This window comes from Brevibacillus ruminantium (assembly GCF_023746555.1).
GTDB lineage: Bacteria > Bacillota > Bacilli > Brevibacillales > Brevibacillaceae > Brevibacillus > Brevibacillus ruminantium.
This window is the reverse complement of sequence record NZ_CP098755.1, coordinates 3,591,601-3,649,138: the sequence shown is the minus strand read 5'-3', so window position 1 is coordinate 3,649,138 and position 57,538 is coordinate 3,591,601. Positions and strand designations below refer to the sequence as shown.

Genomic DNA, 57,538 nt, shown 5'->3' with positions numbered 1-57,538 from the left:
GTCTAGTAACTGGCAGGCGTATGCTGGCGTTAACAGCGAATAAGTGGGATTCTTCCTTGCGAGGGAGATCCAATCAGGGTGGCACCACGGGAGCAAAACCAATCTCTCGTCCCTGACATGTTGCAATCAACTACATGTCAGGAGGCGAGAGATTTTTTGTTTTGAAAAGAGGATTTGACAGGATACGAAGATGGAGGGGTAAGTCAGATGGCAAAGATTCAGATTCCTCGCGGTACGCAGGATATCATGCCGGGCACAGTCGAGCTGTGGCACTATATCGAGGCCAAAGCTCGCGACCTGTGTCGCAGGTTCAATTACCAGGAGATCCGCACGCCGCTTTTTGAGAACACAGAGCTGTTCCAGCGCGGAGTGGGAGAGACGACGGATATCGTCGAAAAGGAAATGTACAGCGTGTCCAATCCTCGCAGCGATGATACGCTGACCCTGCGGCCGGAAGGAACGGCGGGCGTTGTGCGGTCCTACGTGGAGAACAAGCTGTACGGCTCTCCCAACCAGCCGGTCAAGATGTATTACCTGGGTCCCATGTTCCGGCATGAGCGTCCGCAGGCTGGCCGGTATCGCCAATTTGTGCAATTTGGCGCGGAAGCAATCGGCTCCAGTGATCCGGCGATCGATGCAGAAGTGATCTCACTGGCCATGCGCTTGTACGAGGAGCTGGGATTGAGCGGTCTCAGCGTAGAGCTTAACAGCGTCGGGACGATTGAAGACCGGGCCAATCACCGCCACCACCTGCTGGCTCATTTAAACGGGGTGCGTGACCAGCTCTGTCCGGATTGTCAGTCCCGGATTGACCGCAACCCGCTTCGGGTGCTGGATTGCAAAAACGAGACCTGCCAGTCTTTGACCAAAGACGCTCCTTCGATCTTGGAGTACTTGAGCGAAGAGTCGGCGGCCCATTTTGAAGCAGTCAAAGCGTATCTGACAGCACTGGGTATCCGCTACACTGTAAATCCGCGCATGGTACGCGGGCTTGACTACTACACGCAGACTGCCTTTGAAATCAAGATGGCGGAGATCGGCGCTGTGGAAACGCTTTGCGGCGGCGGCCGATACAACGGGCTGGTGGCTGAGCTGGGCGGCGACGACATGCCGGGAATCGGTTTTGCGCTGAGCATTGAACGGCTTTTGCTCGCTTTGGAAAAGCAGGGCATCAACCTGCCGGTAGCGATTGGAGTGGACTGTTTCGTCGCGATCCAGACTCCGGAGGCGAAAACCACCGCGTTTAGACTCGTCGATCGTCTGCGCAGTGCAGGCGTAGCGGCGGAGCTCGATTATCTCGACCGCAAGATGAAGGCTCAACTGAAGCAGGCAGACCGCCTTTCGGCAAGGTTTACGGTGATTATTGGCGAGTCGGAATTGGCGAACGGCAGTGCGGTCCTGAAAGAGATGGCCACTGGTGAGCAGCAGGAATACAAGCTGGAAGAGCTGCCGGGTGAGCTGGTTAAACGTTTGAAATCGTAATCTCCAAATTTACACCTATAAATAGAAAATGAGTGGAGGAAATCACAATGAGTTGGCAATATCGCACTGTACAATGCGGAGAGGTTGGCAAAGAACACGTAGGACAGGAAATCGTGTTAAACGGGTGGGTGCAAAAGCGCCGTGACCTCGGGGGCGTGATCTTCATCGACTTCCGGGACAGAACAGGTATTGTGCAGATTGTTTTCAATCCGGAGCATGACAAGGCCGCTTGGGAAATCGCTGACAAAGTGCGCAGCGAGTACGTTCTCGCAGTCAAAGGTAACGTCGTGGAGCGCTCTCCCGAAGCTGTCAATCCGAAGCTGAAAACTGGCGAAGTAGAGGTGCTGGTCAGCGAAATCCTGATCTTGAACGATGCCAAAACACCGCCGTTCCAGATTGAGGATGAAATCGACGTAGATGAGCAGGTACGCCTGAAGTATCGCTACCTCGACCTGCGCCGTCCCGAGATGCAGCGTTCGCTGATGCTGCGCAGCAAGGCGGCGAAAGCATTCCGTGATTTCCTTGATGAGCGTGCTTTCGTAGAAGTAGAAACGCCGATGCTGACGAAAAGCACGCCGGAGGGTGCGCGTGAATACATGGTTCCTTCCCGTGTGCATCCAGGAGATTTTTACGTGCTCCCGCAGTCCCCTCAGCTCTTCAAACAATTGCTGATGGTCTCTGGCCTGGAGCGCTACTATCAAATCGCTCGCTGCTTCCGTGACGAGGACTTGCGTGCTGACCGTCAACCTGAGTTTACCCAGGTGGACATCGAAACCTCTTTCCTTTCCATGGAGCAATTGCTGCCAATGATGGAAGAGATGATCGCTCATGTGTTTAAAGCCACAATCGGCGTAGATGTGCCAACTCCGTTCCCGCGTCTCACCTATGCAGAAGCGATGAACCGCTATGGCTCTGACAAACCGGATGTTCGCTTTGGCATGGAGCTGACCGATGTGTCGGATCTGGTGGCAAACAGTGATTTTAAAGTATTTGCCAGCGTGGTAGCTGGAGGCGGTCAGGTCAAAGCGATCAACGCCAAAGGCTGCGGCCATTATTCCCGCAAAGAAGCCGATGACCTCGGCAAGTTCGCTTCCCGTTACGGTGCCAAAGGGTTGGCCTGGATCGGCTTTAAAGACGGCGAAGTAAAAGGCCCGATCGCCAAGTTCTTTACGGATGAGGAATTCAGCGCTATCAAGGAGCGTCTCGCTGTCGAAGATGGTGACCTGATCCTGTTCGTTGCTGACAAGCCGAAGGTGGTTGCCGATGCGTTGGGTGCGCTGCGCTCCAAGCTGGGAGCAGAGCTGGGCTTGATCGACCACAGCCAGTTTGCCTTCCTCTGGGTCGTAGACTTCCCGCTGGTAGAGTGGGACGAGGAGACCAAGCGCTATGTGGCGCTGCACCATCCGTTCACCCGTCCAAAAGACGAGGATATGCACCTGTTGGAAACAGACCCGGGACAGGTTCGCGCCCAAGCGTACGACATGGTGTTAAACGGTTACGAGCTTGGCGGAGGTTCCATGCGGATTTACAAACGCGATGTACAGGAAAAAATGTTCCGTACGCTGGGTCTCACGGAAGAAGAAGCAAAGCAAAAATTTGGCTTCCTTTTGGATGCCTTCGACTATGGAACGCCTCCGCACGGCGGCATCGCCCTTGGTCTCGACCGTTTGATCATGCTGCTGGCGGGACGAAACAATCTGCGTGAAGTAATTGCCTTCCCGAAAACGGCAAGCGCAAGCGACCTGATGGTAAATTCACCAGGACCAGTAGATGCGAAACAGCTCGCTGAACTGCATATCACCACGACCGTAAAAGAAGAAGAATAAGGCAGGCTTGCATAGTCGCATTAGCGTCTGTTACATTGGTAATACTGATAAATAGCCCTGCGATGTACGTGACTTCCGATAGTTTTGAGCCACAAAGTCTTTTTAGGGAGTTTTTCGTCCGCAACCGAGAGGACATGCCTCCACAGAGTGGAAGTCTGATACGGTTAGGCAAGACACCCACCTGCGATATGCAGGTTCAAAACTGTAGGAGCAGCACGGCATTTTGGGGCTCCTTTTATGTCTGACATTCCCACTTTTCCGATTGCTTATGAAATGGGAACGTCCTTGTGCAAATACTGACATGCCAGATTAGAAAGGTTGACGATGAATGCTTCACCAATTTTCCAGATGTGAATTGGCCTTCGGTCCCGAAGGTTTGGAAAAAATGAAAAACAGCACTGTCGCTGTGCTTGGCATTGGAGGTGTCGGCTCCTTCACTGTTGAAGCTCTGGCCCGCACCGGAGTAGGCAGGCTGGTGCTGGTCGACAAGGATGTTGTCGATATTACCAATATCAATCGGCAGATTCATGCCACTCTCCATACGGTTGGACAGAAAAAAGCGGATCTGATGAAGGAGAGGATTGCAGCGATCAATCCTGCCTGTGAGGTTGTGACCCTGAATATGTTTTACAACGAGGAAACAGCCGATGAGCTTTTCTCCCATCAATTTGACTATATTGTCGATGCGATGGATACCATGTCCGCCAAGCTACACGTGATCACCGAGGCGAAACGGCGCAATATCCCGATCATCTCCAGCATGGGTGCCGCCAATAAGATGGACCCGACCCGGTTCGAGGTGGCAGATATTTCTCAGACCAGCTATGATCCAATAGCCAAAGTCATCCGGCGTGAATTGCGCAAACGCGGAATCCACAAAGGTGTCAAAGTGGTCTATTCCCGGGAGATTCCCGTTACGATTCGGACAGATGTCCGGGAAAAAATCGTCACCAATCCGGATTCACCGATCAGCAAAGTAAGGCAGCCCCCAGCGAGTAATGCATTTGTGCCCTCGGTGGCCGGTTTAATTTTGGCTAGCGTGGTCGTCCGAGATTTGGTCGACTGGCAGCCAGTCAAAGGATAGAGCGCCATGGATTTATTTTCATTTGCACATGAAAGCCAGGACAAAGGAAAGTCGAAGCCGCTGGCAGCACGAATGCGGCCGCAGACCATACAGGATGTGATCGGCCAGGAGCATATCCTGGGTCCGGGCAAGCTGCTGCGCCGAGCCATTGAGGCTGACCAGGTGTCCTCTTTGATTTTTTACGGACCGCCCGGAACGGGGAAAACAACGCTGGCAAAGGTGATCGCTCGTACCACCCGAACGCATTTTGCCGAACTGAATGCGGTTACAGCAGGTGTGGCGGATATCCGCAGGGTTGTGGATGAATCAAAAGAGCGCTTGGTTATGGGCGGGCAGCGCACCACGCTGTTTGTCGATGAGATCCACCGATTCAACAAGGCACAGCAGGACGCCCTGCTTCCGTATGTAGAAGAAGGCACGATTACACTGATTGGAGCGACGACAGAGAATCCGTTTTTTGAGGTGAATCCGGCGCTGTTGTCTCGTTCCCAAATCTTCTCGCTGCAGCCGCTGTCGCATGAGCATCTGCGCCAAGTGATGCAGCGTGCGCTGACAGATGAGGAAAACGGGCTGGCAGAACTGTACGTCGAGGTGACGCCGGAAGCGAGCGAGCATCTGATCCAGTATGCCGAAGGAGATGCGCGCCGCATGCTCAATGCGTTGGAGCTGGCAGCCACCACCACGCCCCCGGGGATGGATGGTCGGATCGTCATCACGCTGGATGTAGCTGTGGAGTCGATCCAGCGCCGCGCTGTTCGCTATGATAAAAGCGGCGACAATCACTACGACACGATTTCAGCTTTTATCAAATCGATTCGCGGCTCTGACCCGGATGCTGCTCTCTACTGGCTGGCGCGGATGATCGATGCCGGTGAGGACCCCCGGTTTATCGCGCGGAGGCTGATTATCTCCGCTTCGGAAGACATCGGGAATGCCGATCCGCAGGCGATTACCGTAGCCGTCTCCTGTTTTCAGTCCCTGGAGTTGGTGGGAATGCCGGAAGGACGGATACCGCTGGCGCAAGCGACCACCTATCTGGCCACCGCACCGAAAAGCAATGCCGCATACAACGGAATCAACCAGGCATTGGACACCATTCGCTCAGAAGGGCATAAGCCCGTCCCCATTCACCTTCGTGATGCCGCCTACAAAGGGGCCTCGCGTCTCGGACATGGAAAAGGGTATCTGTACCCGCATAACTACCCGGGCGGTTATGTCCCGCAGCAGTATCTGCCGGATGAAGTAAACACGATCTTTTATCAACCCAAACCGATTGGCTACGAGCAGGAGATTACACGCCTGCAGCAGGAAAGAAGAGAGCTGGCCAAAAGGCTGGGGAGCCATAGGTCCGGTGAAAATTGACTCCCCCGATCAGGGGGAGGAAGAATCAAGTCCGTATGTCTCCGCCCGGTTTGTTGGGCAAATCTCCGTTTTCATTCGGCTGTTTGCTTTGTTCAGGCGCACCATACCGCGCTTTGTGGGCAATCGTACCGGCCGGTTGATCATACAGCGTCTCGGATGGATGATTGCGTCCTCTCTCCGAGCGTTTGTTCGTTGCCATCGTGCATTCACCCCCCTGGAAGCTAGTTTGTCCCCGACGAGCAGAGTCATGTACCAGGATGGACGGGGAAATCGATTTTTTGGGGAATACTGCAGTAGAGGAGAGTTGTAACGTGAAAATTTCTACGAAAGGACGATACGGGCTCACGATTATGATGGAGCTGGCGAACCGTTTTGGGGAAGGCCCTGTCTCCTTGAGAAGTATCGCCGAACGCCATGAGCTGTCTGAACACTATCTGGAGCAATTGGTCGCTCCTTTGCGCAATGCCGGACTGGTAAAAAGCATTCGCGGAGCCTACGGCGGCTATGTGCTCGCCAAACAACCGGAAGAAATCTCGGCTGGTGATATCATTCGCGTACTGGAGGGGCCGATCAGCCCTGTGGAATTTGCCGAGGAGGAGGACCCGGCCAAGCGCTATCTCTGGCTGCGCATTCGCGACAGCATTTCCTCTGTACTTGATTCCACGTCTTTGCAGGATTTGATCAGCTTTAAGGATGACGGCCATTCTGACGGCTACATGTTTTATATATAGAAGGTGACATTTGTGCGAGAGAGTATTTATCTGGATCATGCGGCCACGACACCCGTTCACCCGCGTGTAGTCGAAGCGATGTATCCTTACTTAACCCAGGTTTACGGCAATCCTTCCAGTGTGCACAGCTTTGGACGTGAGTCGCGGCAGGCTTTGGAAAAAGCCAGGGATCAAATCGCTGGACTGATCGAGGCTAATCCACAGGAGCTGGTCTTTACCAGCGGGGGGACCGAAGCAGACAATATGGCGATCATTGGCGGGGCACTCGCACAGCGTGAGCGCGGCCGTCATATCATCACCTCCAGCATCGAGCATCATGCCGTACTTCATGCCTGTGAGTATCTGGAGAAGAACGGTTTTGAAGTAACGTACCTGCCTGCTGACAAAACCGGCATGGTCCGTGTGGAAGACTTGAAGCATGCAGTCCGGTCAGATACGATCTTGGTCTCCATCATGTATGGAAACAACGAGGTGGGCACGATCCAGCCGATTGAAGAGATGGGAAGATTCCTGCAGGAGCGCGGGATTGTCTTTCACACGGATGCAGTCCAGACCCTGGGGGTTTTGCCGATCAGCGTCAAAGAGCTTCCGGTTGATATGCTGTCCATCTCTGCCCATAAGATCAATGGGCCAAAAGGAGTAGGAGCCCTTTACCTGGGGAAAAAAGTTCCTTTCACGCCACACCTGCACGGAGGCTCTCAGGAGCGTAAACGCCGGGCAGGAACGGAAAACCTGGCCAGCATCATCGGTTTTGCAGAAGCGGCGTCGATCGCGCAAGAAGAAATGCCAGAACGCATTGCGAAATATCAGCAAATGCGGCAGACCATGCTCTCCTGCTTTGATGAGGCGGGCATTCCCTATCAGGTAAACGGTCATTCCGAGAAGTATTTGCCTCATATTCTCAATGTCAGTTTTCCCGATGTAAAGACGGAAACAATGCTGATGAACCTCGATCTCGAGGGGATAGCAGCGGCCAGTGGTTCCGCGTGTACGTCGGGATCGCTGGAGCTTTCGCATGTACTGAAGGCGATGTGCCTGGACGAACCGGTGGCCCAGTCGGCGATCCGGTTCAGCTTTGGAATCACCAACACCGTTGAGGAAGCGGAGCGGGCTGCCCGGAAGGTGGTCGAGATTGTTCATCGGCTGAAACGATAACCACAAGCCGACGTGTCTCAACCGAAGCCCAGAACAGTACAGAAGACAAAAACCAACGGCGTGTGCCCGTTGGTTTTTTGCTTGATCGGTTTTCTTATCGTACAGAACAAAGAACAACCAGACCGATGCCGGCGGTGTACATCAGCGCTTCCCGTATCTTCCCTCGCTGCCTGTGCAGGACAAAAAGCAGCGCGGTTTCTCCAAGCAGAGTCAGAAGCCATCCCAGAAGATAGACGAGGAGAGTAGAGATGCTACTGACCATGACGGAAAACAGTCCAAGTGCAATCAGCCAGTAGGTCTTGCCAAGTTTGCCAAGCAAATACTTGATGAGCGCCCCGACGGAGCAGCCTCGACGCAGCATCCGCCAAGAAACGGGGAGGGCGAGCAAGACGACAAAGTACAGCAATCCCTCACCGAACACATGAAACAGTGACGCGCCAAACAATTTTGTAAAGCTGATACCGCTCCATTCCGTTGGCTCCCATTCCTCAAAAGCTTGCTCAATCGCTTGCCGCCCCGCCTCCGATAAGTCCGGAACTGAGAGAATCTCCTCCTTATTCCGGAAAAATCCGACACTGTCCCTCTGACGGATGATGCTTTCGGCTTCGCTGCTAGAGAGCCCGGGAATCATCATCAGGTCGTAAACATCCGCTGCGTTGATCGAAAACGAATAGGCGGGAAAAGTGTTCCCCTTAAATTGATCGAAGGCGAAAAAAGGATAATCGACGTCGCGGGCCGTCAGCCAGATTTCCGGACCGATTCGGCTGGCGATGTCGGGACCTGTCACGTCTCCTGTCGCTTCCCGGAACAACTCGGTAATCCGCTGCTTTTCACCGGGGAACTCCTTTCCATACCCTTCCAGAAAATCGAGCATTTGTCCTTTTTCGCTTTTGCTTGGGTTCACGTGCTTGTGCAGGACGGCGAATATTTTCAAGTACTGATTTTGCAGAGGCGAAAACATATCTTCGGGAGGAGCTGGCAGCGGCTGTTTTTCCCGGAGAAAGTCGCGGTAAAATTCGGCCGATAGATACTCTTCCTTCAATTCACTGTCCAACAGCCGGGTAAAAAAGCCTGAAATGACACCCTCTGTTGAAATCATCCTGGCGGGGGAGCGAAGTGCCGTTTTGTCAAAATGGATGCCCGTATTCCGATATAACAGGGAATCTGCCGGGGACATTCCGGGGCGGACGACAGGGGGATGGAGAAGCTCTCCGGTGTCTACTCCGTGATGCCTTCGCGTGTTTTCCAGCTGCTGATACCAAAAGGGCAAAGAGGCACGGTAAAAATCCAGCCGAAAAAGCCAGTCGTAATCCCGGTCGTAGCCGGCGATTTTTTTTCGGGTCATGTCGAGCATCCGCTGTTCGCTTTCGTCCATCAGACGTCTGCGTCCTTCGTCCGGATCATAGCGTCTGGCGATCTTCTCAAAGTGCTCGGCAAATCCTTCATTAAAAGCGGTAGCATAGTCGGTCACGGTACCTGAGTAATGCATGGTGACTGACTTCGAACGTGGCTCCGCCTGGGATAGCATGTGGTAAATCAGATGCCCCATTTCGTGGGGATAAATTTGTGTCGTCGCTCCGAGCTGCTCTTCCGCCCCCGGCGATTTTTTCATGAGATCGATGTAGGGCACGTCCGTTTTGTCGATCAAACTGCCGTTTTCCCGTAGGTAAAATCCCTTCCTGGCGAATCCGCCAATACGATCAGACAGAAGCAAATACGCCGGCTCGAATTGGTGCGAACTCTTTTGGTTTTTCAGATAGTTTTGCGCGAGATGGTAGAGCTTTACGGATTCCCGCATGAACGAACCTCGATACAACGCCTCTGTCTCCGCTTTGTCAGTGGCATCGTCCGGAAAAGCTTCGGCGACCGGGTATCTATCTACATACTCCCCGGATACGGATTGCAAAATGAGTTGACTGTCGCTCTCCGCTGGCATCACGTATCGCTCAAACAGGTCTCCATTCGGCGCAGCCCGGGCAGGCTTTACCAGGGAGCAGGCCATCAGCAGTACCAGGGGCAACATCAAAAAAGAACGCAGGCCTTTCATCTGTCCCCCTCCCTTTTGCTGCCGGCAGATAGCAACCGTCTCGAGCCTGTTCCCTGAGGCCAGCCTCGTTCAATAGCCAGTGCGCTCAGCAAACCTAGTACGCCAGCACATAGAAAGAAAACCATCACCGACAAGCCAGCGTGCCTTTCAACCAAGCCGGACAACTCCAAAGCGGCATGGATCGGCGAGAAAACAGCCATTCCTGTCGAAAACACCGGGGAATACGGTTCTGTCATTTTGGACAAGATGCTCGGCAGCAGCAGGAGAAGAAAGGCTGTTTCATAGGCACCAAGCCGCCTATGGCTGATCGAGCCTGCCAAGAAACCGATCGAAAACACTAGCTGTAGAAGGCCGCCAGCCAAAAGAAACCAGCAGACAGCACCCGTCAACGAATAATAAGCAGGCAAGAAGAGCGGCATCACCGTAAAAAACAGGATATGGACAAACGCAATTCCTTGAATGACGGCGGTGCCGGCAAGGTATTTCGCCAGTGCAATCTCGCTTTTGCTGACTGGAAGCGAGGCGAGAAAAAGATTTGATTGATCGGCGCGATCATTGGCGAATACCCGGACTCCGAGAATCAGCGCGAGTACGATCCCCAGATAGACAAATGTCGAGCCTTCTCCACGGGTAAAAATGTTCTCCGCGTGCAGTGACCAATCTCCCCATGGCCGGCTCCTGTTCGGCCTGTCGAGCCAGTACAGAAGCGAGCCAAAGAGCGGAGTCAGGCCCATCAGGCAAAACGATAGGACAGCCATCCAACGCAATTGTACACATTCTTTTTCAAATAGCGCTTTCACTGCATGCAGCCGTATCAAACGAGTATCCCTCCTTGGATGCGGTGTAAATAAACAATTCCTCCAGACTGGCGGGCAGAATATCCAGATGGGAGGGAGCAAGCAGGCGGATCCGCTCCGTCGTTTCGTCAACATGGTCCCTTATGAATAGGGAATACATGCTGCCCTGCTGTTTGACATGCAAGACGCCCGGAAGCTCCCTAATTTCTTTGGGAAGTCCGTCCGGAAGCACGGCCTGAATGCAGCGGGAAGTTCGCTTCAGCTCATCGACGGAAGCGTGAAACAGAAGCCGTCCCTCCAGAAGCATTCCGACGTTGTCTGCCATCCGTTCGGCTTCCTCGGGGTGATGCGTCGTGAATAGAACAGTAGTCTCGCGTTCCGCAACCACATCCATAATCAACCGGAAAAAAGACTGTCGATGGACAGGGTCAAGCCCGCTTGTGGGTTCATCGAGAAGAAGCACTCTAGGCCTGGCGGAGAGCGCAATCACGAGAGAAAGCTGGACCTTCATCCCTTTGGATAGCTGGCGGATTGGCAACTCGGAGGCAAGGCCAAAAAGTTCCTGCAAGTGCCGGCACAAACGCTCGTCCCAGAGCGGGTAGAGGGCAGCGCACAAACGCAGCAGCTCTTTGACGCGCAGATTCGGAAAGGCCGGCGCTGTCATGAAGCCGACCTCGCTACGCACCAAGCCGGACTTTTCGTCCGCGTTCTTTTCGAAAATAAGGCTTTTTCCCGCGGTCGGTTTGGCTAACCCGAGCAGCGTGTGGATGAGTGTGGTCTTGCCGGCGCCATTTGGCCCGATCAAGGCGCACACGGTACCGGGGGGGACAGAGAAGGTCACGTTACACAAAACGGGCCGGTTTCCGATCTGCTTGGTGAGTCCGATCACTTCGATTGCGTTCACGGTGATTCTCCTTTCTTTTCGTACCATTCCCGGGCCATGGAGTGAAGCATGGCGAGCAGCTCTTCTTCTCCGAGCTGCAAATAGTGCGCCTCCACGAGAATTTTTTCCATTAGCCCTTCAATAGAGCGCTGCTTCATTTCGTCTCCGACACCGGAGGAGAGAGCGGCAGCAAAGGTTCCGCGCCCTCTTATCGTTTCGATAATGCCCTCTCGTTCCAGTTCTTGATAGGCCTTTGCGATCGTATTCGGGTTGATGGCAATTCTTCCGGCCAGTTCCCTGACCGACGGCAGCTTCTCCCCCGGTGCGATCAGTCCTTTGGCGACCGCCTCTTTGATCTGCTGAATGATTTGCTGATAGATCGGTAAATCTGAGCGAGGATCAATCCGAGGCCACAAGGTATTCACCTCCGTACAGGATGGTGTACTATGTGTACTAGTTTATGTAGTACACTATGAGCATAACAATTTTTGCCAGGTTGTCAATACCCGGAAAATGGTCTCATAGATTTTCTTTTTCACTAAATTGTGGATAGATTGGGAACGAATAAACATGTAGAATAGGGCAATAGAACTACTTTTTGTAAGTGGTTTTTATCAGATGATGACGTAGGCAGTGTTTGAACCCAAGGACAAAGGAGATCAGTCATGAACACCAAATCTATCTCGATTCGCTACAAGCTGGTAATTACCATGCTGGCGATCACGGTAATTCCGTTGATGATAGCAGGTTATATGCAATTCCAGCAGGCCTCGGATGCCGTCTATCGATTAACGGTTTCCGACTTGCAATACATTACGAAAATAAAGGCGGAGGAATTGTCCCCCTATACGAAGAGCTTGTCTCCTGGTCTAGACGAACGTCAGAAAATTGACGCGATAATAAAAGATGTCGCCGAGAGCTATTACAAGCCAAATGGAATGATTGGGTATGCTTATATTATGGACCATAACGGAACGGCGCTGTTTCATCCCGACCCTGAAGTGAACGAGACTTCTCTCGCCCAGTACGACTTTGCCCAGATCATGCTCAGGGAAAAAAACGGCTGGCTGGAGTACGAGTTTCAGGGAAAGGACAAGCTGACTGCTTACGAGGAGCTTCCCAACGGTTGGCTGCTTGCCATCGGAAGCTATCGGGATGATCTGCTGCAGCCGATCGAAGCGAGCCGGCTGATGATGTTTACCATCAGTCTCGTCAGCGCAGCTTGCGCACTCGCGATAGGCATTTTCATCGTAACCAAGCTGCTCCGGCCGCTTGGGGAGCTGGTCGAAGCGATGAGACTGGCCGAGACAGGCAACCTGACCCCGCGAGTACGCGTCCGCTCCAAAGATGAGATCGGCGAGCTGTCGCGCATTTACAACGAGATGATGGATGTGTTTTCCCGCATGCTCAAAGAAGTGCAGCTGGTGTCCGGGCAGGTCGCCTCGTCATCGGAAGAGTTGACGGCCAGTACGGCGGAGAGTGCCCGTGCTTCCGAACAAATCGCAGCAGCTTCTTCGGAAATTGCGGCTTCGTCCGACCAGCAAAAGGCTGAGGTAGTCGAGACGACACGTTCCTTGCACCAGATCGGCCAGGATGTAAACCGCATTGCAGAGGCGACCAGGCATGTCAGTGACGACGCGGATAAGGCTCATCTGCTCGCAACGGACGGAGAAGCGAAGATGAACGAGCTGGATCTTGAAATGGAACAAATTGCTGCAAATGTCTTCCAGACGGAGGAAGTCGTCCGCTCCCTCGGCGTCCAGTCGGAGCAGATCATGGGCATTATTACGGCGATAAAGGACATTTCAGAGCAGACCAATCTGCTTGCGCTCAACGCCGCGATCGAAGCGGCACGGGCCGGAGAGCAGGGGCGCGGCTTTGCGGTCGTCGCCGATGAAGTTCGAAAGCTTGCGGAACAATCAAGCCAGTCCACAGAGAAAATCGCTGATCTCATCCACCGTGTCCGCGGGGACATCCAGGCGTCCGTCAGTGCAATGGGCGCGACCACGGTGTCCGTTACGGCGGGCCGGAACGGTGTGTCCCAGGCGGGCGAAGCCTTCGGACAGATCGTCTTGGCTGTTCGCGATGTCAGCAGCCAGGTGCGCAAAATGAACGAGTCCGCGCAGACGATGAATCAAGATACCGGGCTGCTGGTGGCCCGGGCTGACGAAATCGCCCGACTCGCCCATCGAGCGGCACTTGACACCCAGGAGGTCGCTGCCGCCTCGGAGCAGCAGACTGCCACGACGGAAGAAATGACAGCAGCAGCGGAGACGTTGGCTCAAATGGCGGAGCGGTTGTCAGAACAAGTAAATCGTTTTACAATCTAAACAGAGTTAATCGGCAGACCGCTTTGTCGAAGCGTCGATGAACGGAAGCTGAATGCGAAGACCCCGCCCGAGATTTTCACACTCCCGGGTGGGTTTCTTGCTGTATTAGCAGGTAAAAATCAGTATGTCTTTCGAGGGGGCGCTAAGATGTCGCAGCAAACACTCCCTTTGTTTGCCGAACCGTTTGTTCGTGGATCGATCGTTCAAGAAATTTTTTACAATGAAGAAACGTGGTACGGAGTTATTCGTCTTAAAGTAGAGGAGACTTCGGAAGCGATCAAAGAATCTGAGGTGGTCGTAGTCGGAAATTTTCCAAGGCCGCATCCTGAAGAACTTTACACATTCTACGGAGAATGGAAAACACACCCCCGTTTTGGGCAGCAATTTGTCGCTTCCCGCTATGAGCGCGAAACGCCGAAAACGGTGGCTGGCGTCGAAAAATACCTGGCCAGTGGCCTCTTCCAGGGAATCGGAAAAAAGATGGCGAAACGGATCGTGGAGCATCTCGGTGTCGAAGCGCTATCCATCATCGCAGACCGTCCCGAAGCATTGGTTGAGATACCCGGGATTACGGAAAACCGTGCCAAGCAAATTTATGAATCGGTGATGGAACATCGTTCCTTGGAACAGGCCATGGTGTTTTTGTATGAGTTCGGAATCGGGGTTCAACTGGCATTGCGCATCTACCAGACCTACAAGCTGGAAACGATGAAGGTGCTCACAGAGGAACCTTACCGCCTGATTGAGGATGTGCAGGGGATAGGCTTCAAGCGGGCGGATGAGATCGCTCGTTCGACCGGGATTGCCGCCTCTTCGGAAGAACGCGTCCAGGCAGCCGCGATTTTTACGCTTCAAGAAGCCTCTTATGCCGAAGGACACGTTTTTCTCCCCATTGCAGAGCTTTGTGAAAAAACACTGCGTTTGCTGCATGAATGCGGCGGCCACCGCTTTTCGCCAGAGGAGATGGAGCTTGCGATAGAGGGCTTGTTCGTGGTATCCAAAGTGATGTGGGACGAGGAGCGGGTATACCTCCCCAGCCTCTTTTTTGCTGAAGTAGGACTGGCCAAACGACTTCGTTTTTTCGCCGATCGTGACGAATTTGGTTCGTTTCCTGTCTCGGAGCTGTACCATGCGCTCGGCGCAGTCGAAGAAGAATTGGCCATCACCTATGCCCAAACACAACGCGACGCGATTGAGCAAGCGATCAAATCTGGGCTGATGCTGCTGACGGGAGGACCGGGGACTGGGAAAACAACGGTCATTCGCGGGATTTGCCGAGTGTTTGCCCATCTGCATGGTATTTCCTTTGACCTGAGAAAATACGACGAAACCAATCCTTTCCCCATCGTACTGGCTGCACCAACAGGCCGTGCTGCCAAGCGAATGACAGAGACAACCGGATTGCCGGCCATGACAATTCACCGTTTGCTCGGCTGGAAGGGCGAGAGCTTCGAACATGACGGAGAACACCCGATCCGCGGAAAACTCCTGATTGTTGACGAGATGTCGATGGTCGATATTTGGCTGGCCAACCAGTTGTTCAGAGCGTTGCCAAATGACATTCAGGTGATTCTCGTCGGGGACCCGGACCAGTTGCCCTCTGTCGGCCCGGGCAACGTGCTGCAGGATATGATCCGCTCGGGACTATTGCCGCGGGTTCAGCTTACGGAAATCTACCGGCAAGCCCAGGAATCTTCAATCATTCGTCTCGCCCATGATGTGCGAAAAGGGATCGTTCCGTCCGATCTGTTGAAATCCTCACCGGATCGAAGATTTTTCACAAGTTCGCCACATGAAGTAAATGAAGCAGTGAAACAAATTTGTCTCGGGGCCGTAAAAAAAGGATATACAGCAAAAGATGTACAAGTTCTTGCCCCCATGTACAAAGGTAATGCAGGAGTCAACCGGCTGAATGAGGAGCTTCAGGAGCTGTTTAACCCCAAAGTGGGACAGAAGCGTGAAGTGACTTTTGGTGAAACCGCATTTCGCACAGGGGATAAGGTGCTTCAGCTGGTAAACAACGCCGAGGAGCAAGTGTTCAACGGCGATATGGGTGAAATCGTTGCGATTTTTTACCCAAATGAAAACGCAGAGAACGAAGAGATGATCGTGGTTTCTTTTGATGGTCGAGAAGTGACGTACAAGCGATCTGCCTACCATCAGCTAACACTTGCCTATTGCTGCTCTGTCCACAAGTCACAAGGCAGTGAGTTTCCGATCGTTGTGATGCCTTTTGTGAAAAACTACCATCGCATGCTTCGACGCAAGCTGGTGTATACGGGAATCACTCGCAGCAAATCATTTCTGATCATGTGTGGAGAACCGGAAGCTTTTCGCATCGCCGTCCAAAGTAATGAGGAGGGTGTGCGTTACAGCTACCTGGAGGAACGTCTGAAACAAGGCTGATGCTGGAACATGTTTTGTTGCATGGAACGAATGAGTCCGCCGGATACTAAAAAGGCGGAAGGGGGAAAACCCACATGCGCAAGGCATTGGATGTAATCGGCATGCCGGTTGTCTCCCTGGAGACCGGGGAAGAGATCGGCATAATCCGTGACATTCTAGTGGACTCCGGAAAATGGCAAGTGCTGGGAGTCTTGCTGAGCGAACAGGGCTGGTTCCAATCTGGCACCTACATTCCCTTTGACCGTATCCATGCGGTAGGAGAATCCTGCCTCACCGTATCGGGCATAGACGCTGTTACCTCCTTGAATCATCTGGCCGCTTCTGATCCTGCCGGCATCCTGACGGGAAAGTTGAAATTGAAGGGGAAAGCTGTCATTTCTGCTTCCGGGGACCAGCTTGGGCGATTGGAAGATGTTTACTTCTCTGCGGATTGGGAGAAAATTGTAGGGTATGAATTATCGAACGGTTGGCTGGCGGACGTCACTGAAGGACGTAAACGCCTGTCCGTTCCTCCATCCGTCATTATTGGGGAAGAAAACCTGATCGTGCCGGACTAGGGTTCGCAGCCAGGCGTCAAAGGGAGGAAATAGATAGATGCGTGTTATATGCCCGAACTGTGGTTCCAAAGATATTGGAAAGATTGGGACCAATCAGTATTACTGTTGGAACTGCTTTATTGAGATGAGCGTGGCTGGTGAACAGATTGCCTCTGTGTACCAAGTCGAGGAGGATGGTTCCCTCCATTCGCTCAACGATCTGTTTATCGATGAACAGAGCGTCCCCACCGAACTTAGCATGTAGATACTCAGACAGGAGGTGTGTCACGAATGATCGTTCGAAGCTTGATTCGCGTCATCGCTGCGAGTGGCCTCGTGGCGGCTGTCGGCTTTCTCATGGCACCGCGCAGGCGCAGAGGATTTTCCTTTAACATCAATCGTTGGCCCTTCTCCATGCGGGATGTACAAAAGCTGATGAAGGTAAGCAGGAAATTTATGCGAGCTGTCGCTCGTTAACAATGAAAAGCCCGAACGTCTAGGGGACAGATCCCTGTATAGATGTTCGGGCACTTTTTCATTTGACAACGAAAAAGTGCGGAATAAGAAACTGAAAATTTACAATTTTCTTATTGAAAAAACAAATACAGCCCCTTATAATGGCAGAAACGAAAGTTTACACTTCAGAATTTCTCTAATTGTAAAGTTCATACTTCATGTCACTTCACACCACTTCAAGCCCAAAAAGAGGAGGGAAATGTTGTGAGAATTGCAATTGGCGGTGTGGCTCATGAGACCAATACCTTTTCAAACGTTCCGACGACAAAGGAACTGTTTGAACTCTGGGAGTGGTCTGTTGGCGAAGACATACTTCTCCATCATCGCGGCGTGAGGGACTTTATCGGGGGGATGATTGATCGAGCAGAAGAATACGGCTTCGAAGTCATTCCCACATTCCTGGCAGCTGCCTATCCGGCAGGCACAATCACGGAAGAAACTTATCAAGAATTAAAAAGCAACCTGATCGAAGGCATTCGGCGGGCTGGAGAGGTAGATGCGATCCTCCTTAGTCTGCACGGTGCCGGAGTGGCAGAAGGAGTTGACGATGTAGAGGGCGATCTTTTGCAGTCGCTGCGAACCGAATTTGGAGAGCTGGTTCCCATCGTAGCCACACTCGATTTGCACGGCAATTTGACCGAGAAAATGGTTGCTCATGCAAGCGCGTTGCTCGGCGTCCACTTATACCCCCATACGGATTGCTACGAGCGCGGTTTGGAAGCAGTGGAAATCGCCCGCAGGATCGTCCGAGACAATTTGAAACCAACCATGCACCTCACCCGATTACCTCTTATGATTCCGACCTCTACTACGAATATCTCCCCTGCAAAAGATGTAAATGAACGATGCTGGAACTGGGAAAAAGAAGATGGCGTTATCGATTGCGCATTTTTCCACGGCTTTCCTTATACCGATATCCCCGACGTCTGTGTATCCGTCCTGTCCATCACTGAAGACAATCCCCAGCTTGCACGCCGTGTTTCCGAAGATGTAGCCCAATATATCTGGTCAAAAAAAGAAGAATTTGCCCCGGATGTGCTCTCGTGCGCCGAAGGAATCGAAGCGGCACTCAAACTGGAGGGGCAGCCAATCGTAATCAACGAGACCTCCGACAATCCCGGTGGCGGCACCCCTGGTGACGGTACTCATCTGTTGCGTGCCATGCTGGAAGCGGACCTTATGAATAGCTGCTTTGGCTTTATTTACGATCCAGAGGTAGCGAGAATCGCTCATCAGGCAGGCGCAGGAGCCACGATTGAAGTGGAGCTGGGCGGAAAAACAGATCATCTGCACGGCGAGCCGCTTCGCGTAAAGGCATATGTGAAAACGCTTTCGGACGGTACCTTCATAGCTAGTACACCGATGGGCGCGGGCGGCCAGGTTCATCTGGGCAAATCGGCCCGCCTGCAAATTGGCAGTATTGATGTCCTGGTTTGCTCCATTAAATCACAAGTTCTGGATGAGCAAATTTTCCTGCTTCACGGGATCGATGTGAGAAAGTACAAGATCGTCGCATTAAAGTCAAGCCAGCATTTCAGAGCGGCCTTCGAGCCGATCAGCCAGCATATTGTTACCGTGGATTCACCAGGACTGACCACACTTCTCTTCACCTCGTTTGACTACAAACGAATAAACCGGCCGATGTATCCGATCGATGAGGATACGACGTTCGTGCTCACACCAGAAAACGAAGAAAAACCATACCAGAATATGTAAAAAAGGAGCTAAAGATGGAGAACGTGAACGAACACATCCGCAAACACTACCACAAATTGACCAATCAGCAGAAGCTGGTTGCCAAACTGATCCTGGACGAACCCAAGCAAATCGCTCTCCATCCCGCCAAAGTAATCGGCACTCTGACAGGGACGAGTGAGACAACCGTGATCCGGATGTGCTACGCCTTAGGCTACTCCGGATACAGTGCACTGCAAAACGAAATCCGCGAGTCCCTGTTGCTCCCCCATAAAAAAGATAAGCTGCTGGAAAATTATTCTAAGGACCAGATGGATGAGTCAGATGTGATCACCTGCAACATGGAGCAAGACCTTGCGTACATTCAGAAAATGCTGAATGAGATCAAGCCTGAGCAAATTCAGAGAGCCGTAGAGAGTATCGTGAAGGCGAAAAAAGTAATCGTCGTCGGCTTCCGCAGCTCCCACGGCCCAGCTACCTGGCTCACCTCCACCTTAAATGTGGTAAAAGGAAACGCCCACCTGTACCGAGGGCAGACCGATGATGCCAACTACCTGATTACAGAAGTGAACGCCAAGTGTGTGGTCATCGCTTTTTCCTTCCCACGCTACACCAAAGAGACCATCGTCTTTTCCCAGGCGGCCAAAGAAAAGGGAGCCAGGATCATCGCCATTACCGATGATGAACTTTCACCGATTGGCCCGATCGCGGATACCTTGATCAAGATCGCCACCCCTGCTCCTACCGCGCTGAAGGGCATGGCCACCATCTTTTCCCTGTTGAATGTACTGGTCAGCGGGATTGTTCAGGCAGACCGGCGCAACGTACAAGCGAGGATCAAGCAATACGATGAAAGCGGTCAATTGTTCTACCCGTTTTTTGAAGCGACATAAAAAGGGGGCATTTCAGATGTTCCGTGGTCTTCAGACCTGGCGCCATCTCTTCGTTTCAATTCTCGTTTTCGTGCTGCTTGTCGGCTGTACGGCATCACCGCAGCAGACCACAAGCGAGCCACAAGCAAACCCTGGCTCGTCAGCAGCGGGGAAGGGGACTTTGGTTATCTCCGCATTGATCGAGCCGTCCACGATTGACGTACAACAAGCAACGTGGATCGACAGTGCCAACACCCAGATCTACGATCCGCTGCTCAACTATGACTTGAATGGAAAATTGTCGCCTGGTCTGGCAGAGAGGTACGAGGTTTCTGAGGATGGAAAGGTATGGACCTTTTTCCTTCGCAAAGACGTCCTGTTTCATTCCGGAGAGCCTTTAACAGCAGAAGCCATCAAAAAGACGATAGAGCGTTTTATTCAAATCTCTCCCGTCAAAGAGTTGGCTGGTCCGGTTGAGAAAGTGGAGGCTGTTGACGAGCATACAGTAAAACTCTACTTTTCTGAAGCGTTTGCGCCATTTTCATCAGTAGCTGCAGCCCCCTTTTTTGGTGCCCTTGATCCCAAGCGGCTGGCGGAGATGGGCGATAAGTTCGGAGACAACCCATCCGGGACTGGTCCGTATCTGTTTGAAAAGCATGATCGGGGTTCATCGATTACCTATAAAAGGAATCCGGTATACAACTGGGGAACGGAGTCGGCGAAAAATCGGGCCGCCCCCTATGTCGATCAAGTGGTCTTCCGATTTGTCAAAGACGATGACACGCGAATTCTCGAATTTAAAAAAGGAACGATTCACATCCTGCAAAATGTTCCCACGAACTATGTACAGGAATTGCAAAACACACCGGGCGTAGAGATTTTGAAGGTACCGGAAACGGGAATCAAGTACCTCGGATTTAACAACAAAAAGCCGATCTTTCAAGATACGCGGGTGAAGCAAGCGATCTCGATGGCCATCGATCGCGATCCGATCATCCAGGTGGCTTTGGGAGGATTTGCTCAGCCCGTATTTGGACCGCTTCCCCCGACGATCCCGTTTCACAGTGAACGGATCGAGAGCATGGCCAGACAAGAATATGCCTACAACGTGGAGAAAGCGAAAGCGCTCCTGGCTGAAGCAGGTTGGACGGACAGCAACGGGGATGGGATCGTGGAAAAGGACGGAAAACCGTTTAGCGTTGAACTGTTGCTTCCCAATGAGCCTGCCTTCCAGCGCGTTGCCCAGATTGTCCAAAATCAGTTGAAAGCGATTGGCATTGACCTGAAGCTGGCTGTCACAGAAACCGCAACGGTCAGGGACCGGACGAGCAAAGCCTCGCATGATATGGCCCTTCTGTACTACGGCTATTCGGACCCCGATGTCCTGTATCTCATGTTCCATTCGAAAATGAGCATCCGCACGCATTTCTCTACACCCGAATTGGATCTCCTGCTGGAAAAAGGGCGGCGGACAACGAATGAAAAAGAGCGAATGAATGTCTACGAGGAAATTCAGGAACTGCTGATCAAAGAGGCGCCATGGGTTCCGTTGTACGCGGAGGAAAATATTTTTGCCACCCGCGGAATTGAAGGCTTCAAGCTGCATCCTTTCCAGGAGTTCTTCATCCTTCAAGACGTAAAATTGACGAAATAAGACAAGGGGTGTTTTTCCATGCATCGATACCTCTTGAAAAGACTGCTCTCCTTGCTGGGAACGTTGCTGGGGATCTCCATCCTTGTCTTCCTCATGGTGCATCTGATCCCCGGCGACCCGGTTCAATTTATCCTCGGAGAGTTTCCGACTCAGGAAGCAACCCAAGCGCTAACGAAGCAGCTCGGGCTTGATCAGCCGCTCCTCACACAGTACGCCCAATTCCTGAACAGATTGCTTCACGGCGACCTGGGCACCTCCTTCATCACGGGACAGACCGTCTGGTCAGAAATTGCCATCCGATTCCCAATCACTATCCAGTTGGCGCTCTACAGTATTCTCATTGCATCTCTTGTGGGCATCCTGCTGGGAGTCATTGCTGCAGTCAAGCAAAATACACTGGTAGACCGCATTGTGGTTTTTTTCTCGCTGCTGGGCATCTCTGCTCCTGGCTTTTGGGTCGCGCTGTTTTTGATCTGGATTTTTTCCTACAAGCTGGGGATTTTCCCGATATCCGGCTACGATGGCCTCCAGTCGCTGATTCTCCCTTCGATCACCCTTGCTTTGACGGAGGTAGGGGCGGTGGCGAGAATGACCCGATCCAGCATGCTTGATGTGATCAAACAGGACTATATGCGCACAGCAGAGGCCAAAGGCGCAGCCTTTTACGCACTGGTGGTTCGTCACGGGCTGAAAAACGCCATCATTCCAGTCGTCACCATGATCGGTTTGCAATTTGGATCGCTACTGGCAGGTGCCGTGGTGATCGAGACCGTATTTGCGCTGAAAGGACTGGGAAGCATGGCGATTGAGGCGATCGGCATGCGGGATATTCCCCGGATTCAGGGAATGGTCTTTTTCGTAGCACTGTTGTTTGCTCTCACAAATCTGCTGGTCGATCTGTTATACAGCTGGCTTGATCCGCGGATTAAATACGAATAGGGAGGGGGAAGCCAGTGGACGGAAAGCTCACAGACATACAGCTTAACCAAAATTCAGACGGTACCGGCACCCTTTCCCTGCCAAACGAGGTGTCTGTTCAGAAACCCTCCGCGTCATACTGGTCCATTGTCTGGAGGCGTTTGAAAAAGAATAAAATGGCGATGGCTGGACTTTTACTGCTACTGACCGTTACCTTCGCCGTGATCATGGCACCCGTGCTTGCTCCCTTTCCAGTAGAAGAGATGAATTTTGCGGAGCGATTGCTGCCGCCTGATGGCAAACATCTGCTGGGCACAGATGATTTTGGACGGGACATTTTCTCGCGATTGCTGTTCGGCGGCAGAGTTTCCCTTTTGATGGGATTGATCTGTGTCGCTACTGCCTCCGTGATCGGCGTAACGATAGGGGTGATCACGGGGTATTACCGAAAGCTGGACATCTTCATCATGCAGGTGATCGATATCATGCTGGCGCTGCCATCCCTGTTGCTGGCCATCTCTATTATTGCTGTACTGGGGCCGGGATTGACCAACGCGATGATCGCGATTGTGATTGCCGTGATTCCGATCTATGTCCGTATTGTCCGCTCTTCGGTGCTCTCCGTCCGCGAAAAGGAATACGTGGAGGCCGTACGGGCACTGGGAATCCGCGATCACATCATCTTGTTCAAGCACATCTTGCCCAATATTCTCTCCCCGATCATTGTCCTGTCCACGATTCAGTTCGGGACGGTCATTTTGGCAGCGGCGGCGCTTAGTTTTCTCGGACTGGGGGCGCAGCCGCCGACGCCAGAGTGGGGAGCCATGGTGTATGTAGGCAAAGGCTTTCTGGGGCAGGCCTGGTGGATGTCGCTTTTTCCCGGACTTGCGATCATGCTCGTGGTGCTGGGTTTCAATCTGCTTGGTGACGGGCTGCGAGACGCGCTTGATCCAAAGCTGAAATAATCAATCTAGCATGAGGGAGAGGAGGAAACGAAATGACTCTGCAAGGAAAGCTGGACGCTATCGTAGCGAAGCAAAAAGGAAGCTTTGGCGTTGCCGTCAAGCATTTGCAGACGGGTGAATCCGCAGGCATGAACGAAAGCAAGCCATTTCAATTGGCGAGCGTGTTTAAGGTGCCGATCCTGGCTGCTCTGTTTCGCGATGTCGAGGAAGGCAGACTGCAGTTGGATGCGCGGATTCGCCTGAAATTTGAAGAGCGAGTGCCTGGCTCCGGAGTTCTTCAGGAGCTTGATCCGGGAGCGGAGGTCTCGATAAAAGACCTGGCGATGCTGATGATCATCGTCAGCGACAATTTTGCTACAGACCAGGTGCTGGAATTGGTGGGGATCGAGCGGGTTGAGCAGTATATGAAGCAGCTTGGCCTGGAAGGTACGTCGATCAAGCACAGCTGCTGGAGACTGCTGAGCCAGTGCGTCGGAATCGATGAACCCAAGCCTCGCGCGGAGACTTACAAGCTGTTTCACGAAAGGGTAGAGGCCGGCCAGTTTGACAAGCAAGCCAGCCTTTTTGAAGCAAGCTCCGAAAATAATGTGTCAACGCCGCAGGAGATCAACCGGCTGCTGGAGTGGATCGCAGCCGGGAAATTGGTCTCGCCTGAGGCAAGCAACGGCATGCTGGATATCATGCTAAGGCAGCAGCTTCGCAACCGGATTCCCTACCTATTGCCGGAGCGGGTCAAGACCGCGACCAAATCAGGTACAGTGGGTACCGTTGTCAACGACGTAGGGATTGTATTTCTGCCCGAGGATAAAGGCTCCTTTGCCATATCGGTGCTTTCCCATGGCAATCCGACCATAAACGAGGGTCAACTGGCCATCGCCGAGATCACACGCGCGGTCTATGCCCATTTTACGGAAGGGTAAACAGGGAAGTTGCAGATGAACCCAAGAGAGGAGGCGTGCTATGGACAAGACGCTGCTGGAGGTTGACCGGCTCCAGATGAAATTTTTCACGGAGACCGGTACCGTAACAGCGATTCGCGATGTATCGTTCAAGATTCAGCCAAAAGAGACGGTAGCGCTCGTAGGCGAATCAGGCTGCGGCAAGAGCATCACCTCCCTGGCCATCATGGGACTGATCAAAAAGAATGTAGGTCAGGTGGAGGGAGAAATCCGATGGAACGATACCGTGATCAGCAGTTTGTCGGAGAAAGAGATGAGATCCATTCGCGGGCGGGAAATCTCGATGATTTTCCAGGAGCCAATGACGTCTCTCAATCCGGTTCATACCATCGGCCAGCAGATTGGGGAGGTATTCAGCATTCATACCACGCTGTCCAAAAAGGAGCGGCGAGAAAAGACGATTGAGATGCTGCAAAAGGTAGGGATACCCCGTGCGGAAAAAATCGTGGATGAATACCCGCACCAATTATCCGGGGGGATGAAGCAGCGTGTCATGATCGCCATGGCAATGGCCTGCAATCCCACCTTGTTGATCGCAGACGAGCCGACAACCGCCCTGGATGTGACGATTCAGGCGCAAATCCTGGAGCTGATGAACGAGCTGAAGAAGACGTATCATACTTCTATTTTGCTGATTACGCATGACCTGGGAGTCGTAGCGGAGATGGCTGACCGCGTGCTGGTGATGTATTACGGGGAGATCGTAGAGGAGGCGGACGCTGCGACCCTTTTTACCCAGCCCAAGCACCCGTACACGATCGGACTTTTGCAATCCGTCCCGCGCCTGGAGGATGATCGAAAGCGGCTGGAGCCGATAGAAGGAAATGTCCCGCTTCTGGGCGAGCTGACGAGAGGCTGTCCCTTTTTCTCGCGCTGCAAAGAGGCGCGGGAATACTGTGCCCATCAGAAGCCCCCGCTTACCCAAACGGGCATGCAAGCGGTTCGCTGCTGGCTGTATGCCAAGAAGGAGCTGGCGATATGAGTGAGTGGCTGCTTACCGTAGATCAGCTGCAAACCTATTTTCCGCTCCGTAACAGCTGGTTTGGTCGAAGCAACGGGTATGTGAAGGCAGTGGATGGTGTATCGTTTCGCCTGAGAAAGGGGGAGACGCTTGGACTGGTTGGTGAAAGCGGCTGTGGTAAGTCAACCACAGGGCGAAGCATTCTGAGCCTGATCAAACCGACAAGCGGTTCCGTCGTCTTCGATGGGAACGAAATGACAACCATGCGGTCATCGGAGCTGAGGAAGCTGCGACAGCGCATGCAAATTGTCTTCCAGGACCCGTATGCGTCTTTGAATCCAAAATTGACGATCTATTCTGCTCTGGAGGAGGCTATTTCCGTCCGGGCTGATGCGCGGACCAAAGAGGAGCGCCGGGAGCAGGTCATGGAGCTGTTAAAGCTTGTAGGCCTAAACCCATCCCAGGCGGATCGGTACCCGCATGAGTTTAGCGGGGGACAGCGGCAGCGAATCGGGATTGCCCGCGCGTTGGCCGTCAGTCCGGAACTGATCGTGGCAGACGAGCCGGTTTCCGCACTCGATGTCTCGATCCAGGCCCAGATTGTCAACCTGTTGCAGGATTTACAGGAGAGCCTGGGCTTGACCTATCTGTTTATTTCGCATGACCTGGGCGTGGTCAAACATATCAGCAACCGGATCGCTGTGATGTACCTGGGCAGAATTGTGGAAATTGGTGAAAAGGCGCAGCTCTTTTCCAATCCGCTGCACCCCTATACGCAGGCGCTCATGTCGGCTGTTCCAAGCACCAGTCCGCTGTTCAAAAAAGAGCGAATCATGCTGAAAGGAGATGTTCCCAGTCCTGCTAACCCACCGTCAGGCTGTGCTTTTCACACCCGCTGCGGCAAGCGCATGGAGATTTGCCAGAGTGTCCGACCTGTGGAACGAGAGGTACATCCGGGACATTATGTCTCTTGTCATTTATATACGACGTAGTTGTGGAGAGAGAGGGGAGGAAACAACGGTTGAACATCGAGCGCATTGAGCTTCAACATTTGCAGATGCCGTATCTGACGCCATTTGAGGCCAGCTTCGGCCGTATGGATGGAAGGCGTTTTGTCCTGGTCAGTGTGTATGGAGAGGGGGCGGTTGGTCACGCCGAGAGCGTCGCGATGGAGGGCCCTTACTATATAGAAGAAACGAATGAAACGGTCTCGTACATGCTGCGAGCTTATCTGATCCCGCTGCTGCTTCGCAGTCAGGTGAACAGGCCGGAGGACGTCTCCGCGCTGTTCGAACCGATTCGCCGCCACAATATGGCGAAGGCCGCTTTGGAGGGGGCAGTATGGGATTTGTACGCCAAGCAGAAGGGAGTCTCGCTGGCGGCGGCTTTGGGTGGACGAAAAGAAGAGATTGAGGTAGGCGTCAGTATTGGCATCGAACCGACTGTAGATGAAGTCCTGGAAAAAGTAGAGCGTTTTTTGGAAGAAGGATATAAAAAGATCAAAGTCAAAATCAAGCCTGGCTTTGACCTGCAGCCGATTGAGGCAATCCGCAAGCGTTTCGGGGATGAAGTCCCTTTGATGGCTGACGCCAATTCCGCGTACCGCATGGATCAGATGGATCGGCTGAAGGAGCTGGATCATTTCCAGTTGATGATGATTGAACAGCCTTTGGCTCATGACGATATCGTGGACCATGCCCAGCTCCAAAAGCAGCTGCGGACGCCGATTTGTCTTGATGAAAGCATTCATTCTGCGGAAGATGCCCGCAAGGCGATTGAACTGGGGAGCTGCCGAATCATCAATATCAAGATCGGTCGAGTCGGGGGACTTACGGAATCGAGAAAGATTCACGACCTTTGCGAGGAGCGGCAGATACCGGTCTGGTGTGGCGGGATGTTTGAGTCGGGCGTCGGACGCGCCCATAATATCGCCGTCACGTCCCTGCCCAATTTCACGCTGCCGGGGGATACGTCAGCTTCCAACAGGTATTGGCAAGAGGATATTGTAAGCCCGGAGGTAAAGCTCGCAAGACCCGGCATTCTCCAGGTGCCTGCCGGACCGGGCATCGGCTATGAGCTGGATCAGAGACGCGTTGACAAGTTCCTGATCAAAAAGGAGATTTTCCGTCCCAACGAGATGTAAGAAGTAGACAGGAAGCAGGAGTGGTAGAGTATGCAACCCGACAAAAGATACCGGGTGATTTCGGAGATCGAAGAGATTCGCGAGGTGGTCAGCCTGCAGAGAGCCATCTGGGGGGAGGACAGCGTGACCCCGCTGGCTCAGCTCCTGGCAGTGAAGAACAATGGCGGTGTGTTGATCGGGGCATATGATGGGGAACGTTTGGTCGGCTTTTGCTACGGATTCGCCGGTTTTCAACAGGGGGAGGCATATCTTTGTTCACATATGCTGGGAATTTTGCCTGAATATCGGGATGACGGGATTGGCCAAAGGCTGAAGCTGGAACAACGCATCTGGGCACTGCAGCACGGCTATCAGAAAATGATTTGGACATTTGACCCGCTGGAAGCGCGAAATGCCAATCTGAATCTGGGCAAACTGGGCGGATACATCCGAACTTATTTGCCCGCCTATTACGGAGAGATGAATGACAAGATTAACAACGGCTTGCCGTCAGACCGGTTCGTCCTGGAGTGGATGCTGGATTCGCCGCGTGTGAAAGAAGCGATCTTGGGTCATGCAACAGCGGCTGCGCCGTGGAGTGATTACCCGATATGGGTTGGATGGAATCAAGGGGGAGAGCAGCTCTCTCCACAGGTAAGTATGATGCCTGACATGGATCAGGAGGGATACCGGGTCGCTGTCCCTCGCGCCATTCATGAGTTGAAAAAAATGCATCTAGATCTGGCTCTGGCATGGCGGTACGCACTACGTCATGCACTGACACAAGCGTTTTCCAGCGGATACGCCATCACGGGCTTCATTCGCGGAGATGGCCCCGTTCACTATTACGTTCTGGAAAAGGCAGAAAACCTGCGCTTCTAAATGAAAAGGAGGGTTTGGACGTGAAGACAACCAGCCTGGAGTGGACAAAAGCATTTGAGGAGTATGCGGCAAAGCTGAAAGAGGACACCCAAGCACCCGGCATTGCGGTGGGAATTTGCAGGGAGGGAGAGCTGATCTATCACAAGGGATTGGGCTTTCGGGACAGAGAGGAGCAGCTGGAAATCACGCTTGACACTGTGTTTGGCATCGGGTCGGTCACGAAATCCTTTACGTGTGTCGCCATCATGAAGCTGCAAGAAGCGGGAAAACTGCGTGTTCATGATCCCGTTATCCAGTATCTGCCCGAGTTTCGCATGCCTTTGAACCAGTATACTGACCAGGTGACCATCCACCATCTGATGACACATACAACCGGATTGCCGCCGCTCCCTACCTTGTATAGCGCAGGCAAGCGGAGCATGGAGCAGGACCCCGAACTCAAAGGCACGGAGCATGAGAAGAGACTGGCGGAGCTTCCCTATATCGACACGCATGATGAACTCATTGAATTTATTGCCGCACAAGAAGTGACAGTGCTGGGACCGCCGGGAACACAATTCAGCTACTCCAATGACAGCTATGCCTTGTTGGGTGTCATTATCGAGCGGTTGAGCGGCATCAGCTACGAGCAATATGTCACAGAAACCATTCTTCAGCCTGCTGGAATGAGCCGAACGGTTTTTACAGCCGAGGAACTGGAGCAGTTTGACGATGTCGCAAAATTGTACACCAGAAATCCCGGAAACATAAATGAAGTGTATGCTTCTCCTAGCTGGTGGGCATCGCCTTCCATGACGGCTGCAGGCTTCTTAAAATCGACAATTCGGGATTTGCTTCGCTATACGGAAATTTTCCGAACAGGCGGTTTGGTAGAGGATGTGCGAATTCTCTCTGAGGAAAGCGTACAGCAGATGACCACTCCCCACTTTCCCATTCAGGGGCAGAGTTATTACGGATACGGGCTGATGATTACCCCCGGTTGCTTTGGAGGGACATTGGTAGAGCACGGCGGTTCGATCAAAGGGGTGAGCGCACAAATCTTTACTGTGCCCGAGACAGGCATAAGCGGTGCCGTGCTTAGCAATGCGGACGGTGTGTCTGCACAGGAACTCATGACAGGGTCTTTAAACGTGATGCGCTCACGACCTGCCGATGAACTTCCCTTTTCATACCCGGAAGTGGAGGTATCGGCGGAGTCATTGGCCGACTATCTCGGTGTCTATCAGTCGGGTGAGGGGGCGCATGCAGCAGTTGGTGTAGTCGATGGTCAACTTTCGGTTACCTTTCAAGGAAGCACATTTCCATTTCGTTGCGTAGACCGGGATCGTTTCGTCTTTAAAAAGAGAGATACCCAGTATCACACCACTTTCATCCGTGATGAAGAAGGGCGCGTGATTCGGATGAGTCTTGGCTTCCGCCAGTTGCAGAGGGCTGAACAGAAGGAGCACTCTGCTTAAATTCACCGCCTGGCCTGATCAAAGGCTTTGTTCAAAACAGCAGAAAAGGCTTTGCACGGAGTGAGGCAAAGCCTTTTTTCTGTGAAAAACCTCCCCTTTCTTCGGGGATTGAAACGTCTTGGCTGTTTTGTGTCGATCAGGACTGCTCCGCTACTCTTTTTTGGGCCTGGTTTTTCACGCGTCCAATCAGCAGGATGCCGACGATCACACCGGCGATCAATGCCCATTTCAGTACAGGGTGCTCGATGAAGAAACCTTTTACGAACGGTTCACTGGTAATCATGCTTCCAGCGGTGTAAGCCAGCACTGCTGAACCGATGTACATCACTGCCGGGAAGCGGTCCATGACCTTAAGGACGAGTGTGCTGCCCCAGACCATTACCGGAACGCTAATGATCAGACCGAGAACCACTAAAAGGAAACTGCCATGAGCGGCACCGGCGACTGCGATGACATTGTCCAAGCCCATGACGGCATCGGCAACCACAATCGTCCAGATGGCCGAACCCAGGCTGGAGCCAGCTTTGACTGATTCATGACCTTCTTCCTGTACGAGCAGCTTCAACGCGATCCAGACCAGCATCAGACCGCCGACGAGCAAAAGGCCGGGGATCTTCAAAAGCCACACGACAGCCATCGTTGCTGCTGCACGGATGACGACTGCACCGACTGTTCCCCAGATAATCGCCTTTCTCTGCTGATGGGCAGGCAGATTGCGGGCAGCCATGCCGATCACGATGGCGTTATCTCCCGCGAGAACCAGATCGATGACAATAATGGCGACAAGAGTAGACCAAAAAGCGGGTGTAAACAACATCTCCAAGTTTCTCCAACCTCCTTTTTTGTGGATGTCTCTAAAGGCCGCTGCTCCCATATTCGAACGACACCTAATTATGTAGGTTGTGTCACGATGAGGAAAACAAAACGACCTTTACCCCGATAGGTAAAGGTCGAAGAAAACAGAAAAGACCCTTACCCATTCAGGCAAAGGTCTTGCTTACAACGAACGTGACGTTGCCAACAAAGCCGGGGATGTGATCCCGTAATGACGACTTTGTCGCGAAAAAGCTACTCCCCTTTGGAGAATATCCAATTGTGTTTATATCGTAACACCTCTATCAAAAAGGTGTCAATACATAATTTTGAAAGGGTGCATGTATTTCTTTGAGACTTACATGATTTTCTTCCAATCCGCACAGGCTAATTTGTACGTAAACCAGAGAGAGGAGGACGCCGCATGGATAGACTTCGCAACAGCCGTTTATTTGCTGTGGCCATCTGGCTGGTCGTGCTGTTGATCATCGGAAATCTGCTATGGCTGCTGCGTCCTGTGGTGACCGTTTGGTTTCGATTGCTTGGGGAAATCTTGTTGCCGTTTATCGTCGGTCTTCTGATCGCATATATTTTGCACCCAATCGTCGAATTGCTGGAAAAGCGGAGGGTGCCCCGGATGATTGCCGTCTTGTTGATCTACGCTTGTTTCGTACTGCTGATCACTATTGCCGTGGTCAACGCCATCCCGATATTCACCAAACAGCTGATCGAGCTTTCCGATGACCTGCCCAGGCTGACAGAATGGTATCACAAATGGATGAGCGAATGGGAGGCACACAAGTACTTTCTGCCAGACAGCATTTCGCACGGGGTGGATCGAGTCATCGTCCAGTCGCATGAAAAAATGTCTCACTCTATTACGCAGTTTGTCCACAATGCCCGCAATACAATAGGAAAGCTGCTAGGATTTGCGGTTGTTCCGTTTGTTGCCTTTTATCTTCTGAAGGATATGAAGGACCTTCACCGAACAGGGATGTCCATCATACCTGCCCGTTATCGCAAGCAGGTGTTGGCCGTCCTTCGCGATGTCAATGAATCACTTGGCAATTACATCCACGGTCAGATGCTCGTGGCGCTGATCGTGGGCGTCTGTGCTTACATCGGGTACTGGCTGATCGGGATGCCGTACCCCTTTGTCCTGGCGTCGATGGTCTGCCTGACCAACGTGATTCCCTACATTGGCCCCATTATCGGGGCTGCACCTGCGATCGTGGTATCCCTTACGATTTCCGTGAAAATGGCGCTGCTTGTGCTTGCGGTTAACGGGATCATTCAAATATTGGAGGGGAATATCCTCTCCCCCAACGTCGTAGGGCGTTCCCTGCAACTTCATCCGCTGCTCATCATCATGGCCCTTTTGACAGGGGAGGCGCTTGGAGGAATCGTCGGATTGATCGTCGCCGTACCGATTTTGGCCGTCTGCAAGGTTGTCATCAGCAGAATCGCCTTGTTTATTCATGAAAGTTGACAGCCGTCTGTAAAAAAAATTATAATACGGACAACGAAATGTATCGGGGAAAACCCGTAGATCGATGAAGGAACGAGTACGTTGCAGCCCTTCTACAGAGAGGTCGCTCCGCAGGTTGAGAGAGTGACCAGAAGAAGTGCAGCGGAAGGCTACTCCCAAGACCGGGAAAAAACCGGCGGTTAGGCACCGTTACCGTCTGGATCGAGCGACAGGCATGCGCATTTGCAGGTGCCTGTAAGCAGGGTGGTACCGCGAGATACGTAAGTTCTCGTCCCTGAGGGGATGGGAGCTTTTTTATTTTCCAAATCTACAGGAGGGAAGTTTTTCATGAAAAAACTGACTGGCAATCAAATCCGCAGGATGTTTTTGGACTTTTTTGTGCAAAAGGGGCATCGCATTGAACCAAGTGCATCCCTCGTCCCGGTGGACGACCCATCCCTGTTGTGGATCAACAGCGGCGTGGCCACACTGAAAAAGTACTTTGACGGACGCATTATCCCGGACAATCCGCGCATTACCAACTCGCAGAAATCAATCCGCACCAACGACATCGAAAACGTCGGACGGACAGCGCGCCATCATACTTTTTTTGAGATGCTGGGCAATTTCTCTATCGGTGATTATTTTAAAGAAGAAGCGATTCACTGGGCGTGGGAGTTTTTGACCAGCAAGGAATGGATCGGCTTTGATGCAGAAAAGCTCTCTGTGACGATCCACCCGGAAGACGAGGAAGCCTTTGAAATCTGGCATAAACAGATTGGAGTGCCAGAGGAGCGGATCATCCGACTGGAAGGCAACTTCTGGGATATCGGGGAAGGCCCAAGCGGTCCCAACACGGAGATTTTCTACGACCGCGGTGAACAATTCGGCAATGATCCCAATGATCCCGAGCTGTACCCAGGCGGTGAGAACGAACGCTATCTCGAAGTGTGGAATCTCGTATTCTCTCAATTCAATCACAACCCGGACGGCACCTATACGCCACTGCCGAAGAAAAACATCGATACCGGCATGGGCCTGGAGCGGATGGCATCCATCATCCAGGATGTGGACAACAACTTTGAGACTGACCTGCTGTTCCCGCTGATTGAGCAGACCAGTGCCATCTCGGGAGTCGCTTACAAGCATTCAGCCGAGACAGATGTCGCACTGAAGGTCATCGCGGATCACGCGCGGACCGTTACCTTTGCCATCGGCGACGGGGCACTCCCATCGAATGAAGGCCGAGGATACGTCATTCGCCGCCTGCTTCGCCGTGCGGTGCGGATGGGCAAAAAGCTGGGGATTGAACAGCCGTTCCTGTATCGCTTGACGGAAACAGTCGGCAGCATGATGGGTGAATTCTACCCGGAAGTGGTGGAAAAGCGTGCGTTCATTGAAAAAGTGATCCGCGGTGAGGAAGAGCGTTTCCACGAAACCTTGAACGACGGGTTGGCGATTCTGGCGGATATGGTCAAAACAGCGAAGGCAGAAGGCAAAAGCCAACTGTCCGGCCCGGACGTTTTCAAAATGTACGACACGTACGGCTTCCCGGTAGATTTGACAGAAGACTTCGCGGAAGAACAGGGATTGACTGTCGATCGCGAGGGCTTTGAGCAATCCATGGAAGAACAGCGGGAGCGCGCACGTGCAGCCCGTCAGGACGTAGACAGCATGCAGACACAAGGCGGTCCACTTTCCGAGTTGACGGTTACGAGCGAATTTGTTGGGTATACTGAATTGGTAACGACTGGGAAAGTTGAAGCCATCGTGTTTGGCAATCAATTGGTTGAAGAAGCGGAAGAAGGACAAACCGTTCAGGTGGTGCTCAGCCGCACACCTTTCTACGCGGAGAGCGGCGGTCAGGTCAACGATGAAGGTCAGTTGATTTCCGATAGCGTCAAAGCGCGAGTCCTAGACGTTCAAAAAGGACCGAAGGGGCAAAATGTTCATACTGTAACAGTAGAAGCAGGCACACTCCGACTCGGAGACGAGGTGACTGCAGAGGTAAATCGCGAATCCCGTCTCGATATCACGAAAAATCATACGGCCACACATCTGCTTCACCAAGCGCTGAAAGACGTTCTGGGGACACATGTCAACCAGGCAGGATCACTGGTAGCGCCTGAGCGTCTCCGCTTTGACTTTACCCATATCAGCTCGATTACACCGGAAGAGCTGGAGAGCATCGAAAAGATCGTCAACGAGAAAGTATGGGCAAACCTGGCCGTAGAGATTTCCAACCGCTCCCTGACAGAAGCGAAGGAAATGGGTGCTATGGCTCTGTTCGGTGAAAAATACGGAGATATCGTGCGTGTCGTCAAAGTGGGTGAGTACAGTCTGGAGCTGTGCGGCGGATGCCATGTGAGCAACACGGCGGAAATCGGTCTGTTCAAGATCTTGAGCGAAAGCGGGATCGGGGCAGGCACTCGACGTATCGAAGCCGTTACGGGCCGAGGAGCTTACCAGTTCCTCAATGAACAGCTCGGTATCCTCAAAGAGGTGGCGCAGGCCCTGAAAGCTCCGCTTCTGGCAGAAGCTCCGGCACGCGTGGAAGGTCTCCAGCAACAGATCAAAGAGGTGCAGCGGGAAAATGAATCACTGCGGGCCAAGCTTGGAAACATCGAAGCAGCATCGCTGACAGATAAGCTCCAGGTGGTAGATGGCGTACAGGTACTGGCTGCCCGTGTGTCTGCCTCCGATATGGACAATTTGCGCGGAATGGTCGACGAACTGAAAAACAAGCTGGGTTCGGCTGTGATCGTGCTGGGCTCGGTAGATGGAGACAAGGTGAACCTCGTGACAGGGGTAACCAAGGATCTCATCGATCAAGGCTTGCATGCCGGCAAGATTATCAAAGAAGTGGCGACTCGCTGCGGTGGCGGAGGCGGCGGACGTCCCGATATGGCGCAGGCTGGCGGAAAAGACCCAGCGAAGCTTCAAGAAGCGCTGGAGCTGGTCGGAGAACTGGTGCAAGGGCAAAAAGCTGCAAAATAACGTGTCATTTTTCCTCGACTTTCGGGGAAATGTGCAACAGCAACAAGGATATCGTGCTGTACGAAGAGAAGTAATCAAACAGCAGCAAGAAAAACGCGGAAGAGTCTTAAAGAATCGAGGTGTTGATCGTGAGTTCGATGGACAATACCATGAAGTTCACGGTGCCGAAAGAGAATAAAGCTGAGGAAGTGCGGGAAACCCTGACCGAGGTGTATCAAGCCTTGCAGGAGAAGGGCTACAACCCGATCACTCAAATTGTCGGCTACCTCTTGTCTGGTGATCCGGCGTTCATCCCCCGCCACAATAATGCGAGAAGCCTGATCGGCAAAATCGAACGGGATCGCATTATCGAAGAATTGGTCACTGTCTATTTGGAAGAACAGCGTAAGTAGGCGAAACAGATGAAACGAATGATGGGATTGGATGTAGGAGACAAAACGATTGGCGTCGCCGTCAGTGATGAGTTGGGTTGGACGGCCCAAGGGGTGGAAACCATCAAGCGGCAATCCCGCGAAAAGGATTTTGCCCGTCTGGCTGAGCTTGTCGCCCACTATGACGTTGGCGAAGTGGTTGTGGGTCTGCCTAAAAATATGAACGGCACGATCGGGCCGCGCGGTGAGATTTGTCAAACGTTTGCCCGCATGCTGGAGGAACAGATGTCGTTGCCCGTCCATCTTTGGGATGAGCGTCTGACGACCATGGCTGCGGAGCGGATGCTGATCTCCGCTGATGTAAGCAGGCAAAAAAGAAAAAAAGTAATAGACAAAATGGCGGCCGTGCTGATCCTGCAGGGTTATCTGGACGCCCAATCGAGGTGACACGTATGAGTGAAGAGTTGTTTGAGGAGTTTGAGGTTGGGGACGTAATCGCATTGACTGAAGAGGACAGCGATGCTCCTCGTGATTTCCGGATCATGTACATTTTTGACATCGAAGATCGTTCGTATCTGGTTCTGGTTCCCGTTGATCAAGAGGAAGAGGAAGAGTACGAAGTGCATTTCCTTCGCTACGACGGTACGGACATGCTTCAGCCAATCGAAGATGATGAAGAGTGGGAGCAGGTAGAGGCGACGTTTGAGACGCTGATCGCTGATCTGGAGAAAGAAGATCTGTAGACTGCCCTATCCAAATGAAAACCGAGTGAGGCAATATGTCTCGCTCGGTTTTTTTTTGCGAAAAATTGGCTGTCATTGCCTTCGGTCTGCCAACGCTCAGTACCGTTTTGGAGTGTGCAGCCGAGCGGAGACTTCATTCTACGGCGCCGCAGGTTTTCGTATCTCTCGCTGGTTCTCATCCAAACGGTACAGCAGCTTTCCGTTTTCATCATAGGCCAGCAGGATGGCCGATGCTCCCTCTTCTGGACTGAACACCCGGGCGAAATGGTAAAAGCCTTTAATGGGTCGCATCGATTGTGTTTCACCGTCACTCCACTCCACTGTCAGCGAGTGGATCTGCGGATCGTTTACTTGGCCGCTCGCGTAGGTGTACCAGGAGCCATTCCTTTCTCTATGCCCGCCCCATCCCCATTTGAGAACAGACTCGGGGTCAAATGGATATCCGCCACCACCGCCCCTGTTTCTCCAGAGAAAGCCAAATGGCCGGTCCAAAAGAAAGTGATACGAAAGCCCCAGCTTATCGTCATAAAACAAGACCGCGTACATGTTCCCCGCCTGAATGACTGAAATCGCTTCGACGGAAGCAGAGGGAAAGCCCATCCCTTCCAAGGTGTCGCTAACGGCAGATTCCGGTGACCAGGGACTTGGATAATAGAGCGGAAAGAGAAAGAGGGCAGAAGCTGCGATAATGATCCAGCGAATCAAACGGTTTTTGCGTTCACGCATTATGGTTTACCCCCTTCTCCGAGCGGAATCGTGAAAGAAAAAGCTTCTCCGTATTGTTCCTGATGGACGCGGATAGAGTGCAAATTGGCTGGTACGGACTCCATATGGTACATGCCTTTTGCAAAGTAAGCGGATGAAGAAACATGTCCCCCATGAATCGAGAACTCCTCTCCTGTGTCGGTGGTTACCCGAAAATCGCTGGGCAGAATGCTTCCCGAGCCAAAATGACGCCCTGTCATATAGATGCGCAGCTCTTTACCGTCATAGGCAACCCCATCTACCGTCAATGTCCGGTTGAAATAGGATTGAGTGACTGCGGGAGCGGAATAATACGTTCCGTCTTTTTTTGCTTGGCGTATTTCGTCGGAATGGCTAAATAAGACCGAAACAGAAAGAAGAATGTATAGAAGTGCCTGGCCTCCAAGAAAAATAACAAGGACCCACTCTAAAAAAATGAAAAATCGTTTCAACATGGCAGCACCCATTTCCTTTCTAGTTAGGTATTGATTTTCTCGTTTCCGACCCTCGATCCTGCCGTTTTCCCGGAAAATACCCGGAACAGCAATTGGTGACAAGGTGGACATGCCTTGGGTATAATGAAACAGATAATGGACGGGTCCAAATTTTTACCCGGCCACGTGTGTGGAATGCCGCAGGCTTTAGTCTTGTGTAGAGGCACCACCCAGAAGGAGGACTCTACTGTGAATCCCATGTCTGTGAAAAACGACGATCTTCCGGACTATCCCCAGGCCGCAAAACGGCGTCGCAGGGGCGGTTTTTTCCGGATGGTCCTGATCCTTTTCTGTTTGCTGCTGCTCGGCACCGGAGGAGTGGTCTACTACGTATACCAAGGGCTCCAGCCAGTAGCAGGGGAGGCCGTCACCAAAGAGGTTGAAATTCCCGCAGGTTCTTCTGTAAGGCAAATCGCCCGCATCCTGCAGGAGCATGGTTTGATACGGAATTCAGATCTTTTCACATACTATGTCAAGTACAAGGGAACGGGCTCTCGTTTGCAGGCCGGCGTCTATCAATTTGAGACGGGGCAAAGCATCGACCAAATGCTGCAAGCAATGGCTGACGGAAGCACCATCGTCGACGCCACCCGCTTTACCATACCTGAGGGCTGGAATGTCGAGCAGATTGCCGATCACCTTGCTCAGGAGGGACTGGTGGACAAAGCCAAGTTCCTGCAAGAGGTAAACCAGGGAAGCTTTCCTGAATTTCCGTTTGTTGCCTCCATCCCTCAGAAAGAAGGACGCAAGTACCGCTTGGAAGGTTACCTTTTCCCGGAGACCTATGAGATCAAAAAGGACACCAATGAGCATGAGATTATCGCTAAAATGCTGGCCCAGTTCCAGAAGGAATGGAAGCCGGAGTGGACAGAGCAGCTCAAGGCGCAAAAGCTGACCATGGACGAAGCGGTCACATTAGCCTCCATCGTGGAAAGAGAGGTTGTGGTCGACAAGGAAAGACCAATCGTCGCTGGTGTGTACTACAATCGCATGCGTGAAGGCTGGCTGCTGCAAGCAGATGCCACGGTACAGTTTGTGCTCGGCAAACAGCGCGACAGAATTACCTTTGACGACCTCAAAGTGGAAAGTCCGTACAACACGTACCTGCATCCCGGTTTGCCCCCGGGACCGATTGCCAGCTCGGGAAGAGCCTCGCTCGAAGCTGTGGTTCATCCAGAAAAACATGACTATTTTTTCTATGTGACCAAAAAAGATGGCACCTCGGAGCATTACTTCTCCAAGACACTTCAGGAACATAATGCCAACGACAGAAAAAGCAGAGGAAAATAAGAGGCTTCAGGCAAGCCTCTTACGATTTTCCCAGGCGATGTGATATAATAATCCGGTTGTAAAAAAGGGGGGTGACGAAATGATAACCAATCCAGTGATCGATCAATATATTTCCGGACTGGTTCCCCCGCGTTCGCCGCTGCTTCAGCGATTGGAAAAGGAGGCACAGGAGGAAGGGATTCCGATTGTGCAGTTGCCAACCGCTCAAGTCATGCGTTCCTACCTATTGCTCCACCGTCCGAAACGAATTTTGGAGATCGGGACGGCCATCGGGTATTCAACGATTTGGTTGGCGGAGGCTGCACCGGAAGCCAGCATCGTGACCATGGAGATCGATGAGGAACGGCTTGCCCGCGCCAAAGCCAATTTAAGCCAGGCCGGAGTCGAGAAGCGCGTAGAAATCCTGCATCGAGATGCGACGACAGGACTGGCGGATGAGGCAGAATTTGACTGTCTGTTCATTGATGCTGCCAAAGGACAGTACCAGAAATTTCTGGATCTGTACCTGCCGATGCTGCGCCCCGGAGGACTTGTTTTGACAGACAACGTGCTGTTTCGCGGTCTGGTTGCCTCTCCGGAGGAAGCGGGGAAAAGACAGCGATCCATGGTGGACAAACTGAACCGATTTAACCAATATTTAACTGAGCATCCAGACCTGGAAACGACGTTCATTCCGGTAGGGGATGGTCTGGCTGTCAGCTTCAAAAGATAGAAAGAAAAAACAGATTACACAACTTTTCAAAGATGAGTTACCTCAAGACCAGTTTTTGAGGAAGGCAAGAGGAAGGGGATATGGATCATGAGTCACCCCGTAGTGATTGGGGTTGCAGGGGGAAGCGGTTCCGGCAAGACGACAGTAGCGAGGGAATTGTACCGTCAATTCCAGAATGACAGCGTCACGATGATTGAACAGGACTCCTATTACAAAGATCAAAGCCACCTCAGTGTGGAAGAGCGGGTACTCACTAATTATGATCATCCGTTTGCATTCGATAACGATCTGATGCTTCATCAATTGCAGGAGCTGATACAGGGTCGATCGATACAGAAGCCGATTTACGATTTCAAGGTTCACAATCGCAAGCAAGAAACAGAGCGGGTCGAATCGAAAAACGTCATCATTCTAGAGGGGATGCTTATCCTGGAGGACCCTCGGATTCGTGATCTGATGGATATTAAAGTCTTTGTCGATACCGATGCGGATGTACGGATTGTCCGCCGGATCGTGCGTGATATTGAGGAGAGAGGACGTTCCCTGGAATCGGTTGTGAATCAGTATTTGGAAGTGGTCCGCCCGATGCATCTGCAGTTCATCGAGCCTACGAAGCGGTATGCCGATGTGATTATTCCAGAGGGCGGCTACAATCGGGTAGCTTTGGATTTGCTTTCGACGAAAATCCGCGATATTTTGGAAGAAAAACGGAAGGTCTCCCACCCTTCTCAACAATAGTACCGCCACTGTTTGATGTGGCACGCGCAAGCAGCACGCCGGAAATCGGCGTGTTTTTTGTTTTCCTGCTCCTCATTCGGGACATACTGGATGAAAAAGGCAGGGGAGGGAACGGCCATGCAGGTAGAGCGGCGGATAAAAAGAAGGCAGTTTATCTTGATGTTAGGGATGACGATTCTGTGGATCGGGTTGACAGCCAGGCTCTGGTGGATTCAGTTGGGCGCCTCCCACCGTTTTACCCGCCGGGGGATCGATCTGGTCAAGAATTCAGTCAGACAACGCCAGCAGAGCATTGTCCTGCACAGCGGCAGGGGGGATATACTGGATCGGAACGGCTATCGCTTTACGGGTGAAGAGCAGTTGGCGCTGATTCTCTTCCCATTGGCACGCGGCAGCCTGCAGGGTACCGATGGTCTCAAACGGCTGTCCGGAATTACCGGGATCAGCGAAGAGCGCTTGGCGGAAGCGATGAAAAATGCCAAAGCGCCGATCATGCTGCGTGACTCGACAAAACGCCTCATCCCGCTCTCACAGCAGCAAGCCGAGAGAATCAACCAACTGGCGATTCCGGGAATTGTATCGCTTGCTGTTACCGAACGCTACCGCGAAAACGAAGTAGCGAAACATGTGGTTGGCTATATCCACCGCAACCCTGAATTGGTCAAGTCTCTCTATCCGGACGAATGGGCCCAAGGCAAAAAAAACGCCGAGACAACGACCGGGGCATCTGGATTGGAACGCAGTTTTGATCGTTTTTTGCAGGGGATTGAACCTTCCATTCTCTCTTACTATGTAGACGGGGAAGGAAACCCGATGCGTGGTCTGGATATTCGCTACACCACGCAGAACAACGAGTACTACCCGCTCTCCCTGGTGACGACACTGGATGCCCGTCTGCAGCGCCAGGTGGAGAGATTTGCAGATGAAGAAGGGCTCAATCAAGGCTCGATTGTAGTATTGGATGCAGAAAGCGGCGATATTCGAGCTATGGTGAGCCGGCCTGTCTATGATCAGTCTCGGGTGGAGGTAGAAAAAGGAGCCTGGCAAAATCGAGCGGTCAAACAGCTTCCTCCCGGTTCCGTATTCAAAATCGTAGTCGCTGCGGCTGCTTTGGCCGAAGGAGTGGTGTCGCCGACGGAACGCTTTCACTGCAGCGGCAGCTATGGAAAGTACGGTTTTTCCTGCTGGAAAAAGGAAGGGCATGGGTCACTGACGATGGAGGAAGCCTTCGCACAGTCATGCAATATCACATTTGCCGAGATTGCCAAGCGAGTCGGGGGAGACAAGCTGGATGAGTATGCCCGGCGTTTAGGATTGCAAACGCAGGTCGGTCATCGCACGGACCATTTGTTTAAACTGCAGGGGTTTCGGCAGCTAGATGGCGAGGAGACAGGGCGGGTGTTTTTAGAGCAGGTTTCCCGCAAGGATGAGGGAGTCTTGATCCAGACGGCGATCGGCCAAAGGGATGTGCGCATCACCCCCCTTCAGGCGGCCAATCTGATGATCACCATCCTCCGTGGAGGTCAGCCATCCCAGGTGAGGCTAGTCTCAGAGATCACCTATAAAAACAGCCAGTCCTTTTATCGATTTCCGGTTCAGGCACTAACGGAACAGGGGATTGATTATGTAACGGCCAGCAAGCTGAAACGGTTGCTCAGGCTTGTGGTGACCACTGGGACAGGCAAGCTTTTGGAGAATAGTCCCTGGCCAATCGCTGGAAAGAGCGGGACAGCGCAGACAGGGACCGGAGCAAATGAAAGGAACCACCTCTGGTTTGCGGGGTATGCTCCCGCTGACAAACCGCGCTTCGCAATCTGTGTCGTAGCGGAGAACCAGCCAGCATACGGGGGCAATCGGGCTATGGAGATTTTTCGCCGCGTTGTAGGAGAAATTGACGGTCCACCAGTTTGAGATTTTTTACGGGGTACAGCTTATCGGCCAGCGTATAGGCGCGAGCTTGCAATTGATTCCGCTTGTCGAGACCGACGATCAGCATGAAGGGTGCGGGGGACATATATTTCGACTGGGAGGCCTTGGTCCAAATTGTCTGGCGGTCGCCTTTGCTGGGTGCTAGACGTTTGATGGTGTGGCTATGCCAGTCCCCGATATACTTCCATGGCCTCCGCCTGCTTTGCCTTTTTACCAAATTGGATAGATGCTGATCATCGAACATGATGGAGTTGGGCTGGTGAACGGCTTTGGGACCAGGACCACTGGCATAGGTCACTAGCCATTCCTCATCGTTGAGCGGATATCCCATCAGTACGCCCCCTGTTTCCAAGGATGGTTTTCTTCTCACTGCCTGCTCAATCTGTCTCCATGCTTTACTTGTAAAATACAATGAGGTCATTTCGAACAGTCCACCTCCTTCCTAAACAAAACCGCACTTTTTTGATTGCCTACTATCATATGATAAAAGGAAGGAAAGTGACTTAGGCACAATTAGCCAGTGATGGAAAAATGGGGGTTGCCAGTCAAGAGGTAATTTTCCTATAATTTAGAAAAGTGCTGTGGGAAAGGTATGGTCCTATGTCGGCAGTTACGGTCAGCCATAATCTTATTGGACGAGTTTTGAATCAGGATCTGTACTCCAATACGGGAGTCTTGCTTCTTCCAAAGACAACGGTATTGACGGAGAACCACATCAGACTGTTGCGAAATCAGCAAATCCGCAGCGTATATGTATCTGATGAAGTGTGGTCGGAAGGAGATGGAGAAGCCATCTCTAACCAGTTGTTTGGTTTGGAATTGGATCAGGAGAGTGTCACTTCCTATCTGGAAGCGATGGAGGATACAAGGCGTTTGTTTGAAAGTGTTCAGTTGGAAAAGATGCCGAGACTTGAAGAATTTACTCAGGCGTTTCAGAGGGTGGCTGTTTCAACGGAAAAGCGAATGAGCCTGTTTCGTTCACTGTATGTGCTGGAAGGAGCAGACAGCTATACCTATCGCCACTCCATAAATGTTGGCATTCTCTCCACCCTGATTGCCAGGCTTCTCAAGTGGAAGGAGGAGCGGACTCGGGTGATGGGAGCGGCAGGCTTTTTACATGACATTGGCAAGATGCAGGTGCCCAAGGAAATTTTGTTGAAACCGGGTCAATTGACCGAGCAGGAGTTCAACGAGATGAAGAAACATACCATTTACGGCTATGAGATGATTAACCAGATGGAGGGGAGCTGTGAAACCCTCAAACTCTGTGCGCTTCTTCATCATGAGCGTCTGGATGGCTCCGGTTATCCAGAGGGCCGTACAGAAGAGGAGATCCCGATTGAAAGCCAGGTATTGGCGGTCGCCGATATCTTTGATGCGATCTGTTCGGATCGTGTGTACAAATCACGAACCTCCCCCTTTGAGGCGGCACAGCAGATGTGGAAATTGGCTTGTGACGGTTTGATCAGTATCGAAATTGTAAGCGTTTTTGTACACTATATTGCACAACTGTACGTGGGTTCCAAAGCGAGGCTAAATAATGGAGAAGAGGTAGAGATTATCCTGATCCATAAAGACGAGCCGATGCGGCCTTTGGTAAGGCGAGCACAGGAATTCATTGATTTGCGAAATCATCGCCAGCTCATGATTGAGAAAATGATTGGATAAAGGATGGCCAGATAAGGCGCTTCTGTGAAGAGGCGTCTTTTTTTACTTTCGGAAAGTTAATTTCGCTAACGCGTTAAATGGTGAAAGTATAAGGAAAACGAAGGCTTTCGCTATTTGACTTGGCGATAAGCCAAGTTTTTCTAAAGCGTTTGTAAACTTTGGAGGTCGACCTTTTCCTTCCGTTATGGCACAATAGTACGGTGTGTCCATCCGTAGACTTGATACAAATACAAAATGACGCGGATGCAAGGAGGCCAATATGATACGATACGCGACTCCAGAGGATGCGCGCTTAGCGGCACCTCTAATCTTTGAAGCGATTGGAGACATTGCCTACACGCTGACCGGAGCAGACAAACCGGAAGAAGCCATTCCTGTTTTGGAGAAATTTTTCAGTGAGCCAAGCAATCGAATCAGCTTTGAAAACAGCTTAGTAGTCGTAGTTGCAGGTCAGCCTGTCGGTGTTTTGATCTGCTATCACGGAAGCCGGACAGATGAACTGGACAAACCCTTCGCAGAGCGACTGAAGCAGCTGACAGGGCAGGAGCCGGTTATTAAGAAAGAGGCGCGCAACGATGAATTTTATTTGGATACGCTCGTTGTTTCTCCCAGTCACCGAGGAAAAGGGCTAGGAAAACAACTGATCGCCAGATTTGAAGAGGAAGCGATTAAGCAGGGACATGAGCGTACTGCTCTCCTGGTTGAGAATGATAATGGACGAGCACGTAAACTCTACGAATCTCTCGGATATCGTGCAGACAGCTCACTGACGGTAAGCGGCCATCTCTATCACCATATGGTAAAGCTGCTCGCGGTCCCTATTTAAATAGAAGTCATAGTCAGATAGCCCCGGGGTGCAGTGGTCTTGCATCCCGGGGTTTAGTCTTCTGGAACGAAATCTGTCCTCCGCTAGAGAGACTCCGAGGGAGGATATGGTAAAATAGAAGGGCTTGGTTTTGCAAAAAAGAATGTAAAGGGGTCGCCGGATACCATTGAAAAAGAAAGGGTTCCTCATACTATTGATTCTCATTGTGCTGGTAGGCGCAGGGATCGCAGTTCGCTCTCTTACCGCTGTCACCTATGCCGCTGGCTACTTCTACCAGGATGAAAATCGAATCCTGTACGCCAAGGTCCTTCCTGGAAAAGAAGGGATTACCCTGGAAATCAACGAAGCACAGGTAGAGACAGTGGATGGCCTGCCCCAATTAAAAAATAACCGTTATCTCTATGAGGGCACGGTAGAGGGGGAGAGTCTAAAGCTGCACGCCGCCGAAGGTCAAGGAGAAAGCCTGGCAGCGTCGGTCAACAGGGAGAGGCTGGTGCTACAGGATACATGGCGAGAACATTACGAGGCCAACACCGAATTGCTTGCCATGCAAACGGAGGAGTACCAGACAAAGCTAGATGCTTTGCAAAAGCAGGTCAGTGAAAAGGCAGAAGCCGTCCAGAAGGAAATGGCTGAACGGAAAGCGCAAGAAAAAGCGGAAATGAATAAAAAAGTCGAGCAGTTTGGCAAGCTGGAATCCGACATTGCAGAAAATATCAAATACATATCCGAATACCAGATTTCTGGGGACCTGGCCATTTTCGAGCAGCATCTGACTGATTTGGCTTCGCTGTCCGAAGAGCTGGCTTCCATGGGCCCGAAGTCCGGGCTGACACAAACGGATCGTGCGATTGCATCGTCGATCGCGAACAGCATGAACGCCCTGATGGATGGTGTTCGCACGCTTCAGTCCCAGGTGGAGAAAAAGACGACGGCGCTGTCCGGAATTGCTGAGACACTGCAAGGTGATATGAATCAGGCGCAAGTATTGTGGCAGCAGGTTAGTGGTGAGATTGCCAATAGAAGCGAGCGCCAAAAAGCATTTGAAGAAGCTGTCCAAGCAGGGACAGAGGCGATCGCGGAGGCGAAGAAAAGTGTAGCAGCTGCCGAGCAAAATCTGGCAGGTTACAAGAAGAAAGCCGAGGGCTACTACCAGAAAGCAGCCGACTTTCTAAAAGAATAGAAACGGGAAGAAAAGCGAAAGGGAGGGGGTTTTTCAGCATGCTGGACTTTGGCGCAGTCAGTCTCGAATGGGGGACGCTGCTTTTTCAGATCATTGCCTTTCTAATCATGATAGGCCTGCCGGTGGGGCTAATCATTTACTTTGTGGTTCGCTCTGGGCTGAAGAAAAAAGTGAAGGAATTGGAAAGACGGCTGGAGCGATTGGAAGAACTCGTTCGCAAGCAGTAAGCATCACTTGATCATAAAAAACGGTTGATTTTTCACCGTCAAAAGGATTCGAGACTTTGTGTCTTGAGTCCTTTTTTTATTGCACATGCCCCTTAGCTTATAAGGATAAATACAGATGGAGATAACGCGAAAATGTTGTTCTAGACTTTAGAACAGGCAGGTACAAGGGGTGAAGCAGGCAAAGTTCTTCTTTTTTTGGCAGAGTTCCCGCGTACATGCACGTGTAGGCAGGAGCCCACATAAGGTTAAATAAGCGCATATCCTTCGTGGGAGGTGGCAAACGTGTCCAGCATCTTTGCAGCGCTATCGCTGTTTATCAAAGAAATCATGCTGTTCGTGGCCTATGTGAAAAACAATGCTTTTCCCCAGCCGCTGCCTGACACGGAAGAGGAAAAGTATCTCCGGCTCATGGCCAAGGGCGACCCGGTCGCACGGAATAAACTGATTGAGCATAACTTGCGGCTGGTTGCTCATATTGTGAAAAAATTTGAAAACACTGGAGAAGACAGCGAAGACCTGATCTCCATCGGTACGATCGGCCTGATCAAAGCGATCGAAAGCTACCAGGTGGACAAAGGGACAAAATTGGCGACGTATGCCGCTCGTTGCATTGAGAATGAGATATTAATGTCAAAAGTGGAGTTATATGTTGTAAGTGCCAAGAATAAAGGGACCGTTATGGTCCCTTTAAACTGGTATCAGATGATTTGGATATTCATCGTATGTCCGGCCATCAAGCATCCTACCGTGACGGTGTTTCTGAACACCACCCCATTGTTTAAAAAAGAAAGCAACGTCTTGATCCTTACATTGCTGCATGATACTACGAACCCATTCTTCTTTCATTGGACGAGCTCCAGCCCCAGATTCCCCGCCAACAATTACCCAATGGATGCCTTCAAGATCCAGGTTTTCGATCGGACCAATAAGAGGTTCAATGGAGAGGAATCTTGTTTTCGCTGGAACCGTCCGAAGGTGATCGATCCGATGTATAACACGGTCATCCTCAACGCTGACTCCCTGCCATACATTTTGGGGCCAGGGTAAATAAGGAGCTAACTCAGCTAGACGATCAGAGCGCTTCGTAAGAATTTGAAAAGTGTGCCAGGACGCTTTTTCCATAGTAACAAAGACTTTTTGGATGAACTCGAGTGGAACGTCTTTATGAAAAAGATCTGACATGGAATTAACAAATATTCTTCTTGGTTTTTTCCAGCGAAGTGGCGTTTCGATTAAATCGTAATGAAGAGTAACATTAAAGCCATTTTTATAACGAGGATTTTCCATTGCAACTAGTCTTTTCGCCATTGTTGCAGCATAACAATGCCTACAACCTTCGGAAATTTTTGTACAACCAGTGACGGGGTTCCATGTTGCCTCAGTCCATTCAATACTGGAGGAAGAAGCCATTTAGAAAAACCTCCTTTCTGCATAATATTAGCACATATGGTTAATGAGAACAATCGTTCCTATCTAGGGAAAGTTACTTTAACGTGATCAGCAAAGGAAACTTTTCCTTTAATCTTACGGCGCTTCGCAGCAGGTGGTTCACAAGTTACAGACCCAGCATCCTCCAATCTACGCAGTGCCTCTTTGTAATTATTCCTTACGAAGGGCGTATTTACATGGTGCCGACGATATATCTCTTCAAGTGTAAGAGTTTTTCCTGAAAACACCTCAAGAAGTTCGTCGCCGAGCATGTCTAATGGTTTATTAAGCGCGTATAGAAAATCAAGCTGTTTATCAGTAACAGGTAAATAAGAGAAACTCGCCACACCGTCTTCGTGTTCTGAACTTTCTCTCCACATGATCTCTTTCATAATTTCATACCCAAGAATATGTTTGGAAAAGAAAATTAAATAATGGCTCGTCCGTCCGTTTTCTCGAGCAAACCTAAAGGGCAGAACATAATTTTTTCCATCATCTGATAGAGAATGAGCTAGAGCGTTCACAATCGTTAACTCACGTTCATCAGGAGACATGTTTGCAACTTTTTGTCGTAGCTCATTAGCATATTCCTCACCAAAGATGGAATTCATATGCTTTTCTACGATCTTATTCGTTATCCCCATATTTATACGATTGTAATTAAAGAAGAAGATGCAATCTGAACCCCAGTCTTTTGTAAGTCCCTTTATAAGTTTCGTACTCAGACCTTTGTATCCGAAAGGGTCAACAAATGCAAACGTAGGGACTAGACTGGTAGACGAGAAAAACTCAGCAACTTCGTCATCAATCTCGCCGAGCATGGTTTCGGGTTCATGTTTGAGTTCATTAATTCTTGGAATTTTTTTAATCTCTTCTTCGAGATTTTGTATTAAATCTTCATTTCCGTCGTTAAAGATCGTAACTACCTTCTCACGAAGTACATTGTCATTTATACACGCTTCTAATACTTTGATTGGGGTTGATTTTGTACCGTCCTTATATCTACCTGGTCCACAAAAAAGGTCTAGATAAGCAACTTTGTTACTACGAGGTGCTATTATTTTTGCCCAGGCAAAGAAATACTTTGCAACGATTGCAGCTTTGACTTCTGATTGTTCTAATGCTTCTTCAAAAAATACAGTCATCCTTCTCTACCTCCAAGTTAAATATTGCAACCATTTGATATATCCAAACCCTTTCTATGACCAAGTAGCGGTATCTACCTTGTCAAAAAAGAGTAAGAATACGCAAAGCCAGTATGTAGAAGAAATTCACGTAGCGTAGGTTTATAACCCTATGTTAATCACCTACTATTTACCCAAACTTTACATAACAAGTAGTTGTGAATGTAAAAAAATACCCTCCATGCATCCTAAACGAAGAAAGTAGGTCTAGGTGCATAGAGGGTTTTGTATGTGTATTTACTTTTTATCCTTCTCAATGCCTTCAGTAAGATCAAACAGAGAAGGTGGTTTATAAGACTTAACTTTGTTTTCACGCATTTGTTTCTTGATTTCGTAAAAAGACCTTCGTAGCTCTCTTTTTTCTTCATCGGATGCATCAAGGTAACCATCAAGGAAGAAGAAGTCATCAGGATCGTCGGTTAGTTCTTGAAGGAGTTCGTCTCGAGATTTTTCAAGCTTGTCCTTTTTTTCGGATGGGGAGGGATCGTTAGTTCTCCCCAGAAGGTAATCAATCTTTACATCGAAGAAATCGGCTAGTTTTTGGAGGGTTTGGTTATCAGGCTCATTATCCCCTGTTTCGTATTTTGCGTACGTAGAGCGGTTAAGGCTTAAAGCATCTGATAGTTCCTGTTGTGTCAGTTTTTTTGCCTTCCTGCACTCCTTTAAACGCTGGCCTAGGAACATGACTCTCACCTCCAACGTGTTGACTATAGTCAATTATATGTGATAAAACATCACAACGAAATGGGTGTTCCAATAAAGAACAAAAAGTGTTGACTGTGACGAAATAGAACATTATAATGTGATCATACAGAACAAAAACTTTTCGGAAGGATGGTGAAGAATGAAACGTCGTACCTGGTTGATCAACATGCGAAACAGTAAAGGTCTTACACAGGAAAAGGCTGCGGAACTTGCTGGAGTAGAGCGTTCCACATACACCAAAGCAGAAAATGGCAGTTCCGTCGCTGTAAAAACAGCAAAAAAAATAGCAAGTGCTTTTGATTGTGATTGGACTCTTTTTTTTGAAAATAATTGTGACAAAATAGGACAAAAATTAGCCTGAAAGGTTGATCCAAATGGAAAAGTCTACCCGAAGACGTGAGGTGATCGTCATAAAAGGGCCCCTCTTTGAGCAGGTGTTAAAAAACGCATATGTATCGGCTCAAAAGATTATTCTCAATAAACTTGAAACGCATTCCAGTAAATCTGTCTCTGAAAAATGATTGTTTGATTTCCAATCCACACAACTGCATAGAGCACCAAACGAGCGGGAGCGAGCGACAATCTGCAAAGGGAGCCGAGCCGAAATACATCAGACCGGGCCATCTGGACAAGGTCAAATGCCAGGCAAGGAAACGGTTAGGTCACTGCCATGACTTTGATGCTGCATGCAGTTGTGTGATGCAAAGGGGGTGTAAGGCTTGGATGTATCTGAGATCAAAGAAATCTGCCAAACAAAATGTACGAAAGAGGCAAGCGAAAAGCTGGCTCAGGGTTGGCAAGTACTCCACATTTCAAACAATTGCGGCCAACTCAGTTTTTACCTGATCCGCAAGTAGTGAGTTCTCTTCTCTGATGAAAGCGAGGTGAAAAAGTTGGATCATGTCATCCGTAGCATTGAACCGCATCTTTATTGGCATCTGGGCATGCTCCGTCAGGAATGGCGCGGTGGCAAAGGAGAGTACAAAAAATTGACTGACTGCCCTTCCTACGCAGAGTGCAAAGCCTTAGTCGATGCCATACACGTGCTGGAAAAGCATGAGTACGGCCAAGCACAAACGATGTCCGTTTCTAACTTGATCGATTGGTGAAAAGAAAACTCCCCATCGTGAGCACGAGGGAGAGTCTGAAAGATGAGCACAACCTTATTGTAAAACCTTGTAAATAAATCGCCTATTCCGATTTGGAATATTTTAAAAAAAGGGAGGTTCTAGATGTGAAGGTTGGGGCGATTATGCAAGCGTGCAGAGAACGCGCTGGATTAACGCAGGAACAATTAGCAGTAATGCTCAATCGCTCACAAAGTTGTATCAGCAAGCTTGAGGATGACAAGAAAACTTGGGATATTCCGACGTTCTTAAACTGGATTGATGCAACAGGAGCAAAAGAAGTGGCTGTTGCTTTTTTCCTAGGGATGGATGGGCTTACTATCATGCAGCAATTCTTTACGACAGGAATCATGTTGACTTACTGGCTGTTTTGAAAGGAGGGACAAGCAGTTGCAAATCAAGGAGTGCCTGGATGGATTGGATGAGGAGCAGTTGGTCCACATTGTCGACGCGCTTCTCGATACCGCAAAACGAAGCGAGCAAATGGGAATGGAACTGGACGCCCGCAAAAAAAGAATCACGGCTGAGAAGGTGTTAGAGATCAAGCGCCAACGAGAGGAAGCATGGATGTTACGGATATTAGGTCAGGGGAGGAAAGAAACGTCATGGATGAACAGACCTTGCGAATGAAGCTTCATTTTTATCAAAGGATGATGATGGTGGTGAAAACGGCAGGTGATCTTGTAGCACATGAAATCTACCTCCAGATCACAAGGGAAATCGTTGAACAACTCAAGGAAATGGAAAAGACGGCCTGCTCGCAACAGACCGCCTGATCAAACCAGAACGAATATTCGGGATAACTGTAGCTTACCACAGCTACTAAAGGAGGACAAGCCCAATGAAAAAGGCTCTGACAATGGAAATCGCTGATTTGGAACGAGAGCTTGCAAACCTGCAAGAAGCCCGCAGAGAGGCTGACGAAGAGTGGCGAGCAGTCGATGCGGAGTATGTCAAACTGAAACGTCAACTCGAACAGTTGGATGCACACAAGCGTGACTTATGGTACGAGATCGAATGCCGGAAAAAGTATCTGGCTGCTCTACAGGTGGCGAAAAAATATGAGCCAGCAAGCGCCTGATTTCGTCGCCTATGTTGAGCAGACGGAGCCCATCAGACAGAAGTACCTTCAGCCACTGGCTTTTGATACAGACGAAGACGGAGACCAACTGGAATGGACCGCTCGGGACGTGATTGAGGAATTGGAGTTGATCATTGACGCACGGGCGACTATGGCTCCAAAAGAATTTCGTGAGGAGATCCGGCAGCAGGCGAAACGATTGTTGAAATAACGCGGGCTTCGGCCCTGCGTGCAGGATCAGCGGAATGGCTGGTTTTGCACGGAGGCTCGAACCTCCCAGGTCGGTTGCGGAACGGTAACACGCAGCGCCTTACAGTGGGCAAAGTAGGGGTGAGAATCCCCGGCGCTTATAGGAGTTGAGCGGACATGAACTGCTCGTAAAATACCTACCCGGCTTTTCAGTGAAGTCAGTCCGAAACGTGGCGACTATAAACTAAGCGGCAAACTGATGCAGGGTTCGAGTCCCTGCCCGACCTGAAAATTACATAGCGAGGCAAAGAGCGTGGGTAACAGAGGGTTGCAACGGCTGGCAGATGCGGGTAGGGCTGCCGGCGGCCTCGTGACCAAACGGAAGGGGGTGTTTGGATTGGGAGAAGTAGCTGAAATGATTCTATCTGGTCTGCTATGTCAAGTATGCGGCACGTATATGGACGATTTTGCAGAGCCTGGGTACCCCAGAACATGTGAAGATTGTGCGGATGAAAAGTAAAAGACCCAGCGCTGCAACGCTGAGTCCTCTGTCGATAAAGCTACGATTGGGAATCGTACTTCTATCGTAGCTTATCGGCCTTATTAACACAAGGGGAGTGGTCCAGTGCAAGCTGTGAGTTTGGTCTCCACAGATAATATGGCTTACTCTGAATGGCTCATGTGGAGAAAGAAAGGTATTGGAGGATCTGATGCCGGGTCTGTTGCTGGGTTCAGTAAGTACCGTTCTCCAATTGCAGTTTGGCTCGAAAAGACAGGCAAGGTTGAACCCACGCAAGAGGAATCCCAGGCAGCTCGTTTTGGTCGAAAGTTGGAGCCGATTGTCGCAGAAGAGTTTGCCGAACGAACAGGCCTGAAAATCGAGCCAGTTCATGAGTTACTACAGCATCCGAATTATCCCTTCATGCTGGCGAATCTTGACCGCTTGATTCATATGGACGGGATGCATGGGGTGCTTGAGTGCAAAACGGCAGACAAGTATCTGGCAGCCGAATGGGACGAGGATAACATACCGGATCATTACTACCTGCAGGTTCAACACTACCTGGCTGTTACCGGCCTCCAGTTTGCCTACATCGCTGTTCTGATTGGAGGAAATGACTTCCGGCATAAACGGATTGACCGAAACGACGAGGTTATCGCCCACCTGATCACCATCGAAACGGATTTTTGGAGATTGGTTGAACAGGACATCCCGCCTGCGGTAGATGGAGCGGAATCGACAACAGAGCTCTTAAAGCAAATGTATCCAGTGTCCAATGGTCAGGAGATCATTTTGCCGGACGAAGCGGAAGAATGGTTAAGGCAATATCATGAAGCGTCCGCCAAAATCAAAGAGTTTGAAATGCTGAAAGCCGAGGCACACAACAAAATCATGTATGCCATGAAAGATAATGCGATCGGATGGATCGGGGACAAAAAGGTGACACGCTCTGTCATTCCTGAGAAGACGATGAGCTTTGTCAAAAAAGCGCACACAAGGCTTTACATACCCAAAGCCACTTAGGAGGTCATGATTCATGGGTAGCCCGCAAGACATGGCTGGCAAATTGGCTCAGCGGGCCGGTACATCGGCTCCTGAAAAAAAGGAAATGACGATTTTTGACCTGATTGAGTCAAGAAAAAACCAGTTCGCGCAAGCAGCTGGAAACAACATGGATGTAAACAAGTTTTTACGAATTGCTACATTTTGCATCCGAACCAATCCCAAACTGATGACTTGCTCGACACCTTCGTTATTGTCATCTCTCATGCAATCTGCACAGCTTGGATTGGAACCAGGGGTATTAGGACATTGCTATCTGGTTCCATTTTGGTCAGAGAAACTTAAGTCATTTGAGGCAACATTCATTATTTCCTACAAGGGAATGATTGAGCTTGCCAGGCGAAGCGGAAACATACAGTCCATTGCGGCAAGGATTGTCTATGAAAACGACGAGTTTCAGTTTGAATACGGCCTTGAAGAAAGGCTGATTCATAAGCCATGCATCCAGGGCGAACGAGGGAAGATGAAACTGGTTTACATGGTGGCACACTTTGTTGGTGGCGGTCATTACATCGAAGTTATGACAAAAGCAGAAATAGATGCGGTCATGATGTCTTCAAAGTCATATGACAAGAAGAAAGGGCAGCCTACCGGCCCCTGGAAAGATCATTACGAAGAAATGGCAAAGAAAACGGTTATTCGTCGGGCTTGGAAGTACCTACCGATCAGTGTGGACGATGCCCGCGTTGTCGAGCAGGAAGGCACTGTGAAGCATGACATTTCGGAAGATATGTCAACCGTTCCATGGATTGATGCAGACGCATACGCTGTTGAAGATTCTCCAGAAGCTCGGGAGCAGCAAGAACAAGAGGAAGCGACGGAAGAGCAAGAAGCTGATCTTTTTTCCGGGGGGTAAGCCATGGGGGTGACCGGGTTGAAAGGACAGGTATATGAATTGTGATCCATGCGCTGGAAGGTGTCCAAGACCTTCTGGCGCAACGGAGAACTATGGGTAGTCCTTACATGCATGAGTAAGCGGAAGAATGCGCCACCACCATGGGAAGCCCCTTTTACCTTCCTTGAAGTAGTACGCGACCGTAGAGTGGCTTAAAAAGAGGGGGACTGGGGATGGGCATATCAGAATACGGGACAACGGGGTTTTTTGTCCTTCCCCGTTCATCCTGGAGATCCAAGAGGGACAAGCTTCTGTTTTTCGACTTGGTTGAGCAGGCGAATTTCAGAGATACAGCTGGATGTAAACGGGGGCAGCTTATCACCTCTGTTCTCCAGCTGGCAAAAGACACGGGCTGGACGGAAAAGCAAATCAGAGGTTCCTTGGAATATTTAAAGCAGCATGGACTCATTACGGTCGAGTCCTTCAAGGATCGAAAAAAAGGCATCATCGTAACGATTGTCGACTATGAAAATCTCCAAGATTTGTCGACCTATAAAAACCAGAAAATGGTTTTCAACGATTTTCACAAGGGCGAATTAAAGGGCGAATACGAGGGCGAATTGAAGGGCGAATTGGCCCCTCCTGAAAACCCAATAATATCAACGGTTGAAAGCCCATCGAAAGAGGGTGAGGGCGAATTGAAGGACGAATACAAGGGCGAATTTGAGGGCGACTCCTTAACAGCAGTATTAACTACAGATAAACAACAAAAAGAATTAAAAGACTTATGCGAGCAGTTGTCGAGTTTTGAACATGTGGAAGCTTTTGTTGACTCGCAAATGCTCGTCAACCCCATATCGACTTTGCCGAGAAAACTCTTCCTGGAATATTTCAACACCATTCGCCTGAAAAGGGCGACTGGGCGGATCGCAACCAGCAAAGCCAAGAAGATATGGGACAAGCTGTTGACCTATTGGCATAACAAGAAACTAGCTGACACCCCGGATGGCCGGGCAGCCATTATCCTCTACGCTCTCAGCGTTCACATTCTGCAGCACGACGACAAGCCGGAGGACTACACCTACGGGATTATCCGGCGGACAACAGAGTACGAGGCACGGCAGAAAATGATAAAGCTCAGGAATCAGGGGGGTGCTGGCCGTGAAATCGCTCCAACAGGTACTGAATCAGAGCGTGCAGCGTATCACCAGAGACGACGAAGCTTCTAAACCCGCATCAAGGCAGTGCCCACATTGCGGTTCTCTGTTAGAGCCAACACGAGTGGAGATATTCGGCCAGGTTCGGTGGGGGGCGGTCACTTGCCCATGCGAAACAAGGGCAAGAGAGGCACTTGAGGCTGAAAAACGGCAACGTGACTGGCTGACCTTATGTCAGGAATTTACCAGCAGAAACAAGTTGATTCCCAATGCGACGTTGGGGAACTACAGGGAACGGGCCGGCTGCGGTAATGCCATTAAGATCGCCAACAACTTTGCGGATACATACATCGAATGGCAGCAGGAACAACCTGGACTTGGACTTTATTTCAACGGGCCGAACGGGTTGGGAAAAACCCACCTTCTCACAGGCATCTACAAAGCGTTGATGAGTCGGAACATATCGGCAGTATTCATGACCACCTACCACATGTTCCAACGGTTCCGAGAGGTGGCGAAAGTGGAGGATTACGAGTACGAACGTCGGCTCCTGAAAGTTTTATACACATGCGATGTACTGCTCTTGGATGACGTGGGTGGCGAGGTCCCATATGACTCCCGGGCTGAGAAACTGCTCGATGTGATCAACGCTCGGAGCCAAAAGAGACCCATTATCTACTCGAGCAATTTCACGACAGGAGAGCTGGAACAGTGGATGGGAAATCAGGGAGCGCGTATTGCCGACCGCATCTTGGAAAATGCGATTACGGTTACGTTGAATGGTGAAAGCGAGCGCGGGCTGATAAACGATAGGCACCATGACTGGCTTGCTGGGAGGGTGAAAGGGCTTGGATAACACGATAATTCCCCCAGAAGTATTATCCCCCGGCTTTTACAGCACAGAAGCAGAACAAAGCGTCATCGGAGCTGTCTTCTTGAATCAAACCTATTTCCCTCTGGCGTACTCTCTGTGCTCACCGGAGGACATGTATCTGACGCAACATCAGCGTTTGTATCAAGTGATGGCCGACCTGAACGAAAGCGGAAAAGCAATCGATCTGGTCACAGTCACGACGGAATTGCAGGACAGGAAACTCCTTGATGAGATCGGCGGAGTTGGCTACCTGACCCAGATAGCCGGGTCCGTACCGACGGCATCCAATGTGGAACATTACGCCAGAATCGTTCGTGAGAAAGCTCAGCTTCGGAAGCTTTATCTATCGGCATTACGGTTGCCTCGTTTGATTGAGGAAGAGGTTGACCTTACGCTTGCCGTCGAGTTCATGGAGAAGTCGCTTCAGGAAGTAGCTGCTACCTCTCATAGCAAGGGGTTTCGGTCAACGAAGGATGTTCTGTTAAATGTCTACGATTCGATTGAACAGAATGCCAATAGTGTGGCTGGAGAAGTTACAGGATTGCCAAGTGGTTATCAGGATTTGGACCGCCTCACGAGAGGATTTCAGAGGTCTGATTTGATTATCATAGCCGCCCGTCCCTCGGTTGGAAAAACTGCTTTTGCACTAAATGTGTCCCAAAGGGCAGCAGAGAGGACGATGGACCCTATTGCCATCTTCTCACTTGAGATGGGCGCAGAACAACTCTTGCAGCGAATGATCTGCGCGGAAGCAAACCTTGAAGCTGATCGGCTTCGGACCGGACTACTAGAAGCAGACGATTGGATCAAACTCACCGAAGCGATGGCGAGTTTGTCAAAGAAACCAATCTTCATCGATGACACGCCTGGTATCACCGTCAGCGAGATCAAAGCGAAAGCCATGCGGCTGATGAACGATCATGGTGGCCGACTCGGAGCCATCCTGATCGATTACCTGCAATTAGTCCGAAGCGGAAACAAGGCGGGGAACCGGCAGGAAGAAGTGTCCGAGATATCCCGTACGTTGAAGGGAATCGCTAGGGAACTGAACGTCCCGGTGATCGCTTTATCCCAGTTGAGCCGTTCAGTGGAGCAGCGACAAGATAAACGCCCGATGATGTCCGATATCCGTGAATCAGGTTCCATCGAGCAGGACGCGGACATCGTTGCCTTTCTCTATCGCGATGACTATTACGACAAGGAAACCGAGAACAAAAATGTCATCGAAATCATCATTGCCAAACAGCGTAATGGCCCGACCGGAACGGTGGAGCTGGCGTTCTTGAAGGAATACAACAAGTTCGTTGACCTTGCCCGCCCGCAGCAGATCAGTTTCGCGGAAACCCTTGAGCAAGACGACGAGGACGATGATCCGCCATGGCGCAGGTAGGCAACGATTTTTCCGGTGAGATACCGATCAAGGTCCCAATTCCCGAAAGGCTCCTAATGATTGAAGACCCGGAAACACGGTCGGCAGCCATGCGGGAATGGTGGGTAGCGTACGCTACCAGGTACGTGGATTATAAGGCGCAATCGAAAGACAATCAGTTT

Annotated in this window: 61 protein-coding genes, 1 other RNA gene and 1 pseudogene (1 of these 63 cut by a window edge); 51 read left to right on the top strand and 12 right to left on the bottom strand. The window is 51.0% G+C overall.

What is annotated here, in order from left to right; genetic code table 11:
• Positions 1-207 precede the first annotated feature (207 nt).
• The 5 genes from hisS (at position 208) to NDK47_RS18185 (ending at position 5,754) form a co-directional block, all read left to right on the top strand.
• Positions 208-1,482, top strand: a complete 1,275-nt coding sequence (gene hisS, locus NDK47_RS18205; RefSeq protein ID WP_251871186.1) for a histidine--tRNA ligase — start codon at positions 208-210, stop codon at positions 1,480-1,482.
• Positions 1,483-1,529: 47 nt separating this feature from the next.
• On the top strand, positions 1,530-3,308 hold the full coding sequence (gene aspS, locus NDK47_RS18200; protein ID WP_251871184.1) for an aspartate--tRNA ligase: 1,779 nt from the start codon (positions 1,530-1,532) through the stop codon (positions 3,306-3,308).
• 51 nt (positions 3,309-3,359) lie between these two features.
• A non-coding RNA gene (ssrS, locus tag NDK47_RS18195) (6S RNA) lies at positions 3,360-3,542 on the top strand.
• A 94-nt stretch (positions 3,543-3,636) separates the two neighbouring features.
• Positions 3,637-4,392, top strand: coding sequence for a tRNA threonylcarbamoyladenosine dehydratase (locus NDK47_RS18190; RefSeq protein WP_251871183.1), 756 nt, complete (start codon positions 3,637-3,639; stop codon positions 4,390-4,392).
• A gap of 6 nt (positions 4,393-4,398) precedes the next feature.
• Positions 4,399-5,754 (top strand): AAA family ATPase, encoded by a 1,356-nt coding sequence (locus NDK47_RS18185; RefSeq protein ID WP_251871182.1) that lies wholly within the window; start codon positions 4,399-4,401, stop codon positions 5,752-5,754.
• Positions 5,755-5,779: 25 nt separating this feature from the next.
• Here the strand turns inward: NDK47_RS18185 and NDK47_RS18180 are convergent, their stop codons facing one another.
• The gene (locus tag NDK47_RS18180) at positions 5,780-5,953 is read right to left on the bottom strand and encodes a hypothetical protein (protein ID WP_251871180.1); all 174 of its coding nucleotides are present in this window, start codon (positions 5,951-5,953) and stop codon (positions 5,780-5,782) included.
• 112 nt (positions 5,954-6,065) lie between these two features.
• Here NDK47_RS18180 and cymR point away from each other — a divergent pair, with 112 nt between their 5' ends.
• Both cymR and NDK47_RS18170 read left to right on the top strand, forming a co-directional pair.
• A complete protein-coding gene (gene cymR, locus NDK47_RS18175) occupies positions 6,066-6,485 on the top strand; it encodes a cysteine metabolism transcriptional regulator CymR (RefSeq protein ID WP_251871178.1) in 420 nt (139 codons plus the stop codon).
• Between the two features lie 12 nt (positions 6,486-6,497).
• Positions 6,498-7,640, top strand: coding sequence for a cysteine desulfurase family protein (locus NDK47_RS18170; RefSeq protein WP_251871177.1), 1,143 nt, complete (start codon positions 6,498-6,500; stop codon positions 7,638-7,640).
• A 94-nt stretch (positions 7,641-7,734) separates the two neighbouring features.
• On the opposite strand, the gene NDK47_RS18165 is transcribed toward NDK47_RS18170, so the two are convergent.
• From NDK47_RS18165 to NDK47_RS18150, 4 genes are read right to left on the bottom strand one after another with little or no spacing between them, the layout of a single operon-like run.
• Complete coding sequence (locus tag NDK47_RS18165) at positions 7,735-9,687, bottom strand: helix-hairpin-helix domain-containing protein (protein WP_251871175.1); 1,953 nt, start codon at positions 9,685-9,687, stop codon at positions 7,735-7,737.
• Positions 9,684-10,505, bottom strand: coding sequence for an ABC transporter permease (locus NDK47_RS18160; RefSeq protein ID WP_251871174.1), 822 nt, complete (start codon positions 10,503-10,505; stop codon positions 9,684-9,686). Before NDK47_RS18160 ends, NDK47_RS18165 begins: the two co-directional genes overlap by 4 nt.
• A complete protein-coding gene (locus tag NDK47_RS18155) occupies positions 10,471-11,388 on the bottom strand; it encodes an ABC transporter ATP-binding protein (RefSeq protein ID WP_251871172.1) in 918 nt (305 codons plus the stop codon). The genes NDK47_RS18160 and NDK47_RS18155 overlap by 35 nt, the downstream gene beginning before the upstream one ends.
• A complete protein-coding gene (locus NDK47_RS18150; RefSeq protein WP_251871171.1) occupies positions 11,385-11,783 on the bottom strand; it encodes a GntR family transcriptional regulator in 399 nt (132 codons plus the stop codon). Before NDK47_RS18150 ends, NDK47_RS18155 begins: the two co-directional genes overlap by 4 nt.
• Before the next feature lie 249 nt (positions 11,784-12,032).
• On the opposite strand from NDK47_RS18150, the gene NDK47_RS18145 reads away from it, so the two are divergent.
• The 16 genes from NDK47_RS18145 (at position 12,033) to NDK47_RS18070 (ending at position 29,640) form a co-directional block, all read left to right on the top strand.
• Positions 12,033-13,697, top strand: coding sequence for a methyl-accepting chemotaxis protein (locus NDK47_RS18145; RefSeq protein ID WP_251871169.1), 1,665 nt, complete (start codon positions 12,033-12,035; stop codon positions 13,695-13,697).
• A gap of 147 nt (positions 13,698-13,844) precedes the next feature.
• Complete coding sequence (gene recD2, locus NDK47_RS18140; protein WP_251871168.1) at positions 13,845-16,103, top strand: SF1B family DNA helicase RecD2; 2,259 nt, start codon at positions 13,845-13,847, stop codon at positions 16,101-16,103.
• Positions 16,104-16,177: 74 nt separating this feature from the next.
• On the top strand, positions 16,178-16,660 hold the full coding sequence (locus NDK47_RS18135) for a PRC-barrel domain-containing protein (RefSeq protein WP_251871167.1): 483 nt from the start codon (positions 16,178-16,180) through the stop codon (positions 16,658-16,660).
• A gap of 37 nt (positions 16,661-16,697) precedes the next feature.
• On the top strand, positions 16,698-16,904 hold the full coding sequence (locus NDK47_RS18130; RefSeq protein ID WP_251871166.1) for a DUF2797 domain-containing protein: 207 nt from the start codon (positions 16,698-16,700) through the stop codon (positions 16,902-16,904).
• Positions 16,905-16,930: 26 nt separating this feature from the next.
• Positions 16,931-17,116, top strand: coding sequence for a hypothetical protein (locus NDK47_RS18125; protein WP_251871164.1), 186 nt, complete (start codon positions 16,931-16,933; stop codon positions 17,114-17,116).
• Between the two features lie 243 nt (positions 17,117-17,359).
• Positions 17,360-18,871 (top strand): M81 family metallopeptidase, encoded by a 1,512-nt coding sequence (locus NDK47_RS18120; protein ID WP_251871163.1) that lies wholly within the window; start codon positions 17,360-17,362, stop codon positions 18,869-18,871.
• A gap of 14 nt (positions 18,872-18,885) precedes the next feature.
• Entirely contained in the window at positions 18,886-19,743 is an 858-nt protein-coding gene (locus tag NDK47_RS18115; RefSeq protein ID WP_251871162.1) for a MurR/RpiR family transcriptional regulator, read from the top strand.
• Between the two features lie 16 nt (positions 19,744-19,759).
• The gene (locus NDK47_RS18110; RefSeq protein ID WP_251871160.1) at positions 19,760-21,376 is read left to right on the top strand and encodes an ABC transporter substrate-binding protein; all 1,617 of its coding nucleotides are present in this window, start codon (positions 19,760-19,762) and stop codon (positions 21,374-21,376) included.
• A gap of 18 nt (positions 21,377-21,394) precedes the next feature.
• Complete coding sequence (locus NDK47_RS18105) at positions 21,395-22,315, top strand: ABC transporter permease (protein ID WP_251871159.1); 921 nt, start codon at positions 21,395-21,397, stop codon at positions 22,313-22,315.
• A gap of 77 nt (positions 22,316-22,392) precedes the next feature.
• A complete protein-coding gene (locus NDK47_RS18100) occupies positions 22,393-23,259 on the top strand; it encodes an ABC transporter permease (RefSeq protein WP_407653452.1) in 867 nt (288 codons plus the stop codon).
• Between the two features lie 32 nt (positions 23,260-23,291).
• On the top strand, positions 23,292-24,179 hold the full coding sequence (locus NDK47_RS18095) for a serine hydrolase (RefSeq protein WP_251871156.1): 888 nt from the start codon (positions 23,292-23,294) through the stop codon (positions 24,177-24,179).
• A gap of 40 nt (positions 24,180-24,219) precedes the next feature.
• On the top strand, positions 24,220-25,200 hold the full coding sequence (locus tag NDK47_RS18090) for an ABC transporter ATP-binding protein (protein WP_251871154.1): 981 nt from the start codon (positions 24,220-24,222) through the stop codon (positions 25,198-25,200).
• Entirely contained in the window at positions 25,197-26,171 is a 975-nt protein-coding gene (locus tag NDK47_RS18085; RefSeq protein ID WP_251871153.1) for an ABC transporter ATP-binding protein, read from the top strand. Before NDK47_RS18090 ends, NDK47_RS18085 begins: the two co-directional genes overlap by 4 nt.
• A gap of 29 nt (positions 26,172-26,200) precedes the next feature.
• On the top strand, positions 26,201-27,322 hold the full coding sequence (gene menC, locus NDK47_RS18080) for an o-succinylbenzoate synthase (RefSeq protein WP_251871152.1): 1,122 nt from the start codon (positions 26,201-26,203) through the stop codon (positions 27,320-27,322).
• Between the two features lie 30 nt (positions 27,323-27,352).
• A complete protein-coding gene (locus NDK47_RS18075; RefSeq protein ID WP_251871151.1) occupies positions 27,353-28,183 on the top strand; it encodes a GNAT family N-acetyltransferase in 831 nt (276 codons plus the stop codon).
• A gap of 20 nt (positions 28,184-28,203) precedes the next feature.
• A complete protein-coding gene (locus NDK47_RS18070; RefSeq protein ID WP_251871150.1) occupies positions 28,204-29,640 on the top strand; it encodes a serine hydrolase in 1,437 nt (478 codons plus the stop codon).
• 136 nt (positions 29,641-29,776) lie between these two features.
• Here NDK47_RS18070 and NDK47_RS18065 read toward each other — a convergent pair whose 3' ends face one another.
• Complete coding sequence (locus NDK47_RS18065) at positions 29,777-30,457, bottom strand: TerC family protein (protein ID WP_407653451.1); 681 nt, start codon at positions 30,455-30,457, stop codon at positions 29,777-29,779.
• Between the two features lie 420 nt (positions 30,458-30,877).
• Between NDK47_RS18065 and NDK47_RS18060 the strand changes: the two genes are divergently transcribed.
• From NDK47_RS18060 to NDK47_RS18040, 5 genes are all read left to right on the top strand, one after another.
• The gene (locus NDK47_RS18060) at positions 30,878-31,942 is read left to right on the top strand and encodes an AI-2E family transporter (RefSeq protein ID WP_251871147.1); all 1,065 of its coding nucleotides are present in this window, start codon (positions 30,878-30,880) and stop codon (positions 31,940-31,942) included.
• Positions 31,943-32,269: 327 nt separating this feature from the next.
• Entirely contained in the window at positions 32,270-34,918 is a 2,649-nt protein-coding gene (gene alaS / locus NDK47_RS18055; protein ID WP_251871145.1) for an alanine--tRNA ligase, read from the top strand.
• Between the two features lie 128 nt (positions 34,919-35,046).
• The gene (locus NDK47_RS18050) at positions 35,047-35,310 is read left to right on the top strand and encodes an IreB family regulatory phosphoprotein (RefSeq protein ID WP_251871143.1); all 264 of its coding nucleotides are present in this window, start codon (positions 35,047-35,049) and stop codon (positions 35,308-35,310) included.
• A 9-nt stretch (positions 35,311-35,319) separates the two neighbouring features.
• Complete coding sequence (gene ruvX / locus NDK47_RS18045; protein WP_251871142.1) at positions 35,320-35,736, top strand: Holliday junction resolvase RuvX; 417 nt, start codon at positions 35,320-35,322, stop codon at positions 35,734-35,736.
• 5 nt (positions 35,737-35,741) lie between these two features.
• Entirely contained in the window at positions 35,742-36,032 is a 291-nt protein-coding gene (locus NDK47_RS18040; protein WP_251871141.1) for a DUF1292 domain-containing protein, read from the top strand.
• 138 nt (positions 36,033-36,170) lie between these two features.
• Here the strand turns inward: NDK47_RS18040 and NDK47_RS18035 are convergent, their stop codons facing one another.
• Complete coding sequence (locus NDK47_RS18035; protein ID WP_251871140.1) at positions 36,171-36,758, bottom strand: hypothetical protein; 588 nt, start codon at positions 36,756-36,758, stop codon at positions 36,171-36,173.
• Entirely contained in the window at positions 36,758-37,231 is a 474-nt protein-coding gene (locus NDK47_RS18030; RefSeq protein WP_251871139.1) for a hypothetical protein, read from the bottom strand. The genes NDK47_RS18035 and NDK47_RS18030 overlap by 1 nt, the downstream gene beginning before the upstream one ends.
• Before the next feature lie 228 nt (positions 37,232-37,459).
• On the opposite strand from NDK47_RS18030, the gene mltG reads away from it, so the two are divergent.
• The 4 genes from mltG (at position 37,460) to NDK47_RS18010 (ending at position 41,921) form a co-directional block, all read left to right on the top strand.
• Positions 37,460-38,560, top strand: coding sequence for an endolytic transglycosylase MltG (gene mltG, locus NDK47_RS18025; RefSeq protein WP_407653316.1), 1,101 nt, complete (start codon positions 37,460-37,462; stop codon positions 38,558-38,560).
• Positions 38,561-38,639: 79 nt separating this feature from the next.
• Positions 38,640-39,272 (top strand): O-methyltransferase, encoded by a 633-nt coding sequence (locus NDK47_RS18020; protein WP_251871138.1) that lies wholly within the window; start codon positions 38,640-38,642, stop codon positions 39,270-39,272.
• An 87-nt stretch (positions 39,273-39,359) separates the two neighbouring features.
• Entirely contained in the window at positions 39,360-40,010 is a 651-nt protein-coding gene (udk, locus tag NDK47_RS18015; protein WP_251871137.1) for a uridine kinase, read from the top strand.
• 117 nt (positions 40,011-40,127) lie between these two features.
• Positions 40,128-41,921, top strand: a complete 1,794-nt coding sequence (locus NDK47_RS18010) for a peptidoglycan D,D-transpeptidase FtsI family protein (RefSeq protein ID WP_251871136.1) — start codon at positions 40,128-40,130, stop codon at positions 41,919-41,921.
• On the opposite strand, the gene NDK47_RS18005 is transcribed toward NDK47_RS18010, so the two are convergent.
• On the bottom strand, positions 41,869-42,360 hold the full coding sequence (locus NDK47_RS18005) for a Mov34/MPN/PAD-1 family protein (protein WP_251871135.1): 492 nt from the start codon (positions 42,358-42,360) through the stop codon (positions 41,869-41,871). The two genes, NDK47_RS18010 and NDK47_RS18005, sit on opposite strands and share 53 nt — an antisense overlap.
• A gap of 179 nt (positions 42,361-42,539) precedes the next feature.
• Here NDK47_RS18005 and NDK47_RS18000 point away from each other — a divergent pair, with 179 nt between their 5' ends.
• The 5 genes and pseudogenes from NDK47_RS18000 to NDK47_RS27725 form a co-directional block, all read left to right on the top strand.
• The gene (locus NDK47_RS18000) at positions 42,540-43,607 is read left to right on the top strand and encodes an HD-GYP domain-containing protein (RefSeq protein WP_251871134.1); all 1,068 of its coding nucleotides are present in this window, start codon (positions 42,540-42,542) and stop codon (positions 43,605-43,607) included.
• Between the two features lie 259 nt (positions 43,608-43,866).
• Positions 43,867-44,433 (top strand): GNAT family N-acetyltransferase, encoded by a 567-nt coding sequence (locus NDK47_RS17995; protein ID WP_251871133.1) that lies wholly within the window; start codon positions 43,867-43,869, stop codon positions 44,431-44,433.
• 166 nt (positions 44,434-44,599) lie between these two features.
• Positions 44,600-45,616, top strand: coding sequence for a hypothetical protein (locus tag NDK47_RS17990; RefSeq protein WP_251871132.1), 1,017 nt, complete (start codon positions 44,600-44,602; stop codon positions 45,614-45,616).
• A gap of 38 nt (positions 45,617-45,654) precedes the next feature.
• The gene (locus tag NDK47_RS17985; protein ID WP_251871131.1) at positions 45,655-45,843 is read left to right on the top strand and encodes a hypothetical protein; all 189 of its coding nucleotides are present in this window, start codon (positions 45,655-45,657) and stop codon (positions 45,841-45,843) included.
• A gap of 282 nt (positions 45,844-46,125) precedes the next feature.
• Positions 46,126-46,473: pseudogene (locus NDK47_RS27725) on the top strand (sigma-70 family RNA polymerase sigma factor); the annotation flags it as partial.
• Positions 46,474-46,530: 57 nt separating this feature from the next.
• On the opposite strand, the gene NDK47_RS17975 reads toward NDK47_RS27725, so the two are convergent.
• From NDK47_RS17975 to NDK47_RS17965, 3 genes are all read right to left on the bottom strand, one after another.
• Positions 46,531-47,253 carry a DUF5131 family protein gene (locus tag NDK47_RS17975; protein WP_251876231.1) on the bottom strand — a complete coding sequence of 241 codons (723 nt, stop codon included), beginning with the start codon at positions 47,251-47,253 and terminating at the stop codon, positions 46,531-46,533.
• Between the two features lie 59 nt (positions 47,254-47,312).
• On the bottom strand, positions 47,313-48,416 hold the full coding sequence (locus NDK47_RS17970) for a three-Cys-motif partner protein TcmP (protein WP_251871130.1): 1,104 nt from the start codon (positions 48,414-48,416) through the stop codon (positions 47,313-47,315).
• Between the two features lie 276 nt (positions 48,417-48,692).
• On the bottom strand, positions 48,693-49,139 hold the full coding sequence (locus tag NDK47_RS17965; protein WP_251871129.1) for a helix-turn-helix domain-containing protein: 447 nt from the start codon (positions 49,137-49,139) through the stop codon (positions 48,693-48,695).
• A 160-nt stretch (positions 49,140-49,299) separates the two neighbouring features.
• Here NDK47_RS17965 and NDK47_RS17960 point away from each other — a divergent pair, with 160 nt between their 5' ends.
• From NDK47_RS17960 to NDK47_RS17895, 14 genes are all read left to right on the top strand, one after another.
• Positions 49,300-49,521: a helix-turn-helix transcriptional regulator gene (locus NDK47_RS17960; protein ID WP_251871127.1), complete on the top strand. Its 222-nt coding sequence runs from the start codon at positions 49,300-49,302 to the stop codon at positions 49,519-49,521.
• Positions 49,522-50,053: 532 nt separating this feature from the next.
• On the top strand, positions 50,054-50,269 hold the full coding sequence (locus NDK47_RS17955; protein WP_251871126.1) for a hypothetical protein: 216 nt from the start codon (positions 50,054-50,056) through the stop codon (positions 50,267-50,269).
• A 125-nt stretch (positions 50,270-50,394) separates the two neighbouring features.
• Positions 50,395-50,661: a helix-turn-helix domain-containing protein gene (locus tag NDK47_RS17950; protein WP_251871125.1), complete on the top strand. Its 267-nt coding sequence runs from the start codon at positions 50,395-50,397 to the stop codon at positions 50,659-50,661.
• 16 nt (positions 50,662-50,677) lie between these two features.
• Positions 50,678-50,917 carry a hypothetical protein gene (locus NDK47_RS17945; RefSeq protein WP_251871124.1) on the top strand — a complete coding sequence of 80 codons (240 nt, stop codon included), beginning with the start codon at positions 50,678-50,680 and terminating at the stop codon, positions 50,915-50,917.
• On the top strand, positions 50,893-51,063 hold the full coding sequence (locus NDK47_RS17940) for a hypothetical protein (RefSeq protein WP_251871123.1): 171 nt from the start codon (positions 50,893-50,895) through the stop codon (positions 51,061-51,063). Before NDK47_RS17945 ends, NDK47_RS17940 begins: the two co-directional genes overlap by 25 nt.
• Before the next feature lie 65 nt (positions 51,064-51,128).
• Positions 51,129-51,368 (top strand): hypothetical protein, encoded by a 240-nt coding sequence (locus NDK47_RS17935; RefSeq protein WP_251871122.1) that lies wholly within the window; start codon positions 51,129-51,131, stop codon positions 51,366-51,368.
• Entirely contained in the window at positions 51,349-51,579 is a 231-nt protein-coding gene (locus tag NDK47_RS17930) for a hypothetical protein (RefSeq protein ID WP_251871121.1), read from the top strand. The genes NDK47_RS17935 and NDK47_RS17930 overlap by 20 nt, the downstream gene beginning before the upstream one ends.
• A gap of 291 nt (positions 51,580-51,870) precedes the next feature.
• Positions 51,871-52,077 carry a hypothetical protein gene (locus NDK47_RS17925; protein WP_251871120.1) on the top strand — a complete coding sequence of 69 codons (207 nt, stop codon included), beginning with the start codon at positions 51,871-51,873 and terminating at the stop codon, positions 52,075-52,077.
• 105 nt (positions 52,078-52,182) lie between these two features.
• Complete coding sequence (locus NDK47_RS17920) at positions 52,183-53,082, top strand: YqaJ viral recombinase family nuclease (protein WP_251871118.1); 900 nt, start codon at positions 52,183-52,185, stop codon at positions 53,080-53,082.
• A 31-nt stretch (positions 53,083-53,113) separates the two neighbouring features.
• The gene (gene recT / locus NDK47_RS17915) at positions 53,114-53,977 is read left to right on the top strand and encodes a recombination protein RecT (RefSeq protein WP_251871117.1); all 864 of its coding nucleotides are present in this window, start codon (positions 53,114-53,116) and stop codon (positions 53,975-53,977) included.
• 212 nt (positions 53,978-54,189) lie between these two features.
• Positions 54,190-55,185, top strand: a complete 996-nt coding sequence (locus NDK47_RS17910) for a hypothetical protein (RefSeq protein ID WP_251871116.1) — start codon at positions 54,190-54,192, stop codon at positions 55,183-55,185.
• 187 nt (positions 55,186-55,372) lie between these two features.
• Positions 55,373-55,969, top strand: a complete 597-nt coding sequence (locus NDK47_RS17905; RefSeq protein WP_251871114.1) for an ATP-binding protein — start codon at positions 55,373-55,375, stop codon at positions 55,967-55,969.
• Positions 55,962-57,377 (top strand): replicative DNA helicase, encoded by a 1,416-nt coding sequence (dnaB, locus tag NDK47_RS17900; protein WP_251871113.1) that lies wholly within the window; start codon positions 55,962-55,964, stop codon positions 57,375-57,377. The genes NDK47_RS17905 and dnaB overlap by 8 nt, the downstream gene beginning before the upstream one ends.
• Positions 57,365-57,538, top strand: partial view of a hypothetical protein gene (locus tag NDK47_RS17895; RefSeq protein ID WP_251871111.1) — the 5' portion only. 30 nt of this gene lie beyond the right edge of the window; only the first 174 of its 204 coding nucleotides appear in the window; its start codon is at positions 57,365-57,367; its stop codon lies beyond the right edge, outside the window. The genes dnaB and NDK47_RS17895 overlap by 13 nt, the downstream gene beginning before the upstream one ends.

Coding starts and splice junctions, on each gene's coding strand:
- NDK47_RS18090 (WP_251871154.1), top strand. CDS start 24,220: ATGGACAAGACGCTGCTGGAGGTTGACCGGCTCCAGATGAAATTTTTC.
- NDK47_RS18040 (WP_251871141.1), top strand. CDS start 35,742: ATGAGTGAAGAGTTGTTTGAGGAGTTTGAGGTTGGGGACGTAATCGCA.
- NDK47_RS18185 (WP_251871182.1), top strand. CDS start 4,399: ATGGATTTATTTTCATTTGCACATGAAAGCCAGGACAAAGGAAAGTCG.
- NDK47_RS18020 (WP_251871138.1), top strand. CDS start 38,640: ATGATAACCAATCCAGTGATCGATCAATATATTTCCGGACTGGTTCCC.
- NDK47_RS17930 (WP_251871121.1), top strand. CDS start 51,349: ATGAGCCAGCAAGCGCCTGATTTCGTCGCCTATGTTGAGCAGACGGAG.
- NDK47_RS17935 (WP_251871122.1), top strand. CDS start 51,129: ATGAAAAAGGCTCTGACAATGGAAATCGCTGATTTGGAACGAGAGCTT.
- NDK47_RS18085 (WP_251871153.1), top strand. CDS start 25,197: ATGAGTGAGTGGCTGCTTACCGTAGATCAGCTGCAAACCTATTTTCCG.
- NDK47_RS17910 (WP_251871116.1), top strand. CDS start 54,190: ATGGGCATATCAGAATACGGGACAACGGGGTTTTTTGTCCTTCCCCGT.
- hisS (WP_251871186.1), top strand. CDS start 208: ATGGCAAAGATTCAGATTCCTCGCGGTACGCAGGATATCATGCCGGGC.
- NDK47_RS18060 (WP_251871147.1), top strand. CDS start 30,878: ATGGATAGACTTCGCAACAGCCGTTTATTTGCTGTGGCCATCTGGCTG.
- alaS (WP_251871145.1), top strand. CDS start 32,270: ATGAAAAAACTGACTGGCAATCAAATCCGCAGGATGTTTTTGGACTTT.
- NDK47_RS18105 (WP_251871159.1), top strand. CDS start 21,395: ATGCATCGATACCTCTTGAAAAGACTGCTCTCCTTGCTGGGAACGTTG.
- NDK47_RS18135 (WP_251871167.1), top strand. CDS start 16,178: ATGCGCAAGGCATTGGATGTAATCGGCATGCCGGTTGTCTCCCTGGAG.
- NDK47_RS18145 (WP_251871169.1), top strand. CDS start 12,033: ATGAACACCAAATCTATCTCGATTCGCTACAAGCTGGTAATTACCATG.
- NDK47_RS18125 (WP_251871164.1), top strand. CDS start 16,931: ATGATCGTTCGAAGCTTGATTCGCGTCATCGCTGCGAGTGGCCTCGTG.
- NDK47_RS17965 (WP_251871129.1), bottom strand. CDS start 49,139: ATGTTCCTAGGCCAGCGTTTAAAGGAGTGCAGGAAGGCAAAAAAACTG.
- NDK47_RS18030 (WP_251871139.1), bottom strand. CDS start 37,231: ATGTTGAAACGATTTTTCATTTTTTTAGAGTGGGTCCTTGTTATTTTT.
- NDK47_RS18165 (WP_251871175.1), bottom strand. CDS start 9,687: ATGAAAGGCCTGCGTTCTTTTTTGATGTTGCCCCTGGTACTGCTGATG.
- recT (WP_251871117.1), top strand. CDS start 53,114: ATGGCTGGCAAATTGGCTCAGCGGGCCGGTACATCGGCTCCTGAAAAA.
- NDK47_RS18005 (WP_251871135.1), bottom strand. CDS start 42,360: ATGACCTCATTGTATTTTACAAGTAAAGCATGGAGACAGATTGAGCAG.
- NDK47_RS17970 (WP_251871130.1), bottom strand. CDS start 48,416: ATGACTGTATTTTTTGAAGAAGCATTAGAACAATCAGAAGTCAAAGCT.
- NDK47_RS18130 (WP_251871166.1), top strand. CDS start 16,698: ATGCGTGTTATATGCCCGAACTGTGGTTCCAAAGATATTGGAAAGATT.
- NDK47_RS17940 (WP_251871123.1), top strand. CDS start 50,893: ATGGATGAACAGACCTTGCGAATGAAGCTTCATTTTTATCAAAGGATG.
- NDK47_RS17975 (WP_251876231.1), bottom strand. CDS start 47,253: ATGGCTTCTTCCTCCAGTATTGAATGGACTGAGGCAACATGGAACCCC.
- NDK47_RS18180 (WP_251871180.1), bottom strand. CDS start 5,953: ATGGCAACGAACAAACGCTCGGAGAGAGGACGCAATCATCCATCCGAG.
- udk (WP_251871137.1), top strand. CDS start 39,360: ATGAGTCACCCCGTAGTGATTGGGGTTGCAGGGGGAAGCGGTTCCGGC.
- NDK47_RS18075 (WP_251871151.1), top strand. CDS start 27,353: ATGCAACCCGACAAAAGATACCGGGTGATTTCGGAGATCGAAGAGATT.
- NDK47_RS18035 (WP_251871140.1), bottom strand. CDS start 36,758: ATGCGTGAACGCAAAAACCGTTTGATTCGCTGGATCATTATCGCAGCT.
- NDK47_RS17960 (WP_251871127.1), top strand. CDS start 49,300: ATGAAACGTCGTACCTGGTTGATCAACATGCGAAACAGTAAAGGTCTT.
- NDK47_RS18065 (WP_407653451.1), bottom strand. CDS start 30,457: ATGTTGTTTACACCCGCTTTTTGGTCTACTCTTGTCGCCATTATTGTC.
- NDK47_RS18115 (WP_251871162.1), top strand. CDS start 18,886: ATGGAGAACGTGAACGAACACATCCGCAAACACTACCACAAATTGACC.
- NDK47_RS18110 (WP_251871160.1), top strand. CDS start 19,760: ATGTTCCGTGGTCTTCAGACCTGGCGCCATCTCTTCGTTTCAATTCTC.
- ruvX (WP_251871142.1), top strand. CDS start 35,320: ATGAAACGAATGATGGGATTGGATGTAGGAGACAAAACGATTGGCGTC.
- NDK47_RS18000 (WP_251871134.1), top strand. CDS start 42,540: ATGTCGGCAGTTACGGTCAGCCATAATCTTATTGGACGAGTTTTGAAT.
- NDK47_RS17995 (WP_251871133.1), top strand. CDS start 43,867: ATGATACGATACGCGACTCCAGAGGATGCGCGCTTAGCGGCACCTCTA.
- NDK47_RS18095 (WP_251871156.1), top strand. CDS start 23,292: ATGACTCTGCAAGGAAAGCTGGACGCTATCGTAGCGAAGCAAAAAGGA.
- NDK47_RS18190 (WP_251871183.1), top strand. CDS start 3,637: ATGCTTCACCAATTTTCCAGATGTGAATTGGCCTTCGGTCCCGAAGGT.
- aspS (WP_251871184.1), top strand. CDS start 1,530: ATGAGTTGGCAATATCGCACTGTACAATGCGGAGAGGTTGGCAAAGAA.
- recD2 (WP_251871168.1), top strand. CDS start 13,845: ATGTCGCAGCAAACACTCCCTTTGTTTGCCGAACCGTTTGTTCGTGGA.
- NDK47_RS17985 (WP_251871131.1), top strand. CDS start 45,655: ATGCTGGACTTTGGCGCAGTCAGTCTCGAATGGGGGACGCTGCTTTTT.
- NDK47_RS18010 (WP_251871136.1), top strand. CDS start 40,128: ATGCAGGTAGAGCGGCGGATAAAAAGAAGGCAGTTTATCTTGATGTTA.